The 57,671-nt window shown below is 71.4% G+C and carries 50 protein-coding genes (2 of these 50 running past the window's edge); 20 read left to right on the forward strand and 30 right to left on the reverse strand.

What is annotated here, in order from left to right; all coding sequences use genetic code 11:
• Nucleotides 1-224 carry the end of an adenosine deaminase gene (locus tag IF46_RS0102695; RefSeq protein ID WP_030486643.1) on the forward strand. The gene continues 850 nt to the left of window position 1, outside the view, so the window shows 224 of its 1,074 coding nt (coding positions 851-1,074); its start codon lies off the left edge, out of view; it ends in the stop codon at nt 222-224.
• Nucleotides 225-226: 2 nt separating this feature from the next.
• On the opposite strand, the gene IF46_RS35015 is transcribed toward IF46_RS0102695, so the two are convergent.
• The gene (locus IF46_RS35015; RefSeq protein WP_231924438.1) at nt 227-520 is read right to left on the reverse strand and encodes a hypothetical protein; all 294 of its coding nucleotides are present in this window, start codon (nt 518-520) and stop codon (nt 227-229) included.
• Between the two features lie 502 nt (nt 521-1,022).
• On the opposite strand from IF46_RS35015, the gene IF46_RS0102705 reads away from it, so the two are divergent.
• The 4 genes from IF46_RS0102705 (at nt 1,023) to IF46_RS0102720 (ending at nt 6,079) form a co-directional block, all read left to right on the forward strand.
• Nucleotides 1,023-4,607 carry a sensor histidine kinase gene (locus IF46_RS0102705; protein ID WP_030486645.1) on the forward strand — a complete coding sequence of 1,195 codons (3,585 nt, stop codon included), beginning with the start codon at nt 1,023-1,025 and terminating at the stop codon, nt 4,605-4,607.
• Nucleotides 4,604-5,008 (forward strand): roadblock/LC7 domain-containing protein, encoded by a 405-nt coding sequence (locus tag IF46_RS0102710; RefSeq protein WP_030329023.1) that lies wholly within the window; start codon nt 4,604-4,606, stop codon nt 5,006-5,008. Before IF46_RS0102705 ends, IF46_RS0102710 begins: the two co-directional genes overlap by 4 nt.
• Before the next feature lie 98 nt (nt 5,009-5,106).
• Entirely contained in the window at nt 5,107-5,484 is a 378-nt protein-coding gene (locus IF46_RS0102715) for a DUF742 domain-containing protein (protein ID WP_030329021.1), read from the forward strand.
• Between the two features lies 1 nt (nt 5,485).
• Nucleotides 5,486-6,079, forward strand: coding sequence for a GTP-binding protein (locus IF46_RS0102720; protein ID WP_030486646.1), 594 nt, complete (start codon nt 5,486-5,488; stop codon nt 6,077-6,079).
• A 250-nt stretch (nt 6,080-6,329) separates the two neighbouring features.
• On the opposite strand, the gene IF46_RS0102725 is transcribed toward IF46_RS0102720, so the two are convergent.
• Nucleotides 6,330-8,858, reverse strand: coding sequence for a hypothetical protein (locus IF46_RS0102725; protein WP_030486647.1), 2,529 nt, complete (start codon nt 8,856-8,858; stop codon nt 6,330-6,332).
• A gap of 38 nt (nt 8,859-8,896) precedes the next feature.
• Nucleotides 8,897-9,847: a hypothetical protein gene (locus IF46_RS0102730; protein ID WP_030486648.1), complete on the reverse strand. Its 951-nt coding sequence runs from the start codon at nt 9,845-9,847 to the stop codon at nt 8,897-8,899.
• A gap of 161 nt (nt 9,848-10,008) precedes the next feature.
• Here IF46_RS0102730 and IF46_RS0102735 point away from each other — a divergent pair, with 161 nt between their 5' ends.
• Nucleotides 10,009-10,347: a PadR family transcriptional regulator gene (locus tag IF46_RS0102735; RefSeq protein WP_030486649.1), complete on the forward strand. Its 339-nt coding sequence runs from the start codon at nt 10,009-10,011 to the stop codon at nt 10,345-10,347.
• Between the two features lie 20 nt (nt 10,348-10,367).
• On the opposite strand, the gene IF46_RS0102740 is transcribed toward IF46_RS0102735, so the two are convergent.
• From IF46_RS0102740 to deoC, 10 genes are all read right to left on the reverse strand, one after another.
• Nucleotides 10,368-11,042 (reverse strand): permease prefix domain 1-containing protein, encoded by a 675-nt coding sequence (locus IF46_RS0102740; protein WP_030486650.1) that lies wholly within the window; start codon nt 11,040-11,042, stop codon nt 10,368-10,370.
• A gap of 68 nt (nt 11,043-11,110) precedes the next feature.
• A complete protein-coding gene (gene cydC, locus IF46_RS0102745; protein WP_084597726.1) occupies nt 11,111-12,943 on the reverse strand; it encodes a thiol reductant ABC exporter subunit CydC in 1,833 nt (610 codons plus the stop codon).
• Nucleotides 12,940-14,616: a thiol reductant ABC exporter subunit CydD gene (gene cydD / locus IF46_RS0102750; protein WP_030486652.1), complete on the reverse strand. Its 1,677-nt coding sequence runs from the start codon at nt 14,614-14,616 to the stop codon at nt 12,940-12,942. Before cydD ends, cydC begins: the two co-directional genes overlap by 4 nt.
• Entirely contained in the window at nt 14,613-15,620 is a 1,008-nt protein-coding gene (locus tag IF46_RS0102755; protein WP_030486653.1) for a cytochrome d ubiquinol oxidase subunit II, read from the reverse strand. The genes cydD and IF46_RS0102755 overlap by 4 nt, the downstream gene beginning before the upstream one ends.
• A 10-nt stretch (nt 15,621-15,630) precedes the next feature.
• The gene (locus tag IF46_RS0102760; protein ID WP_030486654.1) at nt 15,631-16,884 is read right to left on the reverse strand and encodes a cytochrome ubiquinol oxidase subunit I; all 1,254 of its coding nucleotides are present in this window, start codon (nt 16,882-16,884) and stop codon (nt 15,631-15,633) included.
• Nucleotides 16,885-17,151: 267 nt separating this feature from the next.
• Complete coding sequence (locus IF46_RS0102765) at nt 17,152-18,057, reverse strand: M56 family metallopeptidase (RefSeq protein ID WP_030486655.1); 906 nt, start codon at nt 18,055-18,057, stop codon at nt 17,152-17,154.
• Between the two features lie 10 nt (nt 18,058-18,067).
• Nucleotides 18,068-18,535: a BlaI/MecI/CopY family transcriptional regulator gene (locus IF46_RS0102770; protein ID WP_030486656.1), complete on the reverse strand. Its 468-nt coding sequence runs from the start codon at nt 18,533-18,535 to the stop codon at nt 18,068-18,070.
• 307 nt (nt 18,536-18,842) lie between these two features.
• Entirely contained in the window at nt 18,843-19,667 is an 825-nt protein-coding gene (locus IF46_RS0102775) for an aldehyde dehydrogenase family protein (protein WP_030486657.1), read from the reverse strand.
• The gene (locus tag IF46_RS0102780) at nt 19,660-21,090 is read right to left on the reverse strand and encodes an aldehyde dehydrogenase family protein (protein ID WP_030486658.1); all 1,431 of its coding nucleotides are present in this window, start codon (nt 21,088-21,090) and stop codon (nt 19,660-19,662) included. Before IF46_RS0102780 ends, IF46_RS0102775 begins: the two co-directional genes overlap by 8 nt.
• Nucleotides 21,091-21,096: 6 nt before the next feature.
• Complete coding sequence (deoC, locus tag IF46_RS0102785; RefSeq protein ID WP_030486659.1) at nt 21,097-22,056, reverse strand: deoxyribose-phosphate aldolase; 960 nt, start codon at nt 22,054-22,056, stop codon at nt 21,097-21,099.
• A 133-nt stretch (nt 22,057-22,189) separates the two neighbouring features.
• Between deoC and upp the strand changes: the two genes are divergently transcribed.
• Both upp and IF46_RS0102795 read left to right on the forward strand, forming a co-directional pair.
• Entirely contained in the window at nt 22,190-22,822 is a 633-nt protein-coding gene (gene upp, locus IF46_RS0102790; RefSeq protein ID WP_030486660.1) for a uracil phosphoribosyltransferase, read from the forward strand.
• Between the two features lie 72 nt (nt 22,823-22,894).
• Nucleotides 22,895-23,572, forward strand: a complete 678-nt coding sequence (locus IF46_RS0102795; RefSeq protein WP_030486661.1) for a GOLPH3/VPS74 family protein — start codon at nt 22,895-22,897, stop codon at nt 23,570-23,572.
• Nucleotides 23,573-23,702: 130 nt separating this feature from the next.
• On the opposite strand, the gene IF46_RS0102800 is transcribed toward IF46_RS0102795, so the two are convergent.
• Together IF46_RS0102800 and IF46_RS0102805 are read right to left on the reverse strand one after the other, a co-directional pair.
• On the reverse strand, nt 23,703-25,370 hold the full coding sequence (locus IF46_RS0102800; protein ID WP_030486662.1) for a phospho-sugar mutase: 1,668 nt from the start codon (nt 25,368-25,370) through the stop codon (nt 23,703-23,705).
• Between the two features lie 48 nt (nt 25,371-25,418).
• Entirely contained in the window at nt 25,419-27,476 is a 2,058-nt protein-coding gene (locus tag IF46_RS0102805; RefSeq protein ID WP_030486663.1) for a serine/threonine-protein kinase, read from the reverse strand.
• Between the two features lie 206 nt (nt 27,477-27,682).
• Here IF46_RS0102805 and IF46_RS0102810 point away from each other — a divergent pair, with 206 nt between their 5' ends.
• Both IF46_RS0102810 and IF46_RS0102820 read left to right on the forward strand, forming a co-directional pair.
• Nucleotides 27,683-29,266, forward strand: coding sequence for an acyl-CoA mutase large subunit family protein (locus tag IF46_RS0102810; protein WP_030486664.1), 1,584 nt, complete (start codon nt 27,683-27,685; stop codon nt 29,264-29,266).
• Between the two features lie 453 nt (nt 29,267-29,719).
• Nucleotides 29,720-30,979 (forward strand): amidohydrolase, encoded by a 1,260-nt coding sequence (locus IF46_RS0102820; RefSeq protein ID WP_030486665.1) that lies wholly within the window; start codon nt 29,720-29,722, stop codon nt 30,977-30,979.
• Here IF46_RS0102820 and IF46_RS0102825 read toward each other — a convergent pair.
• Nucleotides 30,936-31,940, reverse strand: a complete 1,005-nt coding sequence (locus tag IF46_RS0102825; RefSeq protein ID WP_084597727.1) for a DUF4349 domain-containing protein — start codon at nt 31,938-31,940, stop codon at nt 30,936-30,938. The genes IF46_RS0102820 and IF46_RS0102825 overlap by 44 nt on opposite strands.
• A gap of 93 nt (nt 31,941-32,033) precedes the next feature.
• Between IF46_RS0102825 and IF46_RS0102830 the strand changes: the two genes are divergently transcribed.
• From IF46_RS0102830 to IF46_RS0102840, 3 genes are all read left to right on the forward strand, one after another.
• Complete coding sequence (locus IF46_RS0102830) at nt 32,034-32,666, forward strand: MBL fold metallo-hydrolase (RefSeq protein ID WP_030486667.1); 633 nt, start codon at nt 32,034-32,036, stop codon at nt 32,664-32,666.
• 5 nt (nt 32,667-32,671) lie between these two features.
• Nucleotides 32,672-33,646: a hypothetical protein gene (locus tag IF46_RS0102835; RefSeq protein WP_030486668.1), complete on the forward strand. Its 975-nt coding sequence runs from the start codon at nt 32,672-32,674 to the stop codon at nt 33,644-33,646.
• Between the two features lie 98 nt (nt 33,647-33,744).
• Entirely contained in the window at nt 33,745-34,479 is a 735-nt protein-coding gene (locus IF46_RS0102840; RefSeq protein WP_030486669.1) for an SCO6745 family protein, read from the forward strand.
• Nucleotides 34,480-34,588: 109 nt separating this feature from the next.
• On the opposite strand, the gene IF46_RS0102845 is transcribed toward IF46_RS0102840, so the two are convergent.
• Entirely contained in the window at nt 34,589-35,044 is a 456-nt protein-coding gene (locus IF46_RS0102845) for a gamma-glutamylcyclotransferase (protein ID WP_030486670.1), read from the reverse strand.
• A 106-nt stretch (nt 35,045-35,150) separates the two neighbouring features.
• Between IF46_RS0102845 and IF46_RS0102850 the strand changes: the two genes are divergently transcribed.
• Complete coding sequence (locus IF46_RS0102850) at nt 35,151-36,554, forward strand: NAD(P)H-quinone dehydrogenase (protein ID WP_030486671.1); 1,404 nt, start codon at nt 35,151-35,153, stop codon at nt 36,552-36,554.
• On the opposite strand, the gene IF46_RS0102855 is transcribed toward IF46_RS0102850, so the two are convergent.
• The gene (locus IF46_RS0102855) at nt 36,488-37,168 is read right to left on the reverse strand and encodes a DUF998 domain-containing protein (protein ID WP_084597728.1); all 681 of its coding nucleotides are present in this window, start codon (nt 37,166-37,168) and stop codon (nt 36,488-36,490) included. The genes IF46_RS0102850 and IF46_RS0102855 overlap by 67 nt on opposite strands.
• Before the next feature lie 178 nt (nt 37,169-37,346).
• Nucleotides 37,347-37,970 carry a DedA family protein gene (locus IF46_RS0102860; RefSeq protein ID WP_030486673.1) on the reverse strand — a complete coding sequence of 208 codons (624 nt, stop codon included), beginning with the start codon at nt 37,968-37,970 and terminating at the stop codon, nt 37,347-37,349.
• A 506-nt stretch (nt 37,971-38,476) separates the two neighbouring features.
• Between IF46_RS0102860 and thrS the strand changes: the two genes are divergently transcribed.
• Nucleotides 38,477-39,694, forward strand: a complete 1,218-nt coding sequence (gene thrS / locus IF46_RS0102870) for a threonine--tRNA ligase (RefSeq protein ID WP_030486674.1) — start codon at nt 38,477-38,479, stop codon at nt 39,692-39,694.
• 65 nt (nt 39,695-39,759) lie between these two features.
• On the opposite strand, the gene IF46_RS0102875 is transcribed toward thrS, so the two are convergent.
• The 5 genes from IF46_RS0102875 to IF46_RS0102895 form a co-directional block, all read right to left on the reverse strand.
• Nucleotides 39,760-41,799 (reverse strand): ABC transporter ATP-binding protein, encoded by a 2,040-nt coding sequence (locus tag IF46_RS0102875; RefSeq protein WP_030486675.1) that lies wholly within the window; start codon nt 41,797-41,799, stop codon nt 39,760-39,762.
• On the reverse strand, nt 41,796-43,529 hold the full coding sequence (locus IF46_RS0102880; protein WP_030486676.1) for an ABC transporter ATP-binding protein: 1,734 nt from the start codon (nt 43,527-43,529) through the stop codon (nt 41,796-41,798). Before IF46_RS0102880 ends, IF46_RS0102875 begins: the two co-directional genes overlap by 4 nt.
• Nucleotides 43,523-44,005: a MarR family winged helix-turn-helix transcriptional regulator gene (locus tag IF46_RS0102885; RefSeq protein WP_030486677.1), complete on the reverse strand. Its 483-nt coding sequence runs from the start codon at nt 44,003-44,005 to the stop codon at nt 43,523-43,525. Before IF46_RS0102885 ends, IF46_RS0102880 begins: the two co-directional genes overlap by 7 nt.
• A gap of 112 nt (nt 44,006-44,117) precedes the next feature.
• Nucleotides 44,118-45,557, reverse strand: coding sequence for a GuaB1 family IMP dehydrogenase-related protein (locus IF46_RS0102890; protein ID WP_030486678.1), 1,440 nt, complete (start codon nt 45,555-45,557; stop codon nt 44,118-44,120).
• Nucleotides 45,558-45,625: 68 nt separating this feature from the next.
• Nucleotides 45,626-46,222: a LysE/ArgO family amino acid transporter gene (locus tag IF46_RS0102895; protein WP_030486679.1), complete on the reverse strand. Its 597-nt coding sequence runs from the start codon at nt 46,220-46,222 to the stop codon at nt 45,626-45,628.
• A gap of 69 nt (nt 46,223-46,291) precedes the next feature.
• Between IF46_RS0102895 and IF46_RS0102900 the strand changes: the two genes are divergently transcribed.
• Complete coding sequence (locus IF46_RS0102900; RefSeq protein ID WP_030486680.1) at nt 46,292-47,185, forward strand: LysR family transcriptional regulator ArgP; 894 nt, start codon at nt 46,292-46,294, stop codon at nt 47,183-47,185.
• 22 nt (nt 47,186-47,207) lie between these two features.
• Here IF46_RS0102900 and IF46_RS0102905 read toward each other — a convergent pair whose 3' ends face one another.
• The gene (locus tag IF46_RS0102905) at nt 47,208-48,959 is read right to left on the reverse strand and encodes an acetyl/propionyl/methylcrotonyl-CoA carboxylase subunit alpha (RefSeq protein WP_030486681.1); all 1,752 of its coding nucleotides are present in this window, start codon (nt 48,957-48,959) and stop codon (nt 47,208-47,210) included.
• 150 nt (nt 48,960-49,109) lie between these two features.
• On the opposite strand from IF46_RS0102905, the gene IF46_RS0102910 reads away from it, so the two are divergent.
• From IF46_RS0102910 to IF46_RS0102920, 3 genes are all read left to right on the forward strand, one after another.
• Entirely contained in the window at nt 49,110-49,721 is a 612-nt protein-coding gene (locus IF46_RS0102910; protein WP_030486682.1) for a PadR family transcriptional regulator, read from the forward strand.
• A gap of 121 nt (nt 49,722-49,842) precedes the next feature.
• Complete coding sequence (locus IF46_RS0102915) at nt 49,843-50,802, forward strand: daunorubicin resistance protein DrrA family ABC transporter ATP-binding protein (RefSeq protein ID WP_030486683.1); 960 nt, start codon at nt 49,843-49,845, stop codon at nt 50,800-50,802.
• A gap of 20 nt (nt 50,803-50,822) precedes the next feature.
• Complete coding sequence (locus IF46_RS0102920; RefSeq protein WP_030486684.1) at nt 50,823-51,578, forward strand: ABC transporter permease; 756 nt, start codon at nt 50,823-50,825, stop codon at nt 51,576-51,578.
• 95 nt (nt 51,579-51,673) lie between these two features.
• Here IF46_RS0102920 and IF46_RS0102925 read toward each other — a convergent pair whose 3' ends face one another.
• The 5 genes from IF46_RS0102925 to IF46_RS0102950 all read right to left on the reverse strand — a co-directional run bounded on the left by IF46_RS0102925 (nt 51,674) and on the right by IF46_RS0102950 (nt 56,479).
• Nucleotides 51,674-52,327 carry an O-methyltransferase gene (locus IF46_RS0102925; RefSeq protein WP_030486685.1) on the reverse strand — a complete coding sequence of 218 codons (654 nt, stop codon included), beginning with the start codon at nt 52,325-52,327 and terminating at the stop codon, nt 51,674-51,676.
• Nucleotides 52,324-52,992, reverse strand: a complete 669-nt coding sequence (locus IF46_RS0102930; RefSeq protein WP_030486686.1) for a Maf family protein — start codon at nt 52,990-52,992, stop codon at nt 52,324-52,326. Before IF46_RS0102930 ends, IF46_RS0102925 begins: the two co-directional genes overlap by 4 nt.
• A 217-nt stretch (nt 52,993-53,209) precedes the next feature.
• Complete coding sequence (locus IF46_RS33565; RefSeq protein WP_084597729.1) at nt 53,210-54,361, reverse strand: S8 family serine peptidase; 1,152 nt, start codon at nt 54,359-54,361, stop codon at nt 53,210-53,212.
• Nucleotides 54,362-55,733: 1,372 nt separating this feature from the next.
• A complete protein-coding gene (locus IF46_RS0102945; RefSeq protein ID WP_030486689.1) occupies nt 55,734-56,192 on the reverse strand; it encodes a hypothetical protein in 459 nt (152 codons plus the stop codon).
• An 89-nt stretch (nt 56,193-56,281) separates the two neighbouring features.
• Nucleotides 56,282-56,479 (reverse strand): acyl-CoA carboxylase subunit epsilon, encoded by a 198-nt coding sequence (locus tag IF46_RS0102950; RefSeq protein WP_030486690.1) that lies wholly within the window; start codon nt 56,477-56,479, stop codon nt 56,282-56,284.
• A 90-nt stretch (nt 56,480-56,569) separates the two neighbouring features.
• Here IF46_RS0102950 and IF46_RS0102955 point away from each other — a divergent pair, with 90 nt between their 5' ends.
• Nucleotides 56,570-57,671 carry the 5' portion of a serine/threonine-protein kinase gene (locus IF46_RS0102955; protein WP_030486691.1) on the forward strand. 926 nt of this gene lie beyond the right edge of the window, so the window shows 1,102 of its 2,028 coding nt (coding positions 1-1,102); it begins with the start codon at nt 56,570-56,572; its stop codon lies beyond the right edge, outside the window.

The raw sequence follows: 57,671 nt of genomic DNA on the forward strand, positions 1-57,671 counted from the left end.
GGGACCTGCGCTTCCGGGCCACCGTCAACACCGACAACCGCCTGATGAGCGGCACCTCGATGTCGCGGGAGATGTCGCTGCTGGTGGAGACGTTCGGCTACGGCTGGAAAGAGTTGCAGTGGTTCACCATCAACGCGATGAAGAGCGCCTTCATCCCATTCGACGAGCGGCTGCGGATCATCGATGAGGTGATCAAGCCGGCGTACGCGAAGTTGCTGGCCTGAGCTCAGCCGTGCGGGTGGCCGGCGAGCAGACCGGCCACCCGGCGCAGCACCTCCCGGGCGCGGGCCGCCTCCGCACCCAGGCCCGTCTGCCGACGCAGCACCGCGGGCTCGGCCCGCAGGAGCGCCACCCCGCGTCGCACCAGCACTCGGGGGGCCTTGCGCTGCTCGGACAGGTCGCGGGCGAGTCGGCGCAGGAAGGTGGCCCCGCGCGGCCGGCGCAGCGCGTACGCCCCGGCGAGCAGCCCACGGCGGCGGCACTCCTCGACGATCTCGGCCGCGAAGATCCCTTCGGCCACGAAAAGTGGCGATCCGGTGACATCAAATGGCCGGGTGGCCACCCGTCGATCTGCGCCGATCGCATAAACCGGCACATCGGCTCGGCCCTCACGGGCAAGTTGGGCAATGATTTCCACCGCACTGGGGGCGTCCCAGGAGTGCGGCGATTCCCAATCCACCTGGCCGTTTCGTCTCGGCAACGTAGGGTCATCGCCGTCTTTGTAGAAGTCGTCCAGGCAGAGCACCGGCAAGCCGGTTTGCTGTGCAATGTACGACTTTCCGGACCCGGAGGGGCCGGCCAGCAGGACAACTCGGTGCGGATGTTTCATTACCTTCAGTTACTCCGGCCAGACGGACTGCTATCAAATCGCATCAACATCTCATCACACCTTCGGTCGGGGACAACCTGGGCTTTCTTCTTGTCGACCGGCGTGATGGAATCTCGGGGGTCCGACCCGCCGGGTCGGTCGCTGGGCGTTGCCCGGGGCAACGCGTTGAAGCTGTAATCGCGAGGGCGGTGACGTGAGCAAACGGCCAAAGACGGCGGGCTCCTTCCTGTCGCGGCTCGGCCGGCCGGCCAGCCGGCTCCGGGACATGCCGATCTGGTCCAAGCTCGGTCTCATCATGATCGTGCCGACCATCGCCACGGTCGTGGTGGGCACCAGTGGTCTTGTCGACCACGTGGAGACGCTCAACAATGCCAACCGAGCTGGCGACCTGGCGAACCTGTCGAGCTATTCAGGTGTCCTAGTCGACACCCTGCAGGACGAGCGGACCGCCGCCGTGCTGCTGCTGGGCGCGGACGGGACGCAGCCAACGGCGCAGTACCAAGAGGCTTACAACCGGGTGAACTCCCGGGTGGATCAGGATGCGATCCCCTACCGGCAGCAGCGGGCCGAGGTCGAGGACCTGCCGAGCAGCCTCGAGGCTCTGCTCGACAACATCGACCAGAACCTGCAGGACCTGTCGGGCATCCGCAGCCAGGTGTTCAGCGGGAAGCTCGCGCTCACCGAGACCGTGCAGGCGTACGAGGGTCTGATCAGTGACCTGCTCGCCATCCGCGACTCGTCCACCCAGCTCGCTGGCGACAACCAGCTGAGCGACCGGATGCGCGCCGCCGCGGCGGTCGCCCGGGAGAAAGAGTTCCTCGCCGCACGCCGCGTCGTGGTGCACCGCGCGCTGGGCGTGAAGGGCGGCAAGCGCCTGACCCCGGCGCTGCGCCGGGACTACATCGCCAGCGACACCGGCCAGCAGCAGGCACTGCAGAGCTTCAAGGCCGTCGCCACCGAGGACGACGCCAAGTTCCACGACCAGACGATCGCGGGCGGCGACCGCCGGCAGGCGCAGAACTACACCGGCTGGATCGACGGCAACACCACCGGCGACATGCGCGGTGCGCCGTTCGGCCCGGACCAGTGGGAGGCCGCCATGACGGCCAACGCCAAGCTGATCCGCACCGTCGAGACGAAGCTCGACCGCGAGGTTGTCGACGAGGCCAACACCCTCCGCTCGGACGTCCAGCGCCAGGTCTTCCTGGAGACCGGCCTGCTGCTCAGCATGCTGCTGCTGGCCATCCTCTTCGCGTACCTGGTCGCCCGCTCGATGGCCCGCTCACTGCGTGAGCTGCGGCAGGGCGCCCTCTCCGTCGCCCAGTACGGTCTGCCGCAGGCGGTGGCCCGACTGCGCGACCCGCAGGTCGTCGGGCAGCTCTCCCCGGTGCAGCTGGCCAACCAGATCGCCGAACCGCTGCCGGTGCGCAGCAAGGACGAGTTCGGCCAGGTGACCGAGGCGTTCAACGCCGTCCACCTGGAAGCCGTCCGCACGGCCGCCGAGCAGGCGGCACTGCGCGCCTCCGTCGCGACCATGTTCGTCAACCTTGCCCGCCGTTCCCAGATCCTGGTCGACCGCCTCATCGGGCACCTCGACCGGCTGGAGCGCGGCGAAGAGGACCCGGACCGGCTGGCCGAGCTGTTCCAGCTCGACCACCTGGCCACCCGAATGCGCCGCAACGACGAGAACCTGCTGGTGCTCGCCGGTGCTGACTCCACCCGTGTGCAGCGTGAGCCGGCGGCTCTCATCGACGTGCTGCGCGCCGCGCAGTCCGAGGTCGAGCACTACACCCGGATCGAGTTCGGTGTCATCGACCGCGACATCGAGGTCGCCGCGCACGCGGTCAACGACCTGGTGCACCTCGTCGCGGAGCTGTTCGACAACGCGACCGCGTTCTCCCCGCCCGACTCGCAGGTCATGGTCGAGGCTCGTCGCGTCGGCGACCGCTCCTCGCTCTACGTCGAGGACCGCGGCATCGGCATCAGCGCCGATCAGCTGCACGACCTCAACGAGCGGCTCGCGACGCCGCCGCAGGTGGACGTGGCCGTCTCCCGGATGATGGGCCTGGTCGTGGTCGCCCGGCTGGCGTCCCGGCACGGTGTCCGGGTCGAGCTGCGCCCCGGCAACGATCGTGGCACGGTCGCCGATGTCACCCTGCCCACCTCGGTGCTGGTGCCTCGGGCGCTCTCCGGTCGGGTGCAGCAGCCGCCGGCCCTGCCGGCAGCCAGCGGTCCTCAGCTCGGTGGTCCGCCGAACGGTGGGCCGGTGCCGGCCTTCGGTGCGCTGCCCGCGCTGGGCAACGGCCCTCGCCCGAGCGAATCTGGTAACCAGGTCACCCTGGGCGGTCGTCCGTTCGACCCCGCGCCGCGCAACGGCGCCGGTGCCCCCGCCAACAGCGGTGCATACCGCTCGATGCCGGCCTGGTCCGATCTGACCGGCGCGGCCGGGACGAACGGCGTCAACGGCGGCGATGGGTTCAACCCCCGGCCAGCCAACGGCCAGGGGACCGACCCGCTGCCGCAGCGCCGGGCGGGCGACGACACGCCGACCTCCGGTCAGCAGCCGTCCATTCCGCGTCAGCTGCCGAGCAGCCCCGAGGCGTCCCCGTACTCGGCGCCGCCGGTCTCTGCGCAGCCCTACTCCGGCGCGCCGGTCTCCGCCGCTCCGGCCTCCGGGCAGCCCTACTCCGGGCAGCCCTACTCGGGTGCGCCGTACGGCACTCCGCCGGTCTCCGCCGCCCCGGCCTCCGGGCAGCCTTACGCCGGTCCGCCGGTCTCTGCGGCCCCGGTTTCGGCCTCCCCGGCGTCCGGTCAGCCGTACTCGGCGCCGCCCGCCTCCAGCCAGTCGTTCAGCGGGTTCGCGCCCCGATCTGCTCCGCCCGCGCAGGCACCCAGCACCCCGGCGCCGCCGGCCTGGCCGCCAGTGCCGGGTAGCGAGCGGGACACCGCCACCCCGCCGGTGCCCGAGCGGCTCGCCGCCGCTCTGGACATGACGACGGAGCTACCGCGTGTGCCGCGACCCGGCGAGCAGCCGGCCGCAGCCCAGGCTCCGACCCCGGCTCCGGCTCCGGCTCCGCAGAGTCGGCCGACACCGCAGCAGTCGCAGGCGCAGAACCGTCAGCGGTACGCGGACGAGACGATGGAGCTGCCGATCTTCCGGGAGCTTGAGTCGGCCTGGTTCCGTACCCGCCGCCCGGGCTCGGACGAGGCTGCGGCCGGTGACCAACCAGCGACCAACGGCGACTCCGCGACCCAGCAGTTCGCCACGGTCGAGGCCACCGGTCGGGCAGTCCACAAGACACCATCCGGGACGACAGGTAACACACCGATGGCAGACACTCCGACGGTCGGAGGAGCGCCGCGGGACAACGGCTCCACAGCGAACGAGGGCGCCCGCCCCAGTCTCGCCGAGAGCCTGCCGAACCGCCGGCCTCAACCGCAGACCAACGGCTGGCAGACCGCCGCCGACGACGGCTGGCGTGCTGCGTCCGCTGCGGCTGGCACGGTGCCGGTGAGCGAGACCACCACGACCGGTTTGCCGAAGCGCAAGCCGATGGCGCAGCTGGTGCCCGGTGCGGTGGAGAAGCCCACCACCTCGGTCCAGCGGCGCTCCCCGGAGGCGGTCCGTGGCCTGCTCTCCGCCTACCACCGGGGCGTGCAGCGAGGGCGTAGCACCTCGGACAACCCGACCAGCCCGGAGGCGACTCCGGGAGGGCAATCCTCGCAGTCTGGCTCAGGCCCGGTGGCCGGGAGCGGGCAGAAGGAGCAAGAAGGATGACAACTACGCAGGATCTTGGTTGGCTGCTGGCCAACTTCGCCGACCGGGTGCCCGGCGTCGCGCATGCGGTCGCCGTATCGGCGGACGGCCTACTCCTCGCGTCGTCACGGGATCTGCCGCGCGACCGGGCAGACCAGCTCGCCGCGATCTCCTCGGGTCTGGTTAGCCTGACCCAGGGGGCAGCTCGCTGCTTCGAGGGAGGCGCGGTGTTGCAGACCGTCGTCGAGATGGACAATGGCTTCCTGTTCCTGATGTCCATCTCGGACGGCTCGTCCTTCGCCGTGCTGGCAGCCCGCAGCTCCGACGTAGGCCAGGTTGGCTACGAGATGGCGCTGCTGGTCGACCGGGTGGGCGACGCGCTGACCCCGCAGCCGCGTGCGGCTGCGGGCATGCTGGGCTGACGCCTCGCCGATCGTGAGGTCGGCACGACTGCAACAACGACAACGACGGGTTTCACCGGTGGGAGCCGGTAACGGGTGCGAAGGAGGTGAGCGGCGAGATGGCCGATCGTGACGAACCGACCGGAGCGTTGGTCCGTCCATACGCCGTGACCCGTGGTCGCACCCGTCCCCGGCTCGACATCGCGCTGGAGGCGCTCGTCGAGACGACGGTGCGCGGCCGGGCCGCTGCCAATGGCAACGGCGGCCAGGGCCGCGAACACCAGTACATCGCCGCGCTGTGTGACGGACGCGTGCAATCGCTCGCGGAGATCGCGGCGCGGATGCAGCTCCCGCTCGGTGTGGCCCGGGTGCTCATCGCCGACATGGCGACGGACGGCCTGGTCGCGGTCCATGAGCCGACCATCCTGGACGACTCCGACGACGCGGTGGGCACTGAACTGCTGGAGAGGGTGCTGAGTGGACTTCGCAGGCTCTGACATGTCGCACCGCCCGCCGAGCCCGAGCGGCCGCGTGACGTCGGCGAAGATCGTTATCGCCGGTGGATTCGGCGTCGGTAAGACGACGCTGGTCGGCTCGGTCTCGGAGATCACGCCGCTGACCACCGAGGCCATCATGACCTCCGCTGGCGTGGGCGTCGACGATACCCGGCAGGTGCCGGGCAAGACGACAACCACGGTGGCGATGGACTTCGGCCGGATCTCGATCGACCGTGACCTGATCCTGTACCTGTTCGGTACGCCGGGTCATACCCGCTTCTGGTTCATGTGGGACGAACTGGTGCGGGGTGCGATCGGTGCGGTCGTGCTGGTGGACACCCGCCGGCTGGCCGACTGCTTCGCGGCGATCGACTTCTTCGAGCACCGACGCCTGCCGTACCTGGTGGCGATCAACTGCTTCGACGGGATGCAGTACCACGACCCGCAGGACGTTCGGGACGCCTTGGCGATCTCGAGCGACGTGCCGGTGGTGGCCTGCGACGCCCGTAACCGGGAGTCGACGAAGCACGTGCTGATCTCGCTGGTCGAGTACGTGCTGACCATGCGCCGTACGCGCGCCGTCGCCCCGGCCTGATCGGGACGCTGCACGCCCGGTGGTGGCTCTGGCCGCCACCGGGCGCCGCACCCTGCCCGTTGCGCTGCCGTGCGTCGGCGTGCGCTCTGCGCCGCCTCCTGAAGGCCCCGAAAGCTCTCGGCCCCTTGCACCCTGGGGCGGTGGCCGTTCGGGGCTCTGCGGAGGCGGCGTCGCCGTTTCCGGGCTTATCCCGCAGATGTGAGAGCGCCCCCAGTCAGCTGACTGGGGGCGCTCTCACATCTGCGAAGGATCAGGACTGGTAGCCCGCCGAGCGGTACTCGTACTCCCGGTCGTCGTCGCGGTCCCCGTGGTCGCGGCTGAAGTCCCAGCCACCGGCGGCCTCGCGGCCGGGGCGGCCACCCACCGCGAAACCGCCGATCTCCTGGCCTCGACGCCAGCCACGGAAGTAGCCGGTCGTGTTCTCCGCGAGGCTTGCCGCATCACGCACTATCCGCAATGGGCGCTCCTCGCGCAGCGGGGAACCAGGGACCAGGTTGGCCTGCGGCACGCGCTTCGGCAGCCCGGCGTTGGTCTCGGCGCCCACCGCCGGGCGAGCTGCCTGCTCCGCGGCCTGCCAGCCGGTGTCGGCCGTGGTCGACCAGTCCAGGTCGGACTCCTCGGCGTGCCCGACGAACCACGCCGACTTGGCCTGCGCGAAGATCAGCAGATCGCCGTCGCCCTCGTCGGCGACCGGCGGCGGCCGGTGCTCCATCGGCGGAGGGCGGTGCTCCATCGGCGGCGGCCGGTGCTCGACCATCGGCGGCGGCCGGTGCTCGACCATCGGCGGCGGCCGGTGCTCGGCGGCGCGGTCGGGACGAGCGGCTAGCCGGCCGTTGCGAGCGGCCTGCTCCCGGTCGACCAGACGCAACGGCGGCGTCTCCAGGTGCTGGTCGGCGGGAGGGTTGAGCCCTTCGCGCAGCGCCCGGTCGGCCAGCGGCGGTGGCTCCACCAGCCGCAGCATCGGTGGTTCCTGCGGAAGGTCGTCCGCCAACCAGGGCGGGGTGACCCGGCCGTCGGCCCGGCCAGGGTCGGTCGTGGCGTCGACGCCCCGGCTGCCGCCGTACGAGTAGGCCACCGGGTTGTTCGGTGAGCTGTCGGACGGGTCCTCCGGGTTGTTGACCAGAGGCCAGTTGGCACGGGAGCCGGGCGGTGCTGCGGTCTCCTGACCGGGCCGGGGGGTCGGCACCGGGATGCTGAGGTCGGTGGCGCTGAACCCGCCAGTGGGGGGCTCGTCGACCGGGCGTTGCAGGTGGCTCGGCCGGGGCTCGCCGTTGGTCTTCGGGCGGGGCGGAATGACCGTACGCTGCCGCTCGGCCCGCGCGTTGTTGATCGCGGCGGTGGTCAGCGTCGGCCGGAACGGCTCGCCGGCCTCGGCCGGCGGCACCGCGCCGCGCTGCGCAGGCGCGATCGGGGTGATCCCCGGTGGCGGAGGCGGTGGCGAGGAGACCGGTCGGTTGGTCGGGCCGTCGATCCGGCTGGGCGCCGGCTCGGCGCGCCTGGGCAGCGTGGACGCTGGCGGACCAGCCATCGCCGCCGGGGTCATCGGGGCCGGTGCGACCGGCGGCGGCGTGACCGGGGCCGGTGCGACCGGCGGCGGCCCGAGCGGGCGGGGCGACGCCAGCGGCGTGTTACCGGAGACCGGCTCGGGGCGGCTGCGGCGCCCGACGGCGGGTGCCGGGTCGGCGGCGGCCGGGTTGGGCCGCACCGACCGCAACCCGGCGTTGGTGCCGACCAGACCGGTCAGCCCGCTGTTGCTGCTGTCGGCCAGGCCGCCCAGCCCGGAGTTGTTGGCGCCGGCCAGGCCGCTCAGCTCGCCGACTGGCTCGCCTCGGCGGGCGGCGGCCCGGCGGCCGGGTGCCTGGGCAGGCGTGCTGTCCCGGGAGCTGAGCGCGCTGACCAGCGCCTCACACCCGGCGTCGCAGGCCCGTACGGAGGCGACGGCCTGGCGGACCGTCTCGGCCACTGCGGACGTGAGCGCGCGGTTGACCGCAGCGCGTCGCGGGGTCTCGGAGATGGCGACCCGCAGTGCGGTGACCGCTTCGTTGATCTCTTCGGCATCGGCGACCCCGTCCGCGGCGAGGTGCGCGGCAATGGCGTCCGCCGCGACCGACACCTCGCGGCCCCGGGCCACGGTGCCGCCGAGCATGCCCGGCTCGGGCAGCGCGTCCAGCACCGCCAGCGGGACCGGCTCGGCCGGGTCCGGGTATGCCCGCAGGGCGGCCGGGTAGAGCTCACGCAGAACCTCGCGCAGCGCCACGGCTGCGGAGTGCCGACCGCTGGCCAGAGCGGCGTGCGCGGAGAGCACCTGCTTGTAGCCGGCGAGGTCCCGGGGTGCCGGCAGGGTGACTGCGGACAGCGCCCCCGCCTGCAACGCGCGGGCCAGACCGACAGCCCGTCGTTCGGCCGGAGGCGACTGCATCTCCTCGAGAGAGTCGTCATCGGCGAACCGCTCGGCGAAGTCATCCACCGAGTCGTCGTCCGCGATCGCCAGGGGCCGCCCCGCCGCGCTCAGCAGCGAGGTGACCGTGTGGTCGTCGCTGTCGGCAGCGATGGCCGCACCGCTCGGCCCGCCCGACCGCTCCACGAGCAGCGCGACGAGCTGGGCGTAGCCAGCGGCGTCATCGCTGATCTCGCAGACATGCAGCAGACGGCCTGCGTCGTCGACCACAGCGGACGTCAGCGTCGAACCGGCGGAGGCCGGTCGGTCAGCCGGATCCGCCGAGGCCAGACCGCAGTAAACGCGCACGAGCGCCACGGCGTCGTCCTCCTCCCGGGACAGGTCTTCCTCTGCCAGCAACTGATGCTCCCCGGTACGGGTCAGTCGCGCCAGTCCACCACCGCAGAGATCTTGCCGACAATGGTGCGCCAACCCAAACTCGCGGTCTGCGCCCCGATCTTCTTCAGCCGCCGCCGACCCATGAACGCGCCGATCCCACCGTTGGCGGTGGCACGCAGCGCCTCGTCCAGGTCGTCGAGGCTGGAGCCGGCGGAGAGCATGTCGAGCACCGCAGGCAGGCGCAATGCGTACGAAAGGTCACGCGCGACCTCGCCGGCCTCGATCAGCAGGGTCGAATCCCACGTGTCGTGCCCGCCGCGCAGGTTCTCCACGACCAGGTCGAGCTCGTAGGTGTCCTCGTCGAGTGGCGCGATATCCGCCGGCTCCACCCGTTCGGACAATTCATTCCAGCTGTCCAGTTGGGACAGATCGTTGGGAGCGCCGGATCGGATGAAACTGACAAGTGATTCGGGGGTCTTGAACAGCAGCAGCTTGCCGCGGTTGCTGAGGAAGACCGGCACCTCTTCGTCGTCCGCCTCGTCCGCGTCCGACTCGTCGTCGGCCGCGTCGGTGGCGGCGCCGTCGCGGCGGCGCTTCGACTCGTCCTCGTCCTCGGCGGCGAACTCCTCGGCCAGCTCCTCGTCGAGGATGACGACAGTCTCGTCGTCCTCTTCCTCCTCCTCGATCGCCTGGCGGCGGGCGAGGAACGGGTCGTCCTGGTCGCGCTCGGTCACGTCGGTCGGGGTCAGCGAGCTGGCCGGCCGGTACGCCCGCAGCGTGAAGCCGGTGCCGGCGGGCAGGGCGATCTCCACTGGATCGATGCGCAGCTCGTCCCAGAGCGATCGGTCGATCGACACCGACGGGCTGTCGGTCTCCTCGATCTCATCTGGCTCGACCGCGCCGGTGGTGTCGTCGAGCTCGGGCTCGTCGGCGTCGGGCCGTTGGGGCGACTGGCGGGCCACGCTGACCTCCGTGTGCTTCGGGTTGCCCACCCGCCGGGGTCTCTGACCGGCGAGTGACTCTGGGCACATACCCTAGTCGGCGGCCCTGGGTGACCGATGCCCGCACCCCGGTGGCCGGTTGGCGCATGGGTTCCGACCTGCTGGTGGTCACCGCTGGCGAACCGGCTGTTCGACAAGTAGCGTAGCTACGCATGAAGGCCCAGGCGCTGCACGGCCATCTCGACGCTCTGCTGCTCGCCGTGCTCGAACAGGGCGCGCTGCACGGCTACGCGATCATCGAGGCGCTGCGTGCGCGCAGTGACGGCAATCTGGATCTGCCCACCGGCACCATCTATCCGGCGCTCCGTCGCCTGGAACGCGCCGGCCATGTGGCGAGCACCTGGAGCACGGTCAACGGCCGGGAACGGCGGACGTACCAGCTCACCGACTCCGGCCAGCAGGCGCTGGCCGGGGAGCGCGCTGGTTGGCGCGAGTTCCAACTCACCGTCGGCCGGTTCCTCGACCCGGGCAGCCCGCCCACCCCGGCCTGACCCGCTGGGGTCGGCCGCGATCAGCGGGCGGTGGCCAGCAGCCAGCCGCGCGCCGCCCGGGTCAGCGAGAAGTAGCCGGCACCCACCAGCACGCCTCCGATGATCATTGGAGGCCAGTGCAGCGCCGCGTCCCAGAGCTCGAGCGACCAGGTGAAGAGAGCACAGCCAGCCAGCACACCGAGAACCAGGATGCCGGTCAGGCCGACGCCCACCGCACGCTGCGCCAGGGCCAGGCCCGGCCGCGGCGCCCGGGCGCTCGCCCAGACCACCAGCAGACCGGCCACCGCGAGCGCCAGCGCACCCATCCAGATCCAGTCGACCAGGTTGGAGAGCAGTAGATAGCCGGCCGGAGGGCGTGGGCCGCCACTCCAACTCGACCCCCGCCAGGTCAGGTCCCCGGCGACCACGCCCACCCCGGCGATCGCCAGCATCCGCAGGGAGAGCCCGCGCAGGGCGCCCACCGCCAGCTCGGCCTGCCAGGACGGGAGCAACTGCGCCGGCGAGCCGAACTCGACCACCGCCCGGCGCTGCGCCTCCGTGGGTGGCACGCCGCTCTCGCGGTACGCCTCGACGGCGTCCAGCAGCCCATGCCGGGCCTCGGTCAGCAGGTCGGACTTGAGTCGCGCCGGCCCCTGCAAACGAGCCGCCAGCTCCCGCAGGTGCTCGTCGACCACCATGTCCTCACCACGTGCCATCGCACCACCCTGCCATGGACTCCGACGGGTCGACGTCCGGGAGAACCCTGGTCCGCCCCCGAGTCGGGTCAGGGGGTGAGCGCCAGGTAACCCCATTCGGCCGCGGCCTGGAGCAGCCACTGATCCCGGTACCAGCCTCCGGCGGCGACCAACTCGGCGTGCCGACCGCGCTGGATCACCCGGCCGCCGTCGAGGACCACGATCTCGTCCAACTCGGCGAGCCCGCTGAGCCGGTGGCTGATCAGCAGCACCGAGTGCCCGGCGGGGGTGGCGGCGAGGGCGGACGCGAGCACCACGTCCGCGGCGGTCGGGTCCAGCCCCTCGGTGGGCTCGTCGAGCACCAGCACCGGCGGCGCGGCGAGCAGGGCCCGGGCCAGCGCCAGCCGCTGCCGCTGCCCGCCGGAGAGCTGCCCGCCCTCCTCGCCGACAAGCGTGTCCCAGCCCGCCGGCTGGGCGTGCACCCAGTCCAGCAGACCGGCGGCGGCGGTGGCCTCGGTCAGCTCCTCCTCGCCTGCCCCGGCTCGCCCGAGTAGCAGGTTCTCCCGCACCGTGGCATGGAAGACGTACGCCTCGGCCAGCAGCCCGCCGACCGCGCGGGGCAGCGCCTCCTCGGCGTACGCCGAGAGGTCGTGACCGTCCAGGGTGACCCGGCCGGACACCGGCCGGACGGCGCCGGTCAGCACGGCGGCCAGGGTGCTCTTGCCGGCACCGCTCGGGCCGACGACCGCGATCCGGCGCCCCGGCGGCAGGTCCAGGCTGACACCGTCCAGGGCGGGCGCCGCGCCGGCCCGGTACCGCACGGTCACGTCGACGAAGCGCAGCTCGTGCGGGCCGGCCAGGTCCGTCGGGCCGTCCGTGGGCGGCGGGGGCGGCGGGTCCGCGTCGAGCAGGGCGGCCACCCGGGCCAGGCCAGGCCGCAGCTGCGTCCACTGCCGGGCCGCCGTGACCAGCGCCAGTGTCACCTCGACGGAGGCCAGCGCGCCGACGGCCAGGACGCCCACCAGCACCCCCGGCACGTCGGCGGTGAGCGCGACCAACACCACCGCCGCGGCGGTCACGCCGGCGGTCAGCACGCCGGCCGCGTCCACCGCGAACCCGGTGGCGGCCAGCCGACGTTCCAGCCGGGCCAGCCGGTGAGCCCGCTGCTCGGCGGCGCGCAACGTGACGTCGGTCGCCCCGAACGCGGCCAGGTCGGCGGCACCGTGGGTGAGGTCGATCGCGTCGGTGGCCAATGCGCCGCGCAGGGGGGCCACCTCGGCCGCGCTGCGGCGGGTGACCGCGGTGGCCAGCGCGGGCAGCGCCACCCCGGCGATTAGCAGCCCGACGGCGAGCGCGCCGGCGGCCGGCGGTGAGATCAACGCCGCCACGGCGACCGCCAGCACACCGACCAGGGCCGCCGCCGAGCCGGGGACCAGCACTCGCAGCAACAGGTCCTGGACAGCCTCCACGTCGGAGACCAGTCGGCTCAGCACGTCGCCGGAGCGGTGCGGGACACCTCGGCGGGCCGCCAGGGTGGCGAACACCCGGGCCCGGACATCGGTGATCATCCGGAGCACCGCGTCGTGCCCGGCGAGCCGTTCGGAGTAGCGGAACACGCCCCGGCTGATCGCCAGCGCGCGGACCGCGACGATCGCCACGGTGAGGCGGTCCAGTGGAGGCTGGCCGGCGGCGCTCATCAGCAGCCAGGTGGCGGTGGCCATCAGGGCGAGCCCGGCGAATTCGGTGGCGGCTGCCAGCAGCCCGGCTCCGACCAGGCGGCCCAGGTACGGCCGGGCCAGTCGCAAGACGGCCCGCTCGGCGGCGGCCCGCCCGGCCGGTGCCGCGTCGGAGGCTTGTCCAGCCAGAGCCTCGTCGGCCACCGGCTCCGCGTCCAGCGGGTTCGGCTCGGGTGCCGGGCTCATCGGGCCGCCTTCCCGGTCGGCTCGGGCGTCAACTCGGTGACCCGGCCGTCCTGCACGCGCAGGATCCGGTCGGCGTCGGCGAGCAGTGCCGGGCGGTGCGCGACCAGCAGCGCGGTCCGTCCGGCGACCAGGCGGCGGGTGGCGTCGAGGACCACCGCCTCGGCTGCCGTGTCGAGTCGGGCGGTGGGTTCGTCGAGCAGCACCACCGGGGCTTCCCGCAGGAACGCCCGGGCCAGTGCCACCCGCTGCCGTTGCCCGCTGGACAACCCGTGGCCGCGCTCGCCGAGCAGGGTGTCCAGGCCGTCGGGCAGCCCGGCCACCACGTCGTCCAGGGCGGCGTCGTGCACCGCGGCGGCGAGCGCGTCGGCCGGGGTGTCCGGTGCGCCGAGGCGGATGTTGTCGGCAAGCGAGGCGGCGAAGAGGTGCGCCCGCTGCGGCACCCAGGCGAGCTGCCGACGCCAGGCGTCCGGGTCGGCGGTGGCGAGGTCGACTCCGTCCACGGTGATCCGGCCACTGGTCGGCACCACGAAGCCGAGCAGCAGGCCGAGCAGGGTGCTCTTGCCGGCGCCGCTGGGCCCGATGATGGCGATCCGTTCGCCGGGCCGGACGGTCAGGGTCACGTCGCGCAGCGCGGTGGTCCGCTCGTACGCCACGCTCACCCCCTCGAACCGGATCTCGCCCCGCGCGTCCGGGGCGGAAGCGCCCTCGGCGGCCCGGGGGGCGGCGGGTGCGGCGGAGACGGTCAACGCCTCGTCCAGCGCGGCCAGCCCCTCCATGCTGGCGTGGAAGCGGCTACCGGCGGCCCGCAGCGGCAGGTACGCCTCCGGGGTCAGCAGCAGCACCAGCAGCGCGGTCTGCAGGGCCAGCCCGCCGCCGAGCAGCCGGATGCCGACCGGCACCGCGACCAGCGCCACCGAGAGGGTGGCGACCAGCTCCAGCACCAGCGCGGAGAGGAACGCGATCCGCAACGTCTTCATGGTGGCGACGCGGTGACCGTCGGCCATCCGGCGCACCACGTCGGTCTGTGCCCGGGCCCGCCCGAACGCGCGCAGCGTGGGCAGCCCGGCGACCATGTCCAGGAAGTGCCCGCCGAGCAGCGCGAGCCGCCGCCACTGCCGTTCGGTGGCGGCCTGCGCCTGCCAGCCGAGCAGCGCGCCGAAGACCGGGATCAGCGGCAGGGTCAGCGCGATGATCACCGCCGAGCTCCAGTCGGCGAAGACGACCCGGGCCAGCACCGCCAGGGGCACCGTGACGCTGAGCACCAACTGCGGCAGGTACCCGGTGAAGTACGCGTCCAGCGCGTCCAATCCACGCCCGGCCAGGGTGGCGATCTCACCGGCCCGCTGCCCGGCCACCCAGCCGGGCCCGTGCCGGCCCACCGCGCTGAGCAGGTCGGCCCGCAGCGTCGCCTTGACCGTGGCGGCGACCCGCGCCGAGACCGTGCCCTGCGCCCAGACCAGGGCCGATCGGGCGGCGACCGCGACCACGAAGCCGGCCAGCGCCGGTCGGTCCAGCCGGCCGTCGATGGCGGTGGCCAGCAGCGACGCGAGTGCGGTGGCCTGCGCCACGATCAATCCGGCGGCCAGCACGCCGAGGAGCCCGAGCACGGCAAGATCGCCCCGGGCCGCAGGGACCCGGCGCAGCAGACGCGGGTCGAACGGACGGCGGCTCACCAGTACACCGGTGCCCTACCGTCGGTCCGTCCTCGGAAAACCCACCAGCACATCGCCTGGAAGCCTAGTAGGGCCGGAAGTAGCGGCAGCGCCACCCAGCCCAGCAGCCGCAGGGTCGGCGCGCTGGCGGCGGCGTCGGCCACCGTCAGCGAGGCGTCCGGGTCGGTCGTGGACACCAGCACGTAGGGCCAGAGGGCCGCGCCGACCAGCAGCACCGGCAGCGCCAGGGCCGCGCCGGTGGCGACCAGAGCCCACCCCGGCCGCCGCCGCGCCAGCGCCGCGCGGGCCGCCAGCAGCGCCGCCGCGAGCAACACCGGCAGGAGTACGGCCACCGCCGGCCGCTGGACGGCGTCGCGTACCCGGGTGGAGAGCACGCCCACGACGGTGGCCAGGGCGACCGCGGCGAGCGCCACCGGCACCAGCCGACGGGCCGTACGGCCGACCACGGCGGCGGCCTCGGCCGACAGTCGCAGCGCGAGGAAGGTCGCCCCGTGCACCGCGACCAGGGCCACCATGGCCAGCCCGGCGGCGGCCGCGAACGGGGTGGCCAGGTGCGTCACCCCGGCGATGTGCCCGTCGGCCTGCAGCGGCACGCCCTGCAACAGCGCGGCGAGCAGCGCACCCCAGCACAGCGCGGCGAGAGCGCTGCCGATCATCACGACGCGGTCCCAGCGGGCGCGGACCCGCTCGTCGCTGGGCCGACTGCGCAGCTGGACCCCGACGGTGACCAGGATGACGCCGACCAGGGCTCCGGCGACGGCCGGATAGCAGCCGGCGAGCAACTCGCCCTCCAGGAGGGGGAACGCGCCGAAGAGGATGCCCATGGCGGCCACCAGCCAGACCTCGTTGCCGAGGAAGAACGGGCCGAGCGCGGTGAGCGCCTCGCGCCGGCCGGCCGGGCCGACGCCGCGGGCGAGCAGCATCCCGACGCCGTAGTCGTAGCCGGCGAGCACCAGGTAGCCGGCAAAGAAGAGGCCGAGTAGGGCGTACCAGGCGAGGTCCACGGTCTTCTCCTCAGCTGAGGGCGGGTTCGGGGTGGGCCGGCTCGTCGAGCGGTGCCGGTGGGCGGCCGAGCGCCGGGTCGGCGGCGCCGCGCCTGGCGTACCGGGCGAGCAGCACCCAGTTGGTGACGGCGAGGGTGCCCAGCAGCAGGCTGAACCCGATCAACGAGGTGAGCACCAGCGGCGCGCTGACCGGGGAGACGGCCTGCTCGGTGGGGAGCAGCCCGTACGCCACCCAGGGTTGGCGGCCGACCTCCCGGGAGATCCAGCCGAGGATCACCGCGACGAACGGCAGCGGCAGGGCGAGCAGGATCAGCCAGAGCGGGAAGCGCAGTCGGATGATCCAGTCCCGGAAGAGCAGGGGGAGCAGCAACCAGAGGCAGCCGAGGGTGAAGCCGATCAGGATCATGAAGCCCAACCCGACGCTGGCCAGCACCGGTGGGGTGTAGTCGCCGGGGCCGAACCGCGTGGTCCACTCGGCGATCAGCGCCTGGCTCTCCGGGCTGTCGCCGCCGAACTTGGTGGGCTGCACCGCCCCGACCGGGCCGAACTGGGCGAAACCGAAGCCCTGCACCAGGCTGATCGCCAGCGCCGAGGTGACCAGGCCGATCCGCAGCGAGGTGCGGAAGAGCGCAAAGTCGGGGGTACGCCGGATCAGGTGCCACGCGCTGACCGCCGCCATGAGCATCCCGCCGACGAGCAGCGCCGCCGAGACCACGTGCCCGAAGGCCATGCCGAGGCTGGGATTGGTGAGCAGTGCGCCGAAATCGGTGAGGTGGGCGATCCCGTCGCGGACTTCGTACCCGACCGGGTGCTGGAGCCAGGAGTTGGCCACCATGATCCAGAACGCCGAGGCGTACGCGGTGATCGCCACGCCCCAGAGCAACGCGAGGTGGACGCCTTTGCCGAGCCGGTGCCAGCCGAAGATCCACATCCCGAGGAACGTGGACTCCAGGAAGAACGCCACGAGCGTCTCGATGGCCAGCGGCGCGCCGAAGACGTTGCCGACGTAGCGCGACAGGCCACTCCAATTCAGCCCGAACTGGAACTCCATCACGATGCCGGTGGCGATGCCGAGCACGTAGTTGATCACGTAGAGCTGGCCCCAGTAGCGCGTCAGCCGCTCCCACTTCGGGTTGCCGGTGAGCACCCACGCGGTCTGCATGCCGACCAGCAGGGTGACCAGCCCGATCGTGACGACCACGAACAGGAAGTGGATCGAGGTGGTGGTGGCGAACTGCAGGCGGGCGAGGAGCAGCGTGTCCATGACCAGCCTCCGTAGGTTGGCTCCCTTGTCGTAGCCACCCTACACGTAGCATCACTACATGCCTGTCTACTACCTTATGTCGTAGATAACATTACTACGTAACGTAGTACCTAAGGATGATCGCGCGCGAACCTGGATGTGGTGGCCTCGCGGCCCCGGGATGCCCCTCGATCCTGGATCGAGTGCGATCTTGCGGGTGCGCTCACGCCGCGCAGCTCAGCGGGCGTCGGGGTGGCGCGGCAGCTCGCGTCGGGGTGGCGCGGCAGCTCAGGACAGGAAGAGCGTGACCGGGAGGGCGACAAGCGTGGTGGCGACCGCGAGGGCGGTGGCACCGAGCACCCGCGGCGGTCGGTCAGTGACCAGCAGGCGCTGCACCCGTACGTCGAGATCCCGGTCGCCCACGCCCAGCGCGCCGGCCGGGGTGATCCGGTGACCGGCGGCGGCGAATCGGCGCAGCGCTGCCGCCAGCGGCGCCTCGGCGTGCAGCTCGCGGGCCTTGTCGTCGGCGCGCATCTCGACCAGCAGGGCGACCCGCTCGTGCGCGTCGCGCACCCAGCCGAACCACGGCAGCGCCCGGCACAGCGCGGTGAACGGCAGCAACACCAGGTCGTGCCGCTCGTGGGCGTGCGCCCGCTCGTGGCTGAGCACCGCGGCCAGCTCGGCGCGGTCCAACAGGCTCAGGGTGCCGGCGCTGACCACCACCTGCGGCTTCACACCCGGCAGGCAGTACGCGGCGGCGCTCGGATGATCCAGCACAAGCGCACCCGGCGCGGCCGGATCGTTCCGGGCGACCAGGGAGAGCAGGTCCCGGTGGCGACGCTGGGCGCGCACGGTGCCGTGGATGCTGCGCACTGTCGTCGTGACCAGCACCGCCCCGATGCCGAAGCCCACCCCGACGCCGGCCAGGTGGAAGGTGCCCACTCCGATCGGCAGCGCGCCGTGGGCGAGGTCGTTGGCCAGGGCGAGCAGTGCGCTGCCGGTCGGCCGGTCGTACGCGCTCAACCCGAGCGCCATCGGCAGGCCCATCGCCGAGAGGCCCAGCGCCAGCCCGACGGCCTGCCAGCAGACGATCGCCACCCGAGGGCTACGCCACGTCCAGGTGGAGCGGGCCAACACCTGGGCGGTCAGATAGCAGGCGAGCATCGTGGCGGCGAAGTGCACGGCGTAGGCCATGGGGCGGGCCCTACCGCTCCGCTGCCTCGCCGGCGGGTCGTCGGCCCGCCGGCCCGTCGAGACGGTCGGTCAGCTGCGCACCGGCCGTGTCGTCGCTGGTGTCGCTGCTGGTCAGGCCGGCCTCGCTGCCCAGTGCCGCCCGCAGCACCTCGGCCTCGGTGCCGGTCACCGAGCGGGCGAACCGCACCAGCGCGGCGTCCCGGCTGCCGCCCAGGTCGAGGGCGTCGAGCATGAGCTGGGCGATGTGCGCCTCGCGGCTGGCCGCCGGCCGGTATCGCCAGGCCCGACCCTCCCGCTCCCGTTGCACCATGCCCTTGCCGGCGAGCCGGTCCAGCACGGTCATCACAGTCGTGTACGCCAGCTCGCGACCATCGAGGGCGTCGGCCACCTCGCGCACGGTCACACCATCCGACGTGCCGGGAACCACGTCCCACAGCACGTCCATCACCGCACGCTCAAGATCGCCCAGCCGAGTCACAAACCCAATCCTACCCCCGGTAGTAGGTCCCGAGGATCCCCGCCAGCCCCGTACTGCTCCGTCGATCATGAGGTAGTCGTGAATGACAAAGTGCTTGTATCACGCCAACCCGGGCACCATGACTCCAAGATCGACGAAGGCAGGCCGCCCGCCCTGCGCGATCTTGCGTTTGCTGTCGCGTGAGCTGACCCACCCGACGGACCCGGCCCAGGTCAGGTTTTCCGGGGGAGCCCGCCCACGCAGGGATCAAGCCTGACCGCCCGGAGTGGGCGGGCTCCCCCGGAAAACCAAAAGGCCGAGAACCGAATCACACCCCCTTGGGATGCCACACAGTCTTCGTCTCCAACAACGCGGTCATCGGCGCCAACCCCGGATCCCCGGTCCAGTCGTGATCGGCCGGGGCCGGTCGGAGCACCCGCTTGAGGTTCTCGGCCGCCTTGACCTCCAGGTCGGTGGCGAGCGCGGCGTCGGTGACCCCGGTCAGGTCGATCGCGTTGACGTCCATGTGCGCCGCCAACGTCGGCGCGGTCTCGGTGATCGCGCCGGTGAGGATGTTGACCACCCCTCCGGGCAGGTCGGAGGTGGCCAGCACCTCGGCCAGCGTCACCGCCGCCAGCGGCTCGGAGGGCGAGGCTGCCACCACCACGGTGTTGCCGCTGACGATCGCCGGGGCGATCACGCTGACCAGGCCGAGCAGCGCCGGGCGCTCCGGGGCGACCACCGCGACGACGCCGGTCGGCTCGGGTGCGGAGATGTTGAAGTACGGGCCGGCGACCGGGTTGGCGCCGCCGTACACCTGGGCGAGCTTGTCGGCCCAGCCGGCGTACCAGACCCAGCGGTCGACTGCGGCGTCCACCTCGTCGCCGGGGATACCCAGGGCGACGAACTGCTCGCGGCGGCCCTCCAGCATCTCGGCGGCCCGGTAGAGGATCTGACCCCGGTTGTACGCGGTCGCGCCGGCCCAGCCCTTGACGGCGGCGCGGGCGGCGACCACCGCGTCCCGGGCGTCCTTGCGGGAGGCCAGTGACACATTCGAGGACTGCACGAGATACGACCGTCCCGACTCGCTGCGCGGGAACTTCCCGCCGATGAAGAGCTTGTACGTCTTGCGTACCGCGACCCGCTCAGACATTGAGGTAGCCCTCCAGCCCGTGCCGGCCGCCCTCGCGACCGTAGCCCGACTCCTTGAACCCACCGAACGGCGACGTGGGGTCGAACTTGTTGAACGTGTTGGCCCAGACGACGCCGGCGCGCAGCCGGTCGGCCATCCACAGGATCCGGGAGCCCTTGTCGGTCCAGATCCCGGCCGACAGCCCGTACGGCGTGTTGTTGGCCTTCTCCACGGCCTCGGCCGGGGTGCGGAAGGTGAGCACCGACAGCACCGGGCCGAAGATCTCCTCGCGGGCGATCCGGTGTGCCTGGGTGACGCCGGTGAAGATGGTCGGCGCGAACCAGAAGCCCCGGTCGGGCAGGTCGCACGGGGGCGACCAGCGCTCGGCGCCCTCGGCCGAGCCAGCGTCGGACAGCTCTCGGATCCGCTCCAGCTGGGCGGCCGAGTTGATCGCGCCGACGTCGGTGTTCTTGTCCAGGGGGTCACCGACCCGTAGCTGGGCCATCCGCCGCTTCAGCGACTCCAGCACCCGGTCGGCCACGTTCTCCTGGACCAGCAGCCGGGACCCGGCACAGCAGACGTGCCCCTGGTTGAAGAAGATGCCGTTGACGATGCCCTCGACGGCCTGGTCGATGGGTGCGTCGTCGAAGACGATGTTGGCGGCCTTGCCGCCCAGCTCCAGGGTGAGCTTCTTGCGGGTGCCGGCGACGGACCGGGCGATGGCCCGGCCGACGTCGGTGGAGCCGGTGAAGGCGACCTTGTCCACGCCAGCGTGCTCGACAAGCGCGCGGCCGGTGTCGCCGGCGCCGGTGAGGATGTTGACCACACCGGCCGGCAGCTCGGCCTGCTGGCAGATCTCGGCGAAGAGCAGCGCGGTCAGCGGGGTGGTCTCGGCCGGCTTCAGCACCACCGTGTTGCCTGCGGCGAGCGCCGGGGCGATCTTCCAGGCCAGCATGAGCAGCGGGAAGTTCCACGGGATGACCTGCGCGGCCACCCCGATCGGCTGCGGCCTCGGGCCGAAGCCGGCGTGCTCCAGCTTGTCGGCCCAGCCCGCGTAGTAGAAGAAGTGCGCGGCGACAAGCGGCAGGTCGACGTCGCGGCTCTCCCGGATCGGCTTGCCGTTGTCAAGCGATTCCAGGACGGCCAGCTCACGGGAGCGCTCCTGGATGAGCCGGGCGATCCGGTACAGGTACTTCGCCCGGTCCCGGCCCGACATCGGACCCCAGACCTTGTCGTACGCCTTCCGGGCGGCGCGCACCGCGCGTTCCACGTCCTCGCTGCCGGCCTCGGCGATCTCGGCCAGCACCTCCTCGGAGGCAGGGTTGATCGACTTGAAGCTGCCACCGTCGGCAGGGTCGACGAACTTACCGTCGATGAACAGCCCGTACGAGGGTTTGAGGTCCACCACCGAGCGGGACTCGGGGGCGGGGGCATATTCGAACATCGGCTATCAGTCCAGGGTGAAGTAGTCGGGACCGGAGTAGGTGCCGGTCGTCAGCTTGGTGCGCTGCATCAGCAGGTCGTTGAGGAGGCTGGACGCGCCGAAGCGGAACCAGTCCGGGTCGAGCCAGTCCGGGCCGACGGTCTCGTTGACCATCACCAGGTACTTGATCGCGTCCTTGGTGGTCTTGATGCCACCGGCGGGCTTCACGCCCACCTGCCGCCCGGTCGCCTCGCGGAAGTCGCGGACCGCTTCCAGCATCACCAGCGTCACCGGCATCGTCGCCGCGACCGGGACCTTGCCGGTGGAGGTCTTGATGAAGTCGCCGCCAGCCAGCATCGCCAGCCACGAAGCCCGCCGAACGTTGTCGTAGGTGGCCAGCTCGCCGGTCTCCAGGATCACCTTCAGGTGGGCGTCCCCGCTGGCTTCCTTGGTGGCCACGATCTCGTCGTAGACCTCCTTGTACCGCCCGGCCAGGAAGGCGCCCCGGTTGATCACCATGTCGATCTCGTCGGCGCCGGCCGCGACAGCGGCCCGGGTGTCGGCCAGCTTGATCTCCAGCGGTGCCTGGCCCGACGGGAACGCGGTCGCCACGCTGGCCAGGTGCACGGCACTTCCGCGCAGCACCTCGGCCACGTACGGGACCATCGCCGGGTAGACGCAGACCGCGCCGACGTGCGGGCAGGAGGGGTCGGCCGGGTCGGGACGCAGCGCCTTCGCGGCGAGCGCGCGCACCTTGCCCGGGGTATCCGCCCCTTCCAGGGTGGTCAGGTCGACCATCCGGATCGCCAGGTCGATGGCCTGGGCCTTTGCGGTGGTCTTGATGGAGCGGGTGCTGAGCTGTGCCGCCCGCTGCTCCGCGCCGACCTGGTCCACGCCGGGCAGGCCGTGCAGGAAGGTCCGCAGAGCGGTCTCGGATCGTCCCAGCTCGGAGAGGTCCGACCGGGCCGACGTCGTTGTCGCCGTCATGCCGAGAAGTCTACGCACCGAACCGCTGAGTGATCTTGCTCACGAGCGCTCGATGCCGCGTCGGCGTGAGCGTCGTCCCTGGTCCGACCGCACCCGCACCGCCGCGCGCCGCGGACCGGTAGGTTGAGCGATCGTGGATGTACACGTCATTGACCACCCGCTGGCCCAGTCCAGGCTGACCGCCATGCGGGACGAGCGCACCGATTCCTCGACGTTCCGGGCCGCGCTGCACGAACTGACCACCATGCTGGTGTACGAGGCGGCGCGCTCCTTCCCCGTCGAGCGGTACCCGGTGCAGACGCCGGTCACCGGCACCGAGGGCACCCGGCTGGCCAACCCGCCGCTGCTCGTCCCGGTGCTGCGTGCCGGGCTGGGCATGGCGGACGCCGCGCTGGGCCTGCTGCCCGAGTCCTCGATGGGCTTCGTGGGCCTGGCCCGCGACGAGGCGACCTACGAGCCCCGCGCGTACATGGAGTCGCTGCCGCGCGACCTGGCCGGGCTGCCGGTGCTGGTGCTCGACCCGATGCTGGCCACCGGTGGATCGCTGGAGCACTGCTGCCGGCTGCTGGCCGACCGTGGCTGCACCGACATCACCGTGCTCTGTGTGCTCGCCGCCCCGGTCGGCATCGAGCGGCTGAAGCGCTCCGGCCTGCCGTTGCGCCTGGTCACGGCCTCGATCGACGACGGGCTCAACGACCACAAGTTCATCGTCCCCGGGCTCGGCGACGCCGGTGACCGCCAGTTCGGCGGCATGCCCCGGTTCTGAGCGTGACCCGGTCGGTGCCGGGTCCGGCGGGTCCGTGCGCGCTGGTGCGCGGACCCGCTACCGTCTCCGGCCATGACTGGTGTTGCGCTCGCCGAGGAGTTGCTGCTCCTCGCCTACGACGATTCGACCGGCAAGGCGACCATGCCGCGGATCAGCCTGGACCTGGGTATGGCCGCCGCAGTGCTGGTCGAGTTGGCCCTGGCCGGTCGGATCGCGTACGCCGACGGGTCCTTGACCGTGGTCGACCCGACGCCCATCGGCGAGCCGTTCAGCGACGAGGTCCTCGACCGGATCGCCGCCGACACCCCGCACACCCCGGCGTCCTGGGTGCAGCGCCTACGGCACGGTCTGCGCGACCGGATCCTCGCCGACCTGTGCCGGCAGGGCGTCGTCCGGGACGTCGACGAGACCGAGCTGGGCTTCATCCACGTGCACCGTTACCCGGTCGTGGACTCCTCCGTCGAGGCGGAGACCCGGCAGCGGCTGGCCGAGGCGCTGACAGGCGCGGCAGCCCCGGACGAGCGGACCGCCGCGCTGGCCACCCTGGTCGTGGTGCTCCGGATGGAGTCCGCGCTCGGGGTGAGCGGCGAGACCGCCGCCGACGCCCGCCGCCGGTTGCAGGAGATCGCCACCGGCGCCGGGTTCTCCGGCGAGGTGAGCACCGAGGACTCGGTGGTTCGCCCGTCGGTCGGCCTGGTCGTCGCCGCCCTGGCCCGGGCAGTCGACCAGGCCCTCGGCCCGCGCCGCTGACCGTCGGGTCGACCCCGCTTGGCAGACCCTTTGCTCTGCACCCGCCCGTGCGCCACTGGCCGACAGCCGAGTGGCGCATCCACGGGTGCAGAGCAAAGGATGGGTTTGTTGTGGGTGGGTGCTGCGGGGTTCAGACGCCCAGGGCAGCGCTGACCTCGGCGCGGAGCCTGTCGACGGCCGACGCCGCCCGGCTGCGGGCCGTGTGGACGTCACCGTCCACGACCGGCTCCACCACCTCGAGGTACGCCTTGAGCTTCGGCTCGGTCCCGGACGGGCGGATCACCACCCGGGCCGCTGCGGTGCGCAGGATCACCACGTCCGACTCGGGCAGCAGATCCTTGACGCTGTCCACCGGCTGCCCGAGCAGGGCGGTCGGGGTGGCCGCCCGGATCCGGGCCATCGCGTCGGCGATGACGCGCAGGTCGTCCACCCGGACGGAGAGCTGGTCGGTGTGGTGCACGCCGAACTCGGCGGCCAATTCGTCCAGCCGGTCGGTCAGCGTGCGGCCCTGCGTCTTGAGGCCGGCGGCCAGCTCGGCCACGGTCAGCGCGGCGGTGATGCCGTCCTTGTCCCGAACGTGTTCCGGGGCGACGCAGTAGCCGAGCGCCTCCTCGTAGCCGAAGACCAGCGGCGCGCTCCCGCCGCCGGCCCGCACGATCCACTTGAAGCCGGTAAGCGTTTCGTCGTAGGGCAGGCCCCGGGCCGCGCACATCGCCCGCAGTAGTGACGACGACACGATTGTGGTGGCGTAGAGCCCGGTCACCCCCCGGCGCATCAGGTGGTCGGCGAGCAGCACGCCCACCTCGTCGCCGCGCAGCATCCGCCAGCCGTCCCGGTCGTCGCGGACGACCACCGCGCAACGGTCGGCGTCCGGGTCGTTGGCAATGGCGAGGTCCGCGCCGGTGGAGTCGGCCAGGGCGATCAGCCGGTCCACCGCCCCCGGCTCCTCCGGGTTGGGGAACGACACGGTGGGGAACGCCGGGTCCGGCTCGGCCTGGTCCGGCACCACACCGGGAGTCGGGAAACCAGCGCGAGCGAAGGCGGCGGTGAGCACCGCAGCGCCCACCCCATGCAGTGGCGTGTACGCCACCGTCAGGTCCCGTGGCCCGTCCGGGTCGATCACCGCGGTGGCCCGTTCGACGTACGCGGCGACCAGGTCGTCGCCGAGCACCTGACCGGGTGCGCCCAGCGGCACCTGGGCCAGCGGCCCGACCGATCGGATTGCCGCCTCGATGCCGGCGTCGGCTGGCGGCACGATCTGCGCGCCGGCACCCAACTCGCCGCCCAGCTCCGCGCCGAGGTAGACCTTGTAGCCGTTGTCCTGCGGCGGGTTGTGGCTGGCCGTGACCATCACTCCGGCGACACCGCCGAGGTGGCGCACCGCGTACGCCAGCACCGGGGTGGGCAGTGGGCGGGGCAGCAGCAGCGCCGGGCGGCCAGCCCCGGTGGCCACCTGGGCGGTGCGCTCGGCGAACTGCCGGGAGCCGTGCCGGGCGTCGTACCCGATCACCAGCGGGCCGGTGCCACCCTGGGCCGCGAGCCAGGTGACCAGGCCGGCAGCGGCCTGGGTGACCACGGCGAGGTTCATGCCGTTCGGGCCGGCGCGCAGCGGGCCGCGCAGGCCCGCCGTGCCGAAGGTCAGCGGGCCGGCGAACCGGTCGGCCAGCTCCGGGGCGCTCGCCGGCAGCCCGTCGAGCACCGCCGTCAGCTCGTCCCGGCTGACCGGGTCGGGGTCGTCGGCCAACCAGCGCCGAGCTTGCTCGCGAATGTCGTCAATGTCAGTGGTGTCCGCCGCCATGCCCCTTGATAGCACGGCGACGGATCACGCCTGTGGGTTCCCTCCGGCTCAGCCGTTCCCGGTGAGCTGGAACGTCCGCACCATCTCGTCGTAGATCGGCTTGCTCTCCGCGAACTTGGCGTCCGTGGCGGTGAGGTAGAACGAGTACGCCTTGCCGTCCTGCGCCACGCCCTGCCAGACGCCGTGCCGCATGACGTCACCCTCGCCGCAGGTGTACTCGAATTCGGCGGCCGGCTTGCTGGCCAGCTCGGTCTCCGTGGAGGAGATCTGGTTGTACGGCTTGACGCAGGAGGTGGTCCGGGTCTTGAGACCGTTCTGCGCCGTCTCCGCCCACCGGACGGAGCTGCTGGACCACTTCTCGGTGATGATGCGCACCTTGCGGCCGCTGTCCGCCGGGTCGATGTAGTCGGTGTACGAGCCGCCGGTGGCCTTCTTCCAGCCCTTCGGCACCATGACCTGGATCCCGCGGGCCGTGTGCTCCTGCATCTCGACGGTGGGAGCCGCCGGGGTGGCGGACGTGGTGGGCTGCGCCGCCGGGGTGTTCGGCGGGGTGTCCTCGCCGCCGGAGAGCGCCACCACGGTGAGCAACAGCACGACGACCAACCCGCCGGCCGCGGCGAGCTGCACCTTGCGCGGCCAGCCCTTGATCGTGGTGACGAGCTGACCTCCGGTGGCCCGGACCTTGTCCAGAGCGCCGCCGCCGGAAGCGGCGGGCGTGGCGGCCCAGGGCTGGCCGGTGCCCGGCACCGACCACTGGTTGCCGCCGCCGTAGGTGCCGCCGATGCGCTGGGTGGCCTCCGGTGCGCCGCCGTACCCGACCTGCTGGGTGGCGTCGGCCGGGCTGCCGTAGCTGACCCGCTGGGTGGCGTCGGGGTGCCCGCCGGCGTCCACCCGCTGGGTGGCGTCCGCGTTGCCGCCGTAGGTGTGCCCGGCGGCCGGTCGGCCGGGGGCCGGCATCGCGCCGGTGGGCGTGTGCAGCGGACCGGCCAACGCGTCGGCGCTGGTCTCGTCGAGCCCGCCGGTCGCGCCGGCCGCCGATGGGCGCTCGCCCCGGCGCAGCGCGGCCAGTCGGTCGGTCAGGGACTCACCGGGGGCCAGCATCGCCGGGCCGCCGATCTGGCTGTCCGGCTTCGGCTCCGGCTGGGCCGGCGGGAGGACGGGGATCGGGCGCTGCTGCACCGGCACCACGGCGTACGGGTCGGTGACCGAGTGGACGGCCGTCGCCGTGCTGCCCAGCGGGCCGGCGAGCAGCTCGCGCAGCATGGCCCGGGAGGTGTGCACGTCCAGGCGGCGTGCTGGGTCCTTCTCCAGCAGACCCATCAGCACCCGGGTCAGCGGGCCGCTGCGCTGCGGCGGGGCGGGCGGGTCCTCGACGACGGCGTGCATGGTCTCGATCGGGTCGCCCTTGTCGAACGGCGGACGCCCCTCGACCGCTGTGTAGAGCGTCACACCCAGCGAGAAGAGGTCGCTCGGCGGGCCGAACTCCTGGCCCATGGCCCGCTCGGGCGAGATGAAGTGCGGTGAGCCGAGCACCATGCCGGGGGTGGTGAGCTGCACGTCGGTGGGCATCCGAGCGACACCGAAGTCGGTCAGCACGCAGCGCCCGTCGGAGCAGATCAGCACGTTGGCGGGTTTGACGTCGCGGTGCAGCACGCCGATCGCGTGCGCGACCTCCAGCGCGCCGAGCAGCGCGATGCCGATCTTGGCAACGGCGCGGGGGGCGACCGGCCCGTCCTCGATCACCATGTCGGCGAGGCTGCGGGCGTCCAGCAGCTCCATCACGATCCACGGTCGGCCGGCCTCGGTGACCACGTCGTACACCTGCACCACGGCGGGGTGCTGGATGGCGGCGGCGGCGCGGGCCTCGCGCAGGGTGCGTTCGTACATGGCGTCACGGTCGCTGGGGGCCAGCCCCGGGGGCAGGACGACCTCCTTCACCGCCACGTCGCGGCGCAGCAGGGTGTCTGTGGCGCGCCACACCGTGCCCATGCCGCCGTTGCCCACCGAGGACCGCAGCGAGTACCGGCCACCAATTGTGGTGCCGGGCGCCGCTCGTCCGTTGGCGGGACCAACTTGTCCGCCGCTCCAGGTCGGGATCTGAGTCACAGAAAAGCCACCGGGGGAAATCGAGGGGGGCTGGGACACAACCCCCCTATCTTGCTGGTTCCGACGCCCGATGCGAAAGCCGACGCGACGGGCGATTAGCGAAGTCGACAGAACGTGCCCTGTCGTTCACCTCCTGTCGACGGGTCGGGACGCACTGTGCGGTATCCCTCACGCGGCGATGTAGCTGGGCGTCTTACCATCCGGGGATGAACCAACGGCGGTCAAGCGAGTCCGGTTTCCCGATCAACGGCGTCTACACGGAGGCCGACCTTCCGGAGGACCTGGACTCCCGGCTCGGCAGCCCTGGCGAGTTCCCGTACACCCGGGGTGTCTACCCCACCATGTACACCTCCCGCCCGTGGACCATGCGCCAGTACGCCGGCTTCGGCACTGCCACCGAGTCCAACGCGCGCTACCACCAGCTGTTGCGGGCCGGCACGATGGGCCTCTCGGTCGCCTTCGACCTGCCGACCCAGATGGGCTACGACTCGGACGAGCCGATCGCGCACGGTGAGGTCGGCAAGGTGGGCGTCGCGATCGACTCCATCGAGGACATGCGGCTGCTCTTCGCCGACATCCCGCTGGACAAGGTCTCCACCTCGATGACCATCAACGCGCCCGGCTCGGTGCTGCTGCTGCTCTACCAACTCGTCGCCGAGGAGAACGGGGTGCCCGGCGCGGCGCTCAACGGCACCATCCAGAACGACATCCTCAAGGAGTACATCGCCCGGGGGACGTACATCTTCCCGCCGAAGCCGTCGCTGCGCCTGGTGGCCGACACGTTCGCGTACTGCCGCAAGGAGGTGCCGAAGTGGAACACCATCTCCATCTCCGGCTACCACATGGCGGAGGCCGGCGCGACGCCCGCGCAGGAGATCGCGTTCACCCTGGCCAACGGCGTGGAGTACGTACGCGCGGCGCTGGCCGCCGGGCTCGCCGTCGACGACTTCGCCCCCCGGCTGTCGTTCTTCTTCGTGGCCCGCACCACCTTGCTGGAGGAGGTGGCGAAGTTCCGCGCCGCCCGGCGGATCTGGGCCCGGCTGATGCGTGACGACTTCGGCGCCAAGGATCCAAAGTCGATGATGCTGCGGTTCCACACCCAGACGGCTGGCGTGCAGCTCACCGCACAGCAGCCGGAGGTGAACCTGGTTCGGGTGGCGGTGCAGGGGTTGGGTGCGGTGCTCGGCGGCACCCAGTCGCTGCACACCAACAGCTTCGACGAGGCGATCGCGCTGCCCACCGAGAAGGCCGCCCGACTCGCGCTGCGTACCCAGCAGGTGCTGGCGTACGAGACGGACCTGACCGCCACCGTCGACCCGTTCGCCGGGTCGTACGTGGTGGAGGCGATGACCGCCGAGATCGAGGCTGCCGCCATCGAGTTGATGGAGCGGGTGGCCGACCACGGCTCGGCGGTGGACGCGATCGAGGCCGGCTTCCAGAAGCGGGAGATCGAGCAGTCCGCGTACCGGATCGCCCAGGAGATCGACTCGGGGGAACGGGTGGTGGTCGGGCTCAACCGGTTCACCGTGGACGAGGAGGAGCCGTACGAGCCGTTGCGGGTCGACCCGACGATCGAGGCGGCCCAGGCCGACCGGCTGGCTCGGCTGCGCTCCGAGCGGGACGCCGACGCCGTGGCGCGAGCGCTCGCCGATCTGCGGGCTGCCGCCGACGGCACGGACAACGTGCTGTACCCGATGAAGGAGGCGCTGCGGGCCCGGGCGACCGTGGGTGAGGTCTGCGGGACGCTGCGCGAGGTGTGGGGGTTGTACCGGCCCACCGATCGCTTCTGACCGTCCGGCCGCGACTGTTCCCCGGTCGCGGTGTGTCCACCGGGCTCAGCGGGTACCCCGTCGGTTGAGCCTGGACGCACACCGTGTGCGCCCATGGTGTGAGCGTGCGTGTGAGCGTCCTTATCCGGCTGGTTGCGGAGTGTGGTCGGCTAATTGTCGGAGTGTCAGTTCGCCACCCCGACTAATGCGACAATTTGCAACAGGGCTCCGAGTGGCGCCGGGATTCGTGACCGCCGCGTTCGGTTACGCGTTGTAGGAGGTGAGGGGCTAATGGCGGCGTTCGACCGTGATCTACCTGCTGTCCCTCACCTTGACGAGCGTCCTCAGCAGGGCATACGTGACTCTGTGCGGTCTGACCATTACCGGAACGAGGTTGCGCAGCGTCACCGTCGGAGGTCTAGGCTGTCTGCTGTCCCCGATGATCCATCCATTTCTAGTGATCGAGAATTCGACGTGACGAGTGCGTTGACGCTGCCTTCGGGCGGCCAGCTGGCGTCGTCCTGGCCGGAGACGCCCCCCGGATCCCAGCCTCTGCCCCGCGAACTGGACCACCTTCTCGCGCTCCGGGTACCGGGGCTGATCGCTACGCGCCGTCACCTCCATTCGCACCCCGAGCTCTCCGGCAACGAGTTCGAGACGGCCGCGCTGATCGCCCGGGAACTGTCGCTGGCCGGGCTGAACCCGCGCCTGCTGCCCAAGGGCAACGGCGTGATCTGCGACGTCAACGGCGTCCCGGACGGCCCGGTCGTGGCGCTGCGCGCCGACATCGACGCCCTGCCGCTCGACGACCCCAAGGACGTCCCCTACCGGTCGACCGTGGAGGGCGTCTGCCACGCCTGCGGGCACGACGTGCACACCTCGATCCTGCTCGGCGTCGGCATGCTGCTGGCCCAGCTCGCCGACCTCGGTGAGCTGAACGGCCGGGTCCGGCTCATCTTCCAGCCCGCCGAGGAGATCCTGCCCTGCGGTTCGCTGGAGGTCATCGAGGCCGGCGGCCTGGACGACGTGGTGCAGATCTTCGCGCTGCACTGCGACCCGAACCTGCCGGTGGGCCAGGTCGGCCTGCGGGTCGGTCCGATCACCGCGGCCGCCGACAACGTGACCGTCCGACTCTCCGGCCCGGGCGGGCACACCGCCCGCCCGCACCTGACCGTCGACATGGTCGACGCGCTCGGTCGGCTGATCACCGAGGTGCCCGCCCTGGTGAGCCGCCGGGTGCCGGCCAACAGTGGCCTGCTGCTGGTCTTCGGCCACGCCTCGGCCGGCACCCGTTACAACGTCATCCCGTCCGAGGCGAGCGCCTCCGGCACCCTGCGGGTGATGGACCGCGACACGTGGGAGCAGGCTCCCAAGATCGTCGCTCAGGTCGTCCGGGACGTGATCGCACCGACCGGTGCCACGGTCGACCTGGAATACCTGCGCGGCCGACCGCCGGTGTGCAACGACTCCCGCGCCATCCAGGTGCTGACCGCCGCCACCGCCGCAGCGCTCGGCCCGCAGGGGATCGCCGAGACGCCGCAGAGCATGGGCGGCGAGGACTTCTCCTGGTATCTGGAGTACGTCCCCGGCGCCCTCGCCCGGCTCGGCGTGGGTCGGTCCGGCCCCAACGTCGACCTGCACCGCGCAAGCTTCGACGTGGACGAGCGGGCCATCCCGGTCGGCGTCCGCGTCATGGTGCAGACCGCGCTGCGGGCACTTGCGGCGGCGCGCTGACCGGCGCGACCAGCGCCGGGGTCTTGCGCCGTCGGCGCAGCAACACCAGGAGCACCCCCAGCGGTACGCCGAACGCCACCAGCCACGGCAGCAGTGCGCCCAGCACCGTGAGCAGGACGGTCAACGAGACCACGAACGCCTTCCAGCCGCCCTTGAGCCCGGCCAGGAAGCCGGTCTCGGCCTTCTCCTCGGTGACCTTCGCCGCCGGCCCGGCCAGCGACACGGTGATCGTGGACAGGGCGGTCAGGTCGGCCAGTCGCCGCTTCTTGGCTTCCAGCGACGCCAGGTCGGCCTCCCGGCGACCCAGCTCGTTCTCCAACGACACCAGGTCGGTGATCGAGGTGGCGCGGGCCAGCAGTCGGCGGGCACTCTCCACCCTGGCCCGCTGACTGATGATCCGCGCGTCCAGGTCGACGATCGCCTCGGTGGCGTCCTCGGTGCTGATCTCCCGGCGCTGCTGGCGGCCGAGCTTCGCGATCTCGTCGACCACACCGGTGAACTTCGCCGCCGGCACCCGCAGCTGCAGCTCCGCCACCGCATCGGCCTGGGCGCTGCGCCGCTGGTCACCTCCGACGAAGCCACCGGCTCGGGTGACAATTGCGATGACCTCGCGGGCCGCGGTGTCCACATCGTTCACCTGCACCCGCATGGTTCCGGTGTAGATGATCGCCCGCTGATCGATCCTCAGATCCGGTGCCGCGGCGCCGCCCTCCTGAGCTGGCCCGGCCTTGCCGTCCTGCGGCGCCCCGGCTCCGGCCGCCTCGGGGGCTCCCCCCAACAGGCCCTCCCGGTCCGCACCGTTCGCAGGGGCCTCGGCCGCCGAGCCAGCGGCGTCCTTCGACCCGCTGTCTCCGGCCCCGCACCCGGTCAGCACCAGCGTCGCCGCCAGTGCTGTCGCCGCCAGCAGCGCACTGCGGCGTCGTCCCACCTGTCCGTCCATCCCCGCTCCCATCGTCGTCAACCGGTGTAGCGATAGCTCGGACGCGACGCACACGTCAGCCGGTTCCGGCAGACTGCGCTGAGGACGTCACGATTCGATAATCGAGGAGTCACGATGCGGCTCACCAAGTACGCCCACTCCTGCCTCCGGGTGGAACACGACGGGGGAGTGCTCGTCGTCGACCCCGGGGTGTTCAGCGACGCCGCGGCCGCGCTGGACGGTGCGGACGCGGTGCTGATCACGCACGAACACCCCGACCACCTCGACCTGGCCGCGGTGCGCCACCAACTCGACCGAGCGCCGTTCTCGATCCACGGGCCCGCCTCGCTCGCCGACGCCCTGGGCGACACGGCCGACGTGCTGCACCCGGTCAGCGCCGGTGAGTCGTTCACCGCCGCCGGGGTCGCCGTGCGCGCGTACGGGGGGCGGCACGCGGTGATCCATCCCGACATCCCGGTGATCGACAATCTCGGTTACCTGATCAACGACGTGGTCTATCACCCAGGGGACTCCCTGGTGGTGCCCGCCGAGACACCAGTCGACACGCTCTTCGCGCCGATCCACGCCCCCTGGTCGAAGTTCTCCGAGGTGGTCGACTTCATCCGCGCGGTCGCGCCGCGGCGCGCGTACGCCCTGCACGACGCGTTGCTCAACGACAACGGGCTGGGCGTGCTCGACCGGCAGTACACCGCGCTGTCCGGCACCGAATACCAGCGGCTGGAGCCCGGTAGCCGGGTGGACGTCTGACCCCGATGCCCGGCCTCTCCGCAGAGCTGGTGCAGCAGCTCTACCGCACCCCACCGGACCGGTTCGTGGCCGCCCGGGACGCCGCTGTGGCCGAGGCCCGCCGCGCCGGCGACCCGACCACCGCACGACAACTGGCCGGGCTGCGTCGCCCGACGGTGGCTGCCTGGCTGGTGAACCTGCTCGCCATCCGACGACCGGAGCTGGTCGCCGATCTGGTGCAGCTCGCCGACGCCCTACGTGCCGCCCAGCGGGAGCTGCGCGGGCCCCGACTACGGGAGCTGTCCGCGCAGCGCCGGGCGGTGGTCGGCGCACTGGTCGCCGAGGTCCGCAAGCTCGCCGCAGCAGAGCCGGACGCGCCACCGGCGAGCCGGCTGCCGCTGGCCGAGGTGGAGGCGACCCTGAACGCGGCGTTCTCCGACGTCGAGGTCGCCGAGCAGGTGCGGGCGGGTCGGCTGCTGCGGGCCGCCAGCTACGCCGGCTTCGGCGAGGTGCCCCGGCCGCAACTGCGGCTGGTCACCGGCGACGACGACAAGCGCGAGCAGGAGCGCCCAGCCCGCCGGCCCGCAGCCCAGCGGGGCCGCCCCGAGGCGGCGCCCCGCACGGACCGGGCGGCGGAGCGCGCCGAGCAGGCTGCGCAGCGGGCGGCCCGAGCCGAGCGGGCCCGGCAGCGCCGCGCCATGGTCCGGGAGTTGGCGAAGGCACAGGCCGACCAGGAGCGCGCCGAGGCGGAGCTGACCGAGGCGGCCGGGCAGGAGCGCGAGGGTGTGGCGGTACTCGATGGCCTGGAGGCTGAGCTGGCCGAGCTGGAGCGGCGGCGCGCGGTCGCCGAGCAGGATCTCAGCCGGGCCAAGCTCGCTCGGCGTGCCGCCGAGCGGGCGGTCACCGTGGCTCGGCGGCGCGCGGGTGAGGTCGAGGCGGCGGTCGAGGCACTGGCGGCCGAAGAGGGGAATGCGGACGCGGGCGGTGGCGCGGCAGACTGACCATCGATGGACGACGACGAGTGTGCGGGCCGGCTACGGCGGGTGACCCCGGGTCGGGGCGTGGTCGGTGGGTCGGGTTGCGCGAGGCGGGCATCACGGTGACTCCGGAGCAGATCGCTGCTGCCAGCAAGCCCGTCGTGCTCGACCTGGGCGACGCCTTCAGCCGGGATCCGACCACATTGCGTCGGGCCCGACTGCTCGGCATCTCCGGCTGGGCGTTCTACATCAGTGGCCGGGCCGGCGCGCTCGGCGACGTGCGGGCCGAGACGGCCGCCGCCGCCCTCGGGTTCATCGCCCCGGACGCGGTCGCCGACGGTTGGGACGCTGCCGCTCGGGTCGTCCCGCCGTTCGAGGTGGCCGCCGCGAGCCTGGCCGAATGCTGCCGGTGGGGGGCGCAGCAGCTCGGTCCCCTGCCCGGCACCGAGCGTCTGTCGATGCTCGTGGAGCGGGCCGTGGGGGCGGCGGAAGCCAGCGGGATGCCGCTCTTCGCCGCGTGGCGGGCCATGCCGCTTCCGGATCTCTCGCCGGGGGCCCGCAGCGCCGCCGGGCTGCGGCTGCTCCGGGAACACTTCACAGGTGCCTACCTGCTGGCGGTACGCGCCGCCGGGATGACTCCGCTGGAGGCCGTGCTGGCCGGACCGGAGGGCGAGGCCGGGGCGGTGGCCTGCGGCTGGCCGCCGCCATATCCGCCGATCGGCCCGCTGGTGCGCCGCCGACTCTGGGCGGAGGCGGTGACCAATCGGCTGACCGCGCCGGCGTTCACGGCCCTCGGCCCCGCCGACGGTGCCGAGTTGGTGGAGCTGCTGCACCGCACCCGGGTCGAGCTGGTCTGAGCATCCCGTCGACGATCGGTGGCCCGGTGTGTGATTGCCGACCCCGGTCGGGCCCGACCGGGGATCCGGTCGACAGCGGTAGCAGACTGGTGGCGTGCGAAACGCGCTGCTACGCCGACGCGGTGCCGGTGGGGCGGGCCCGCAGCTCGGTGACGTAGTCGTCCGGAGCGCCCGCCTTCTCGGCGGCGTTCGCGATCTCGGAGAGATACCACGAGGTCGGCAGGCCACCCTCGTACCCGTTGAAGACGTAGATCCACGCGGTCACGTCGCCGTCGAGGGTGGAGACCCGCACGTGCAGCTTGCGGTACGTGCCGGCGGTCACCCCCTCGAGCTCGTCGAGCTGGCCCGCGTCGTACGGGTGGATGTCGTAGAGCGCCACGAAGACCCGGTCGCCGGGCGACTCGACGAGGGTGCTCACCGCGCCCTCCCAGCCGATCACGTCCGCGCCGGCGAAGGTCAGCCGCCAGCCCTCCAGCCAGCCGGTGCCCACCATCGGGGAATGCGGACAGTAGGCGCGCATTCGGGCGGGGTCGAGATTTGAGCCGTAGGCGGCGTGATGACGCACGGCGATGACGATAGCCCGGCTGACGGGTGGGGGAGAATACGACTGTGCGTGTCGAATGCGCCGGGGAGAAGAAAGTCACTGTGAGCATGGACGAAGGGCGAACGCTGTGAGCCGGATCGTGATCATCGGCGGGGGGCCGGCCGGGTACGAGGCGGCACTGGTCGCCGCCCAGCTGGACGCTGATGTCACCGTGGTGGAGGCCGACGGTGCGGGTGGGGCCTGCGTGCTCTCCGACTGCGTACCCTCTAAGACCTTCATCGCCAGCTCGGGGGTGGTCACCGGCTACCGCGACACCGAGGAGTTCGGGGTGCACTCGGACGGCCTGGAGGCGGTCACCGTCGACGCGCGAGCGGTGCACGAGCGGGTGAAGCGGCTGGCCCTGGCGCAGTCCGCGGACATCCACGCCAAGCTGCTCAAGGCGGGGGTCACCTTCGTGGCCGGCACCGCCCGGCTCGGCGAGGACTCCCTCGGGCACACCCACCGGGTCGTCGTCACCCCCGCCGACGGTGGGGAGGAATACTCGATCGACGCGTCCACCGTGCTGGTGGCCACCGGCTCCACACCCCGACAGTTGCCCACCGCTCTACCGGACGGTGAGCGCATCCTGACCTGGCGACAGGTGTACGACCTGCCGGAGCTGCCCGAGCACCTGATCGTGGTCGGTTCCGGCGTGACCGGCGCGGAGTTCGCCAGCGCGTACCTGGCGATGGGCGTGCAGGTGACCCTGGTCTCCAGCCGGGACCGGGTGATGCCACACGAGGACGCCGACGCCGCGTCCGCCATCGAGCGGGTGTTCCGCAACCGGGGCATGGAGATCCTCAACAACTCCCGGGCCGACGCGGTCCGGCGCACCGCCGACGGCGTCGAGGTGGAGCTCTCCGACGGCCGTAAGGTGACCGGCTCGCACGCGCTGATCACTGTCGGTTCGATCCCGAACACGGCCAACCTGGGTCTGGTCGAGTACGGGGTGGAGCTGGGCCGGGGCGGCTACCTGACTGTCGACCGGGCATCCCGGACCAACGTGCCCGGCATCTACGCCGCCGGCGACTGCACCGGCGTGCTGCTGCTGGCCAGTGTCGCCGCGATGCAGGGCCGGATCGCCATGTGGCACGCGCTCGGCGAGGCGGTCCGCCCGCTGCGGCTGCGTACCGTCGCGGCGAACGTCTTCACCGACCCGGAGCTGGCCACCGTGGGTGTCTCGCAGGACGAGGTGGACGCGGGCAAGGTCCCGGCCCGGCAGGTGATGCTGCCGCTGGCCGGCAACGCCCGAGCCAAGATGGACGACCTCTCCGACGGTTTCGTGAAGCTGTTCTGCCGGCCCGCCAGCGGTCAGGTGATCGGCGGTGTGGTGGTCGCGCCGAAGGCCAGCGAGCTGATCCTGCCGATCACCATGGCGGTGGAGAACAACCTCACCGTCAACGAGCTGGCCCAGACCATCACCATCTACCCGAGTCTCTCCGGCTCCATCACCGAGGCAGCCCGCCAGCTCATGCTCCACGAGCTGGAGTAACCGGTTTTCTCGACCGTTCGGCGGGTCTGGAGCACCGCTACCGTGGTCAGGACCCCGACCTCGGTGAGGATCAGTAGGCGTTCGGCTAGGCCGAGCAGGAAGCGATCGCCGGGGTAGGCGGACCAGACCATCGCCGCCGCCAAGGCGAGACTGAGCAGGACGAGGGTGCGTAGCGTGCGGGCGGCGGGGGCCAGGTCGGGTCGGCGGGCGAGCAGCCACCCGCCGACCGGCAACGCCAGGAAGGCGACCACCGACGCGTACCGGTGCAGGTAGGCGGCGGTCGTCATGGCGGTGCCCGGCTCGTTCGTCGGCACCACGGCGGCCAGCAGCAGGCCGGCCACCCAGGCGCCGAGCAGCAGTTCGGCCGTCCCGACCCGGTGCGGTCGGGGTCGGCCGGCGCGGCGCAGTCCGTACAGCAGCGCCACGGTGGCGAGCGCGAGCACCACCATGGCGACATCGATGACGCCGCCCCGGTCGGAGACCGCGAAATCGCTGATGGTCAACGTCAATGGGCTGAGGTCGTCGTTGACTCCGACGTGGCCGATCACGGTGAGCAGCGCCGCCAGGGCGATCCCGCCGAGGGCCAGCAGGCCGGTACTCCGGGTTCCAGGCATACCTCAGCCTGTCGCCGCAGGCACCCGAGCCGAATCCGGGACAGCCACCGAGTTAACCCCCCGGAACAACCCCTAAGCCCCGCGATCTTGCACTTTCGGACGCCGTTTCGCGTGGTTCACACCAAATGCGGCGACAGAAAGTGCAAGATCGCGCGGGTGTGGGCAGGTCGAGCGACACTCAGTCGATGGGGACGTCTACTGCGGCGGCGGCGGCGCGGGCGTGCCGGGCGCTCAACATGGTCATGGCCCAGCCGGCTGCGGCGAAGCCGGCCGCCGCGGCGGTGGCGATGATGGCCAGCCGCCACGCCGACTCGGTCAGGGCGGTGCCGCCCAGGTGCCCGACCAGCGCGCCGTAGCTGGCCCAACCCAGCGCGGCGACGGCCTCGTAGAGCACGAACAGGCGGTACGGGTAGCGGCTGCGGCCGGCCGAGAAGCAGGCCGCCATCCGGCCGCCGGGCACGAACCGGCAGAGCAGGATGACCAGCGGCCCCGGTTGCCGCAGCCCCTGGGTGACCCGGCTGGCCACCCGGCGGGCGCGGCTCAGCTCGGCGTGCCGCGGTGGCCGGCGGTCCGGTGCGCTGCGCCCGAGCAGGTAGCAGGCCAGGTCGCCGACGAACACGCCGAGCGTGCCGACGGCGATGGTGGCCGGCAGGCTGAGCCCGCCGTAGACGGTGAGCGCGCCACTGGTGATCATGACGAGCTGGGTGGGGATCACCGGGACGAAGGCGTCCGCGATCAGCAGAGCAAGCAGCAAAAAGTACGCCCACGTCGGCGACGCGACGTCAGTCAGAAGTTCGGGCACGCCTGCCACCTCGCCGGATGCGGCCGATTGTGTCTTGAGCCTGCCGTCGTGTCCGGCGTCACGGTGGACGGCCCCGGCCTGTCGTGACCGTCGACACGACTGGGCCACCCAGCTACAACGAGGCTGATCGCTGCCGGGTGACGGGTTCGGTGGCAGCCCCACCCGTTCCAGGCGGGCGGCGGATCGGCGTTCGTCGGCGTACCGTTGTCGGCGCGGCCACGCCCGTCGGGTCCCCCGTTCCTGACGATTCGGCCGCCAGGGCCGCCGGCGGGTCCCGCGCCGGCGGCCCACCCCTCCGCCGTAAATCCGGGTGCATCTTCGACTGCCCGGTGGGTACGGTCGCGGCATGCGCAGAGCGGTAGTGGTGACCACGACGCCGGGTATCCCCGGCGCGCCGCTCTGACGTAACCACCGTCGACCAGGCCCCGGGGCGATCCGCCCCCGAGGTCAGCGCGCCGAACGGAGCCCAGGTCGCCTCCGGGTCGTACCCGATCCAGGAGCCCGACATGATCGACCACCGTAAGCTCGGCCGCGAGCTGGACCTCTTCGTCTCCGATCCGCTCGCCGGTGCCGGCCTGCCGATCTGGCTGCCGGCCGGCGCCGCCGCCCGGCACGCTGTCGAGGAGTACGTCTGGGAGTTGGAGCGCCGCTCCGGCCACCAGCACGTCTACTCGCCGCCGCTGGGCAAGCGCGAACTCTTCGAACTCTCCGGTCACCTCGGCTACTTCGCCGACGACATGTTCCCGCCGATGCGGCTGAGCGTCGACGACGAGTTCGTGCTCCGGCCGGCGCTCTGCCCACACCACTCGTTGGTGTTCCGGGCCCGTGGCCGCTCCTACCGGGAGCTGCCGTTGCGGGTCGCGGAGCTGGGCGGGATGTACCGCTCGGAGCGCTCCGGCGTGCTCGGCGGGCTGTCCCGGGTACGCGCCATCTCGCTGAACGACGCGCACACCTTCTGTGCCCCCGACCAGGTTGGCGCGGAGGTCGTCGAGATCCTCGGGCTGATCCGCGAGGCGCACGCCGCGCTCGGCGTCCGCCCGGCCGGGTTCCGGCTGTCGCTGCGCGGGCCGGGCGAGAAGTACGTCGGCGACGACGCGCAGTGGGCCCGCGCCGAGGAGCTGCTCCGGGAAGCGCTGGCCGGGGTGGAGTACGTCGAGGCGCCGGGGGAGGCCGCCTTCTACGGTCCGAAGATCGACATTCAGATCGTCGACGCCGCCGGCCGGGAGTCGACCATCTCCACCATCCAGGTGGACTTCGACAAGCCGGAACGGTTCGACCTGTCGTACACCGACTCGGACGGCAGCCGGCGTCGACCGGTCCTGGTGCACCGGAGCCTGGTGGGCAGCATGGAACGGCTGTTCGCGTACCTCATCGAGGTGCACGAGGGCGCGTTCCCGGCCTGGTACGCGCCGGTGCAGTTGGTGCTGCTGCCGGTCGACGACGGGCAGGTCGACGCGGCGGCCGCCCTGGCCCGATCCGCTGGCGACGCCGGCCTGCGGGTCGAGGTCGACGTCGCCGGCTCGCTGGGCGCCCGGGTCCGGGACGCGGCCCGCCGCCGCGTCCCGTACCTCGGGGTGTTGGGTGCCCGGGAGGTGGCCGACGGGCGCGTCGCGCTGCGCCTGCGCGGCGGCCGTGCCCTGGCCCCGATGCCTGTCGATGCCGCGCTCGCCTTGATCGGCGGGCAGGTCGCCGCCCGCGCGGCCGATCTGCTGCCGCCGGACTGACCGGCCGGCGGGCCCGGGGCGGGCCGTCGATCGCGCTGCGCGCACGGCGACCCGCCCCCCCCGCCCTAGACCGACGCCGGTTGGGCGGTCGGTTCCTCGTCGACCACCGCGCCGGTGAACTGTGAGCGGTAGAGCCGGTGGTACGCGCCCTGGGCGGCGAGCAACTGCTCGTGGGTGCCCTGCTCGACGATCCGGCCGTTCTCCATCATCAGGATCAGGTCCGCGTCGCGGATGGTGGAGAGCCGGTGCGCGATGACGAAGCTGGTCCGGTCCGAGCGCAGCGCGGCCATCGCCCGTTGCAGCAGCACCTCGGTACGGGTGTCCACCGAGCTGGTGGCCTCGTCGAGGATCAGCAGCGACGGCTCGGCGAGGAACGCCCGAGCGATGGTGATGAGCTGCTTCTCGCCGGCGCTGACGTTGCTGCCCTCCTCGTCGATGACCGTGTCGTAGCCGTCGGGCAGGCTGCGGACGAACCGGTCCACGAAGGTGGCCCGGGCCGCGGCGAGGATCTCCTCCTCGGTCGCGTCCGGCCGCCCGTAGGCGATGTTGTCCCGGATGGTGCCGCCGAAGAGCCAGGTGTCCTGGAGCACCATGCCGATCCGGCCACGCAGGTCGTCGCGGCGCATCGTGGTGATGTCCACCCCGTCGAGCGTGATCCGGCCGGCGTCCAACTCGTAGAAGCGCATGACCAGGTTGACCAGCGTGGTCTTGCCGGCGCCGGTGGGGCCGACGATTGCCACCGTGTGCCCTGGTTCGGCGACCAGGGACAGGTCGTCGATCAGTGGCTTGTCCGGCTCGTAGCGGAACGAGACGTGCTCGAACTCGACTCGACCGTGCGGGTCGACGACCCGGGCGGGCTCGACCGGGTCGGGCGTCTGCTCGTCGGCGTCGAGCACCGCGAAGACCCGCTCGGCCGACGCCACCCCGGACTGGAGCAGGTTGGCCATCGAGGCGAGCTGGGTGAGCGGCTGAGTGAACTGGCGGGAGTACTGGATGAACGCCTGCACGTCGCCGAGGCTCATCGTGCCGGAGGCGACCCGCAGGCCGCCGACCACGGCGATCGCCACGTAGCTCAGGTTTCCGATGAACATCATCGACGGCATGATGATCCCGGAGATGAACTGCGCCCCGAAGCTGGCCCGAAACAGCTCCTCGTTCTTGGCGTGGAACGCGGCCTCGACCTCACGCTGCCGGCCGAAGACCTTCACCAGCTCGTGACCGGTGTACGCCTCCTCGATCTGGCCGTTCAACTCGCCGGTGTGCGTCCACTGTGCGATGAACTGCTTCTGCGAACGCTTGGCGATGCGCTGGGTGACAAGCACCGACAGCGGCACCGCGACCAGGGCCACCAGGGCCAGCAGCGGCGAGATCCAGAACATCACGGCCAGGACGCCGACGACGGTCAGCAGCGAGGTGAGCAGCTGGCTGAGCGTCTGCTGGAGGCTTGTGGAGATGTTGTCGATGTCGTTGGTGACCCGACTGAGCAACTCACCGCGTGGCTGCCGGTCGAAGTAGGGCAGCGGAAGTCGGTTGAGCTTCTCCTCCACCTCGGCGCGCAGCCGCAGCACGGTGCGCTGGACCACCCCGTTGAGCAGCCAGCCCTGCCACCATGACAGCACGCTCGCCGCCAGGTAGAGCCCGAGCGCCAGCAGCAGCACCCGACTCAGGGCGCTGAAGTCGATGCCCACCCCGGGCACCACGTCCATCCGGGCCAGCATGTCGGCGAAGCTGTCGTTGCCGCTGGCCCGGGCCGCGGCGACGGCCTGCTCGGCGGTGGTGCCGGCGGGCAGCTGCCGACCGATCACCCCCGTGAAGATCAGGTCGGTGGCGTGGCCGAGGATCTTCGGCCCGGCCACGCTGAACCCGACGCTCACCACGGCCAGCGTGATGATCGCGGTCAGGTGCAGCCGGTGCGGGCGGAGCCGGCCGAGCAACCGCCGGGCCGACGGCCCGAAGTTCATCGACTTCTCGGCGGGCATCCCGGCGCCCATCCACGGTGGGCCACCGCCCTGCCGGCCGGGTGGCAGCCGCTTCGGCGTCCGCGCGTCGCCCGCCGGCTTCTGACTGGGTACGGCCGCGGTGCGCGGCTGGTCGCGCTCGCTCATGCCGCCACCTCCGCCGTCTGCTGCGAGGCCACGATCTCGGCGTACGTCGGGCAGGTGTCCAACAATTCCGCGTGTCGTCCCACTCCGACGACCCCTCCGTCCTCAAGAACGATGATCTGGTCGGCGTCGATGATCGTGGAGACCCGCTGGGCCACGATCACCACCGCGGACTGCGCGGTGACCGGCCGCAGCGCCGCTCGCAGACGCGCGTCGGTGCCCAGGTCGAGCGCGGAGAACGAGTCGTCGAAGAGGTAGATCTCGGGCTGCCGGACCAGGGCCCGGGCGATGGCCAGGCGCTGCCGCTGCCCACCGGAGACGGTGGTGCCGCCCTGCGCGATCGGCGCGTCCAGGCCACCGGGCATCTGGGCCACGAAGTCCCGGGCCTGGGCGATCTCCAACGCCGTCCACAACTCCTCGTCGGTGGCGTCCGGGTTGCCGTAGCGCAGGTTGCTGGCGACCGTTCCGGTGAACAGGTACGGCCGTTGTGGCACCAGGCCGATGCGACGCCACAACTCGTCCGGCGCCAACTCCCGCACGTCCACCCCGTCGACGAGCACCGCGCCGGCGGTGACGTCGACCAGGCGGGGGATCAGCGACAGCAGAGTCGTCTTGCCCGCGCCGGTGCTGCCGATGATCGCCGTGGTGGTGCCCGGGGTCGCCCGGAAGGAGATGTCCCGCAGCACCGGCTCGACCGCACCCGGGTACTGGAAGCGCACCCCGCGCAGCTCCAACTCGGCTCGGGTGGGCAGCTCAGTGACCGGCTCGGTGGCCGGGACCACCGAGGAGTCGGTGTCCAGCACCTCGACGATCCGCTCGGCGCAGACCGCGGCCCGGGGCACCATCATCATCATGAAGGTGGCCATCATGACCGCCATCAGGATCTGCATCAGGTACTGCAGGAAGGCGGTGAGCGCGCCGACCTGGATCGCGTTGGCGTCCACCCGCTGCGCGCCGAACCAGAGCACCGCCACGCTGGAGACGTTCAGCACCAGCATGACCACCGGGAAGATCAACGCCATCAGCCGGCCGGTACGCAGCGCGGTGGCGGTCAGGTCGGCGTTGGCGACGGCGAAGCGGTCCGTCTCGTACGGCTCGCGGACGAACGCGCGGACCACCCGGATGCCGGTGATCTGCTCACGCAGCACCCGGTTGACGGTGTCGATGCGGGTCTGCATCAGCCGGAAGCCCGGCACCATGCGACGGATGATCGCGCCGAGCGCGATGGCCAGCACCGGCACGCTGACCAGCATCAGCCAGGAGAGCCCGATGTCCTCACGCAGCGCCATGAACACGCCGCCGACGCTCATGATCGGTGCGGCGACCAGCATCGTGCAGCTCATCAGCACGAGCATCTGCACCTGCTGCACGTCGTTGGTGTTGCGGGTGATCAGCGACGGCGCTCCGAACCGGGCCACCTCGCGGGCGGAGAAGCGGTTGACGTGCCCGAACAGCCCGGCGCGGACATCGCGGCCGAAGCCCATCGCGACCCGGGCGCCCAGGTAGACGGCGGCGATCGAACAGACGATCTGGACCAGGCTGACCAGCAGCATCCAGCCGCCGGTGCGCACGATGTAGTCGGTGTCGCCCCGGGCCACGCCCTGGTCGATGATGTCCGCGTTGAGGCTGGGTAGGTAGAGCGAGGCCATGGTGCCCACGAACTGGAGCAGCACCACCGCCAGCAACGGTCTCTGATAGGTGCGCAGTTGGCTGCGCAACAGTCGGATCAGCACGCCGGGTCCTTCATTTCGTTTGGGCGTCCGGTCATCCGCGGGTCGTCTCCGCTGCCGATGACCTCGAGCAGGAACTCTCGGATCACCTGGGCCTTCGCCGGGTCGGCGTCGACCGAGGTGAGTGGCCGTCCGGAGTGCATGAGCGCGCCGAGCGCGGCCACCCGCTCCCGCCCGGCGGGCGTGAGGGCGAGTCGGATGCTGCGCCGGTCGCTGTCATCGCGCTGCCGCTCGACCAGGCCGTCACGCTCAAGCGTGTCGACGATGCCGGTCAGGGTCGCCGGGCGTACGAAGCCCTTCTCGGCGACCTCCCGATGGGGCAGCTCGCCGTGTCGGGCGAGCGTCATCAGGGTGATCATGCCGGCCTGGGTGAGGCCGTGCTCCTCGGCGAGGTAGCGATTCCACCGCTGCCCGACCAGGTGCCCGGCCACCACCAGCAGCCGGCCGAGCGGCACGTCCTGGAGGGTCACGAGTTCCACGAGAGGTAGATTAGCTCCCTGATAGTCAGGGGCCAAACGAATTAGCCACAGCAGTGGGTACGAACACGATCTGCCGGACGGCGCGCTGCCGGAGCGGGCGTCGGTGACGGGGTTACCAGCTGGTGGGCAGCGGCATTCCTTCGGTGAAGCCTGCCGCGCTCTGGACGCCTACCACCGCCCGCTCATGGAACTGGGTCAGGTCTCGCGCACCCGCGTAGGTGAAGGCGCTGCGTACCCCCGCGATGATCTCGTCGATCAGATCCTCGACGCCGGGTCGGGTCGGGTCCAGGTGCATCCGGGCCGAGGAGATGCCCTCCTCGAACACTGCCTTGCGGGCCCGGTCGTACGGGCTGTCGTCGGCGGTGCGGGCGCTGACCGCCCGAGCCGAGGCCATCCCGAAGCTCTCCTTGTACCGCCGGCCGTCCGCGTCGGTGTAGAGGTCACCGGGGGACTCGTAGGTGCCGGCGAACCAGGAGCCGATCATCACGTTCGACGCGCCGGCGGCGAGCGCGAGCGCCACGTCCCGGGGGTGCCGCACCCCACCGTCGGCCCAGACGTGCCGACCCAGTTGGCGGGCGGCGGTCGCGCAGTCGAGCACGGCGGAGAACTGCGGCCGCCCCACGCCGGTCATCATCCGGGTGGTGCACATCGCGCCGGGGCCGACGCCGACCTTGACGATGTCCGCCCCCGCCTCCACCAGGTCGCGTACGCCCTCGGCGGTGACCACGTTGCCGGCCGCCACCGGCACGCCCGGGTTCAGCTTGCGAACCGCCTGGAGTGCGGAGATCATCCGGGCCTGGTGGCCGTGCGCGGTGTCCACGACCAGCGTGTCCACCCCCGCCTCCAGCAGCGCCGAGGCCTTGCCGGTCACGTCACCGTTGATCCCGACGGCCGCCGCGATGCGCAGCCGGCCCCGGTCGTCCACCGCCGGCGTGTAGAGGGTGGCCCGCAACGCGCCCTGCCGAGTCAGCACCCCGACCAGCCGACCCTCGGCGTCCACCACCGGGGCGAGTCGCCGACGGCCCGCCGAGAGCCTGTCGAAACCGGTACGCGGATCCGCGTCCGCCGGGACGGTGTGCAGCTCGGTGGACATCACGTGCCGCAGCTGAGCGAACCGGTCCACGCCGGTGGTGTCCGCCTCGGTGACCACACCCATCGGCCGGCCGTCGTCGTCGACCACGATCACCGCACCGTGCGAGCGCTTGGGCAGCAGGTGGATGGCGTCGCCCACGGTCTCGGTCGGGCCCAGCGTGATCGGCGTGTCGTAGACCAGGTGGCGCTGCTTGACCCAGGCGACGACATTCGCCACCACCTCGATCGGGATGTCCTGCGGGATCACCGCGATGGCGCCCCGGCGGGCGACCGTCTCGGCCATCCGCCGTCCGGCGACCGCGGTCATGTTCGACACCACGAGTGGAATGGTCGTGCCCGTGCCGTCGCCGGTGGACAGGTCGACGTCGAGGCGGGAGCCCAGGTCGGAGCGGGCCGGCGCCATGAAGACGTCGGTATAGGTCAGGTCGTGCGCGGGAACCGCGCCGTGAAGGAAGCGCACCCGATCATCATTCCCGCTCGCGGCACTTCCCGCCGCCGGTGGGCATGGAAAACACCCGCACCGCCGGCTCAGCCCACCAGGAGCGCCACGGCGAGGCCGGCCATCACGACGGCGATGACCGCGTCCAGCACTCGCCAGGCGACGGCACGGGCGAGCAGCGGCGCGAGGCGCTGCGCGCCGACGCCGAGCGCGGTGAACCAGACCACGCTGGCCAGGGCGGCGCCGGCGCCGAAGACCCACCGGTGTGGGTGTTGTTGGGCCACGCCGCCGAGGAGCAGCACGGTGTCCAGGTAGACGTGGGGGTTCAGGTAGGTGAAGGCGGCGCAGGCGAGCAGGGTCGCCCCCAACGTGGCCGGTGGCCGCTCGGTGGGCAGCAGGGCACCGGGACGAAGCGCGCGGCGGGCGGCGAGGGCCGCGTAGCAGAGCAGGAACGCTGCGCCACCCCAGCGGATCGCCGTCAGCACGCCCGGCCGGCCGGCCACCAGCGTGCCGACCCCGGCGACGCCCGCTGTGATCAGCAGCGCGTCCGACACGGCGCAGGTCAGCACCACGGGTACGACGTGCTCGCGGCGCAGGCCCTGGCGCAGGACGAAGGCGTTCTGGGCCCCGATGGCGACGATGAGGGCGATGGAGATCGAGAAGCCGGAGACGGCGGAGGTGAACACGGATCGACGCTAGGGCGGACGGCGGTCATCAGTCCAACTAAAGATTCTGACGCAACTTAAGCTTTGCTGATGCACGGTCTCGACTCGGCGCAGTTACGGACACTCGCGGCGGTGGTGGCGGAGGGCAGCTTCGACGCGGCGGCCCGGCTGCTGCACGTCACGCCATCGGCCGTGAGTCAACGGATCAAGGCACTGGAGGAGACCGTCGGTCAGGTGCTGGTCCGCCGGGCCCGACCGTGTGTGGCAACCGACGCCGGTCGTCCACTGCTGCGCCTGGCCGGCCAGCTCACGCTGCTCGAACGGGAGGCGCTGGCCGAGGCCCGCGGCCCGCTGGCCGGTGGTGGCCGCGTCCGGGTCGCCGTGGTGGTCAACGCGGACTCACTGGCCACCTGGTTCCCCGTTGCGCTGGCCCGGTTGCCGCAGCGGGCCGGGCTCTCGTTCGACCTGCGCCAGGACGATCAGGACCACACCGCCGACCTGCTCCGCGACGGTTCGGTGACGGCGGCGGTCACCGCCCAGCGGGAGGCCGTGCAGGGCTGCCGGGTGCTGCGGCTCGGGGCCATGCGCTACCACGCGCTGGCCACGCCGGAATTCGCGGCGTCCCATTTCGGCGAAGGATGCACCGTCGCCGCGCTGGCGAGCGCGCCGCTGATCGTCTTCGACCGGAAGGACCGGGTACAACACCGCTTCATCAGGTCGATGGCCAGTCGGCCGCTCGACCCCCCGGTGCACTACGTGCCGTCGGTGCCCGCGATCAGCGAGGCGGTGCGGCTCGGGTTGGGCTGGAGTCTGGTGCCGGAGCAGATCGCCCAGGCCGACCTGGCCGCCGGTCGATGTGTCGACCTCGCGCCGGGCCGGTACCTGGACGTGCCGCTGTACTGGCAGCACTGGCGACTGGAGTCGGACGTGCTGAACGCCCTGACCACAGCCGTCCGCGCGGTGGCCACCGAGGCCCTGCGCTGACCGTCGACCGACTAGCGGCAGCTCAGGCGATGGTGCAGATGGGGGCGCCAGCGGTGATCACGGCACCGACCTCGGCGCTGAGACCGCTGACCGTGCCCGCCTTGTGAGCGTGCAGCGGCTGCTCCATCTTCATCGCCTCCAGCACCACGACCAGGTCACCCTCGGCCACGGTGTCACCGTCGGCTACCGCGATCTTGACGATGGTGCCCTGCATCGGCGAGGTGAGCGCGTCGCCGCCGACCAGGGCACCGGCCTTGGCTCCGCCCCCGCGCCGAGTCGGCTTGCGGGAGGCGGGTGCCGCGGTGGTCGTACTCCCGCCGAAGCTGGCGGGGAGGCTGACCTCAAGGCGCTTGCCGCCGACCTCGACCACGACGGTGGTGCGTTCGGCCGGCGCTTCGGCGGCGCCGGCGGCGGCGGCGAACGGCGGCACGGTGTTGTGGAACTCGGTCTCGATCCACCGGGTGTGCACGGTGAACGGCTCGGCGGTGAACGCCTCGTCCCGCACCACGAGCCGGTGGAACGGCAGCGCGGTTGCCATCCCGTCGAGGACCATCTCGTCCAGCGCGCGGCGGGCGCGTTCCAGCGCCTCGGTCCGCGTCTCACCGGTGATGATCACCTTGGCGAGCAGTGAGTCGAAGTTGCCGCCGATCACGTCGCCGGCCGAGATGCCGGTGTCGACCCGCACGCCCGGGCCGGTGGGCAGGCGCAGCGCGGTGACCGTGCCCGGGGCGGGCAGGAAGTTGCGGCCCGGGTCCTCGCCGTTGATCCGGAACTCGATCGAGTGCCCGCGCGGCGTCGGGTCCTCGGTGATCCGCAGCTTGTCGCCGTCGGCGATCCGGAACTGCTCGCGGACCAGGTCGATGCCGGCGGTCTCCTCGGTGACCGGGTGTTCGACCTGAAGTCGGGTGTTGACCTCCAGGAACGAGATGGTGCCGTCCACGCCGACCAGGTATTCCACAGTGCCGGCACCGTGGTAGCCAGCTTCGCGGCAGATCGCCTTGGCGCTGGAGTGGATCTGCGCCCGCTGGGCGTCGGTGAGGAACGGCGCGGGCGCTTCCTCGACGAGCTTCTGGTGGCGTCGCTGCAACGAGCAGTCCCGGGTGCCCACCACGATCACGTTGCCGTGCTGGTCGGCCAGGACCTGCGCCTCGACGTGCCGGGGCTGGTCCAGGTACCGCTCGACGAAGCACTCACCCCGACCGAACGCCGCGACCGCCTCCCGGGTGGCCGACTCGAACAGTTGGGGGATCTCCTCCATCGTGCGAGCCACCTTGAGGCCGCGCCCACCGCCACCGAAGGCGGCCTTGATGGCGACCGGCAGGCCGTGGTCGACGGCGAACGCCATCACCTCGTCCGGGCTGGCCACCGGATCCGGGGTGCCGGGGACCAGCGGCGCGCCGGCCCGCTGGGCGATGTGCCGGGCGGTGACCTTGTCGCCCAGGTCGCGGATCGCCTGCGGGGTGGGGCCGATCCAGGTCAGCCCGGCGTCGATGACGGCCTGGGCGAAGTCGGCGTTCTCACTGAGGAAGCCGTAACCCGGGTGTACGGCGTCGGCGCCGGCCTGAGCGGCGACGTCGAGCAGCTTGTCGATGCGCAGGTAGGTCTCGGTCGCGGTGTCCCCGCCGAGCGCGTACGCCTCGTCCGCGAGGGTGGCGTGCAGGGCATCGCGGTCGGAGTCCGCGTACACGGCGACGCTGCCCAGGCCGGCGTCGCGGCACGCGCGGATCACCCGGACGGCGATCTCGCCGCGGTTGGCGATGAGTACCTTGCGCACCTTCGTGGCTCCTCCCGGGCAGGTTACTGACGGGGAGTGTATCGGCCACCCCCGGCGGCCCTAACGATCGCTCAGTGTGGGATGCCGCACTGAGCCCACCACTGCTTAGTCAAACTTGGCTATTACGCTTATCGGGTGTCTTCGACTCGGATGATGATCCTCGGCCTGGTGCGCTGGATGCAGCCCGTGCACGGCTACGACGTGCGCCGCGAACTGCTCAGCTGGAGCGCCGACAAGTGGGCGAACGTGCAGCCCGGATCGATCTATCACGCCCTGCGCAAACTCACCGAGGAAGGGCTGCTCCGCGCCGTCGCGACCGAGCAGGTCGGTGCCCGTCCGGCGCGGACCACGTACGAGGTGACGGTCAAGGGGGAGGACGAGTTCGAGACGCTGCTGCGCAACTTCTGGTGGAACATCAGCGAGCCCGCCGACCCGTTCGCGGCGGCCTTCTCCTTCCTGCCGGCCATGCCGCGGGCCGAGGCTGCGGCGGCCCTGCGTAACCGGGCCAACCTGCTGCGCGCTGGCGTCGAGTCGATGCGCGCCTCGCTGGAGTCGGACTGGGTGCGCAACCGCAAGCCGGTGCACGTGGGCTGGATGTTGGAGCTGTGGTCGGCGCGGGCCGAGGCGGAGATGAGTTGGTGCGAGCGGATCGCGGAGCGGATCGATTCCGGAGTGTCGTACCTGCCTGCTGAGCTGGATGAAGCGCAGGGTTGGTCGGGGTGGAGGGACGGCGGGGAGCCGGCCGGCACCGACGCGGAATAATCAAAGTTGACCAAAGACGCTATATCGCGTTAGCCTGCTGGCGGCACAGCGGGGGAGTGCGCCGTCCGGCGTCGTCCCACTCGACGGCCGGCCCGGCCGGCCCGAACGACCAGGAGCAAAAATGATCGAGACCAGGGGGCTGCGGAAGTCGTTCCGCTCCCGCGCGGGTCGAGAGACGAAGACGGTGGACGCCGTGCGGGGCGTCGACCTTGAGGTTGCCAAGGGCGAGATCTTTGGCTTCCTCGGCCCGAACGGCGCCGGCAAGACCACCACGCTGCGGATGCTCGCCACGCTGATCGAGCCGGACGGCGGCGAGGCCACCATCGCCGGCGCCGACCTGCGCAAAGACCCGGCCGAGGTGCGCCGCCGCATCGGGTACGTCCCGCAGGGCGGCAGCACCTGGGACGAGTCCACCGCCCGCGAGGAGCTGGTGCTGCACGCCCGGATGTACGGCATCAGCAAGGCCGACGCGCAGCAGCGCGCCACCCGTGCCCTGGACGCCTTCCAGCTCACCGAGTACGCCGACCGCAAGTGCAAGACCTACTCCGGCGGCCAACGCCGCCGGGTGGAGATCGCCCTCGGCATCATCCACGAGCCGAAGATCGTCTTCCTGGACGAGCCGACCACCGGCCTCGACCCGCAGAGCCGCGCGCACATGTGGGACGAGATCCGGCGGCTACGCGGCGACGGGATGACCGTCTTCATCACCACGCACTACCTGGACGAGGCCGACGCGCTCTGCGACCGGATCGCGATCATGGACAACGGCGAGGTGGTGGCCGAGGGCACCCCGACCGAGCTCAAGCGCGAGATCTCTGGCGACGTGGTGCTGGTCGGCCTCGACCTGGCCGCCACCGGGCAGGCTGCCAAGACGCTCGACGGCGAGCCGTACGTCAACAAGTTGGAGACCGTCGACGAGGGCGGCCTGCGTCTCTACGTCGACGAGGGCGCCACCGCCATCCCGCAGGTGCTGCGCCGACTCGACCACGCTGGGCTGGAGCTGCGCTCGATCGAGCTGCACCGACCCAGCCTGGACGACGTCTTCCTCACCAAGACCGGCCGCTCGCTGCGCGAGTCCTGACCCCACCGGAGACGACTCTCATGAAATTCGCCCGTGACACGTGGCTGATCTTCCAGCGCCAGACCCAACTCCTGCTGCGCAACCCGGTCTGGGTCTTCGTCGGTGTGTTCCAGCCGGTCATGTACCTGCTGCTCTTCGCCCCGCTGCTCAAGCCCGCGCTCAACGCGCCCACCCAGGCCGCCGCCTACAAGATCTTCGTACCGGGTCTGCTGGTGCTGCTGGCCATCTTCGGTGGCCTCTTCCAGGGCTTCGGCCTGATCGCCGAGCTGCGCGCCGGTGTCATCGAACGCTCCCGGGTCACCCCGATCAGCCGGCTCGCCCTGCTGCTCGGCCGCTCGCTGCGCGACGTGGTCTCGCTCATGGCGCAGGCGGTCATCATCACGCTGCTGGCGCTCCTGTTCGACCTGCGCGTGTTCATCGGGGACCTGCTGCTGGCGTACCTGATGCTCGCCCTGATCGCCCTCATGACCTCGGCCGTCTCCTACGGCGTCGCCCTCAAGGTCAAGAGCGAGGACGCGCTGGCCCCGCTGATGAACACCGTGGCGCAGCCGGTGCTGCTGCTCTCCGGCATCCTGCTGCCGCTGACCTTCGCACCCGGCTGGTTGCAGGGCATCGCCAACTGGAACCCGTTCTCCTGGGCGGTCGATGGCACCCGGGCGCTGTTCGCTGGTGACCTGGGCAGCGACAAGGTCTGGCAGGGCCTGAGCATCACCGCGGTCCTCGCCGCGCTGGGCGTCTACTGGGCCGCTCGCCAGTTCGCCCGCAGCGTCCGCTGAGTTCCTAGAGATCGGGGTGTCCTCAGCTGGGGGACACCCCGATCTCCGTGTTCGTCGGCTGCTGCTTGCTGGCGCGCTTCGGCGGTTGCCGGCGCTTAGCGGACCCGGGCGAGGGTGAGGCCGTCCGCGATCGGCAGCATCACCGGGTCCACCCGGACGTCGGCGAGGACCTCGTCGTTGAATGCGGCGATGGCCCGGTCATTCTCGTCCTGCGGGGCGATCACCCGCCCGCCACGCAGCACGTTGTCGACGGCGATCACCCCACCCGGACGCATCCGGGGCACCAACTCCGCCCAGTAGACCGGGTAGCCGGTCTTGTCCGCGTCGATGAACGCGAAGTCCAGGTGCCGCTCGTGCGGCAACTCCCGCAGCCGGTCCCCGGCCGGGCCGATGCGCAGGTCGATCAGATCCTGCACGCCGGCCCGAGCCCAGTAGCGCCGGGCGATGCCGGTGAACTCCTCAGAGATGTCGAAGCAGGTCAGCCGCCCACCCTCGGGCAACCCACGGGCGATCGCCAGCGCCGAGAGCCCGGTGAACGTGCCGACCTCGACGGCCTGCCGCACGTCGAGCAGTCGGGTGAGGAACGTCAGGAACGCGGCCTGCTCCGGGGCCACCTGCATGGTGGCGTGCTCCGGCAGCACCGACCGGGTCTCCTCGGCCAGGTCCCGGATGATCTCGTCCGGTGGGGAGCCGTGTGCGACCAGATAGGCGTGCAGCTCGTCGGTGAGCGGGATCGACTTGGTGGTCATGACCGGACGTTACCGAGCGGCTCGACCGTCTGGCCTCCCGGCGCGACAGTCGTCCACAGGTCGGTGATCCGCAGATCCAACTCAGCGAGGAGCCGGCGCAGCAGCGGCATCGACAACCCGACCACCGTCCCGGGGTCACCCTCGATCCGCTCCACGAACGGCCCACCCAGCCCGTCGATCGTGAACGCGCCGGCCACCGCGAGCGGCTCCCCAGTGGCCACGTACGCGGCAATCTCGTCGTCACTGATGTCAGCAAAGTGGACCGTGGTCGAGGCGACCGCCTCCGCGCGCCGCCCGGCAGCAACATCAACAAGGCAGTGCCCGCTGTGCAGAACACCGCTGCGACCCCGCATCCGCAGCCAACGCCGGGTCGCATCGGCCGCATCCGCCGGCTTGCCGAGGATCTCCCCGTCGAAGGCGAGCACCGAGTCGCACCCGATCACCAACGTCCGCTGATCGGTGCCAGGGCTCAGCCGGGTCACCACCGCCTGCGCCTTCAGTCGAGCCAACTCCAGGCACAACTCCTCGGCCCGCTCGGTCACCACCAGGGACTCGTCCACCCCACTGACCAGCACATCCGGCTCCACACCAGCAGCCTGGAGCAACTTACGGCGGGCCGGGCTGGCCGAAGCGAGCACGAGGCGGAGCGGCAAAGTTTCAGACACGAGCCCGACGTTACCGCCTAGCGCCGGACCATCAGACTCGTCGGTGGCACGACCGGCCGTACAGATCGCCAGCCGCCGGACTGCGTCCTTGGTGCACTCGCGTCCTTGGTGCACTCGTGTTTCTTGATCCACTCGCGTTCAAGGAAACCGGGGTATCCCGCAGTCCCGGACACCCCGACATCATGAAAACCGAGTCGATCACCGTCCCGATGATCGATCAGCGACTGATCCTCGGCGGCGGATCATCGCCACGCCGACGGCGCCGCGCTATCACCGCCCACCCGACCCCGACAGCCACGATCACCCCAAGGGTGGCCAGGCCACGTACGGTCGCGCCATCGCTATCGCCACCCGGCTGAGCGCCGGCCGTCGTGGTTGGGCCAGCACCGGCCGGCGCGCTAACCGATTCAAACCCCAGCGGCGGTACGTCTGCCGTTAGCGCTGCCACAAGATCGATGACCCCATAGCCGTACTCGTCGTCGCGTCCAGGAGGGCCCTTGTCGATAGCGGTTGCGGTTAGCCGATGCGCCACCTCCCGAGCCGGCAGGTATGGGTACTTGGACCTGATCAGTGCAGCCGCGCCCGCCACAATCGCCGTCGCGCTCGACGTCCCAGTCCCCTTTGAGTACTTTCCGCCATAGCTGGTGCTGTATATGTCGACCGCAGGGGCGACAACATCGATCTTCGGCCCGGTAACCGAGATGGCAGCGTGTTGTCCAGCGCGATCGACACCCCCAACCGCGATAACACCCTCTTCGCTGGCCGGATATCCAACGGTTTGATCTCGGGGTAGATTGCCAGCGCCGGCCACAATCACAATATTTGCGTCGAGGGCGCCTCGGATCGCTTGACGCAGTCTTGAGCTGCTCCCGCCGACAGAAGAAATGCTTATTATGTCTGCGCCGTTCGCGATCGCATACTCGATACCTCGCGCCAAGTCGTCAGGCTCGCCCTTCCCGTTTGGCAGCGAATCGTAGATTGGCAAGATTTTTGCTTCGGGCGCTATTCCTAGAGCCCCCAATCTTCCGCCTTGGCCGTGGGCCGCGATAAGGCCAGCCATTGATGTGCCGTGACTGTCCAAATCTTTCCTGCCGTCACCGCTTCCGCCAGGAATGGCATCCATTCCCGGGAGCAGATTATTGCGGAGGTCGGGGTGTGGATCTACCCCCGTGTCTGGTACGACGACGACGACGCCGTTGCCGCGGCTTATGGATTGAGCCTTGGGTGTATTCAAAAAATCGAGGTGCCATTGCTCTTGTCGAATTAGGGCGGAGGCGCCTGCTAGGGGGCTTGGAGGTGTAGGCGCTGCTGCCGGTACTGATAGTGCGAGTAGCGCGTAGGATGCTATGAATGGCCCACGGAGTCCCATGCTCAACGGTTAAAGCCAATGGCTGGGCCGGGGTCGATTGGGCCTTGCTCGTTGCCGGGACGGACGATCGGGTTCACCCCTTGGTCAGTCTCCCACGGATTGTCTGGATCCCACCGGGGACTGGTGTCCGCGTCGAATTGCTGTTGTCGTTGCCGCCCGGGTGGCGGCCCAATCCCCGAACTGCCGCCGAGTGGAGGCGCGCCGCCGATCGGTGTGGGACTGCCGTAGGTTGAGGTAGGTGTTCGGCCGCTGCCGGGACGAGAACCGGCGCCTCCGGTGGGTCCGGTGCCGGCGCCGCCACCTCCAATAACTCCGCCAATTGGGTTGACCTTGCGGGGCTGGGCCGCGTTCGGTCCTAGCGGACTGACGCCCCCACCGGGCATGCCGCCAATTACTCCACTTGGAGGACTTGGGCGTATCGGCAGAGAGGGGGGCGGGGATTGAGGCCGACCAAGACTGCTACCTGACGCTTGTCCGCCCGAACTTGGTGCCCTTGGCAGGCGAGGTGAGATCGGTGTGCTGGCTGGCGGGAAGCCCGGCCCTGGATTGGTAGCCGCAACCGGCGGCGGTGAGCCCCCTGTGTTTACAGTTGCGGGGTTGGTTATTAGCCCAGTTCCCGCGCTTCCCAGCACTGGACCGACCCCTTGTGCTTGCGGAACTGGCGCAGGGTTAACCGGTGCTGAAATTCGGGCGGTAGCACCGCTTCCGTCTGTGGGAATCGGCATCGGAATAATCGGTGGGATGATCGGTGCCACGGATGTAGCGGTTATTGCATCGGGATCTCCAGACTGAATCGGAGACCGCGCCACGGGTGGTGGTTTTTGGAGGGTTGCTTGGGCTTGTTGGAGTTCGCCGCTCAAGTTGAACATCATGGACCGGGCCTGCGCGTTCAGCCGTTCCAGATCCCCATCAGTAACAGGCGACTCGGTGACCCGGTTGCCCATCACCGCTTTCGGGTCGGCGGCCATCGAGTCGTACGCCTGCTTTTGCTGGAGCTTGGTCGCGTACTCGTCATGGACCTTGCGGAGTGCGGCGCGGGTGGTGCCGATGGCCTGGGTTGCGGCGGAGAGCGCGGTGTAGTTCGCGGCGGCGGCGTCGTAGGTGCGCTGCACCTTGTCGATCAGGTCGTCGAGTTGGGCGAGGTACGTGCCGGAGGCGGCGCTGGTTTCGGGGGGCCATGCTGCGGCGAGCCCGCGCCGGTATTCGTGTAGGCGGCCGAGGTGGGTTTGCGCCAGGTCACAGACCTTGCGCCAGCCGGCGACCTGCTTCCAGTGGTTGGCGGTGTCGTGGTCCTGTAGGCAGGCCCACATGCTGTTGACGTCCATGAGTTGCCAGTCGGTGAGGCCGGAGGTGCGGCCGGTGCCCCGTTCGATCACGGCAGCATCACCGGCCCTTCGGCGTCAGGGCTGGTTGGGTCGTTCAGTGTCGGCGTCGGGCCGCCGGGCAGCATGTTCAACGGGTTGGCGAGGGCCTGTTGTACGTCCACCACTCGGGCGGCGGTGAAGGCATCGCTGTCGGCGTAGTGGGTGGCGACCTGGCCAGCGGCGGCGGCCAGGTGGCCGGTGGTGCCCCGGACGGCGTACACCATGTCGGCGGTCGCCTGCTGCGTCTCGTGGTGCGCGTGCAGGAACGTGACCAGCTCGACGAAGGCATCACACGGATTGGGCAGCTTGGCCGACATGTCTTCGGCGATGTACGAGAGGTGCGGCGCGTAGTTGCTCTCGACCTCGGCGGCGAGCCGGTCGGCGAACTCTCGGAGCTGGCTGATGTCGGCTTCGATGCCGCCGTAACCGCGCAGCCAGGGCGCTGGCCGGTTCTCTTCGGGGATCATGAATCCTCCCTACCCGTAACGGCATCGTTTCCCTGAGTGAGCGTAACGGCTGCACGTTCCCCTGACAGCCCCCGCGTGGGCGGGTCGGGTCAGCGAGGCAGGCCGGCGGTGCGCCAGCCGCTGGAGCTGCCCGGTCGACCGCTGCGCACCCAGGCGGAAGCGGTCGTCGCCGCAGCGGGGGCGGCGGCTGGGCGGGACCGGACAACGATCGCCCCCACCAGAGCGGCCAACTCCTCGGCGGTGGGCACGCCGCGCACGACCCGGAACAGCGGCTCTTCGGCAGACATGCCGCCAGGGTACGCGGCCGGAAGTTACGGGAAACGCACAGTGGCGTGCCGGCGGTGTGAGCGTCGGACGGTCCGGGTACCGTCTCACCGATGTCGAACGCGCTTCCCCAACTTGTCGCTGACCGATACCGGCTCCTGTCGCCGCTCGGCCAGGGCGGCATGGGTCGGGTGTGGAAGGCGCGCGACGAGGTGCTGCACCGCGACGTCGCCATCAAGGAGTTGGTGCCGCCGCCCGGCCTCACCGACGAGGAGCGCCGCGAGATGCGTGAGCGCTCGCTGCGGGAGGCGCGGGCCATCGCCCGGCTCAACAACGCCAACGTCGTCCGCATCTTCGACGTGCTGCGCACCGACGGCGATCCGTGGATCGTGATGGAGTACGTGGCGTCGAAGTCGTTGCAGGACACTCTCGCCGAGGATGGCCCGGTTTCGGTGGCCCGCACGGTGGAGATCGGCCTCGGCGTGCTGGGTGCGCTGAGCGCCGCGCACAAGGCCGGTGTCATGCACCGCGACGTCAAGCCGGGCAACGTGTTGCTCGGCGAGGACGGCCGGGTGGTGCTGACCGATTTCGGTCTCGCCACGATCCCGGGTGACCCCAACGTGACCCGCACCGGCATGGTGCTCGGCTCACCCGCGTACATCTCCCCGGAGCGTGCCCGGGACGGCACCGCCGGTCCGGAGGCCGACCTGTGGTCGCTGGGTGCGACGCTCTACGCGGCGGTCGAGGGCAAGTCGCCGTACGCCCGGCCGTCGGCGATCGGCACTCTGGCCGCGTTGGCCACCGAGCCGATTCCGCCGCCGAAGAACGCCGGCCCGCTCAAGGCCGTGCTCAACGGGCTGCTGCGCAAGGACCCGAGCGAGCGGATCACCGCCGAGGTGGCGGAGCGCTTGCTGCGCCGCGCCGCGGGCAAGCGGTCGCGTGGGATCTCACTGCTTGATGGCGTACGTCGGCCTGGGCCGAACGGTCCGCGCGAGCCGCGCGTGCCGGTGGTGCCAGCCCCGCGACCGGCCGAGAGTGTCGACCGGCCGGTGTCGCCGCCACCGGCCGCCGCCGCGGCTTCCGCTGCCGCCACGACTTCTGCCGCCGATGCCACGCCGACGGCCATCGTCTCCTCCGGTTCGGCTGCCGAGCCGACCGCAGCGGCGCCGGCCGAGCCGACCGCCACCATCGACCGTCCCTCGCCGCCCGAGGCAG

The organism is Micromonospora chokoriensis, from assembly GCF_000718555.1.
Taxonomy (GTDB): Bacteria; Actinomycetota; Actinomycetes; order Mycobacteriales; family Micromonosporaceae; genus Micromonospora; species Micromonospora chokoriensis_B.

Excerpts from the sequence above, each read along its gene's own strand:
- IF46_RS0102710 (WP_030329023.1), top strand. The coding sequence starts at position 4,604 with ATGACAACTACGCAGGATCTTGGTTGGCTGCTGGCCAACTTCGCCGAC.
- IF46_RS0102715 (WP_030329021.1), top strand. The coding sequence starts at position 5,107 with ATGGCCGATCGTGACGAACCGACCGGAGCGTTGGTCCGTCCATACGCC.
- IF46_RS0102720 (WP_030486646.1), top strand. The coding sequence starts at position 5,486 with ATGTCGCACCGCCCGCCGAGCCCGAGCGGCCGCGTGACGTCGGCGAAG.
- IF46_RS0102735 (WP_030486649.1), top strand. The coding sequence starts at position 10,009 with ATGAAGGCCCAGGCGCTGCACGGCCATCTCGACGCTCTGCTGCTCGCC.
- IF46_RS0102740 (WP_030486650.1), bottom strand. The coding sequence starts at position 11,042 with ATGGCACGTGGTGAGGACATGGTGGTCGACGAGCACCTGCGGGAGCTG.
- cydC (WP_084597726.1), bottom strand. The coding sequence starts at position 12,943 with ATGAGCCCGGCACCCGAGCCGAACCCGCTGGACGCGGAGCCGGTGGCC.
- IF46_RS0102760 (WP_030486654.1), bottom strand. The coding sequence starts at position 16,884 with ATGGACACGCTGCTCCTCGCCCGCCTGCAGTTCGCCACCACCACCTCG.
- IF46_RS0102765 (WP_030486655.1), bottom strand. The coding sequence starts at position 18,057 with ATGGCCTACGCCGTGCACTTCGCCGCCACGATGCTCGCCTGCTATCTG.
- IF46_RS0102775 (WP_030486657.1), bottom strand. The coding sequence starts at position 19,667 with ATGTCTGAGCGGGTCGCGGTACGCAAGACGTACAAGCTCTTCATCGGC.
- IF46_RS0102780 (WP_030486658.1), bottom strand. The coding sequence starts at position 21,090 with ATGTTCGAATATGCCCCCGCCCCCGAGTCCCGCTCGGTGGTGGACCTC.
- deoC (WP_030486659.1), bottom strand. The coding sequence starts at position 22,056 with ATGACGGCGACAACGACGTCGGCCCGGTCGGACCTCTCCGAGCTGGGA.
- IF46_RS0102795 (WP_030486661.1), top strand. The coding sequence starts at position 22,895 with ATGACTGGTGTTGCGCTCGCCGAGGAGTTGCTGCTCCTCGCCTACGAC.
- IF46_RS0102800 (WP_030486662.1), bottom strand. The coding sequence starts at position 25,370 with ATGGCGGCGGACACCACTGACATTGACGACATTCGCGAGCAAGCTCGG.
- IF46_RS0102810 (WP_030486664.1), top strand. The coding sequence starts at position 27,683 with ATGAACCAACGGCGGTCAAGCGAGTCCGGTTTCCCGATCAACGGCGTC.
- IF46_RS0102830 (WP_030486667.1), top strand. The coding sequence starts at position 32,034 with ATGCGGCTCACCAAGTACGCCCACTCCTGCCTCCGGGTGGAACACGAC.
- IF46_RS0102835 (WP_030486668.1), top strand. The coding sequence starts at position 32,672 with ATGCCCGGCCTCTCCGCAGAGCTGGTGCAGCAGCTCTACCGCACCCCA.
- IF46_RS0102855 (WP_084597728.1), bottom strand. The coding sequence starts at position 37,168 with ATGCCTGGAACCCGGAGTACCGGCCTGCTGGCCCTCGGCGGGATCGCC.
- thrS (WP_030486674.1), top strand. The coding sequence starts at position 38,477 with ATGATCGACCACCGTAAGCTCGGCCGCGAGCTGGACCTCTTCGTCTCC.
- IF46_RS0102875 (WP_030486675.1), bottom strand. The coding sequence starts at position 41,799 with ATGAGCGAGCGCGACCAGCCGCGCACCGCGGCCGTACCCAGTCAGAAG.
- IF46_RS0102900 (WP_030486680.1), top strand. The coding sequence starts at position 46,292 with ATGCACGGTCTCGACTCGGCGCAGTTACGGACACTCGCGGCGGTGGTG.
- IF46_RS0102910 (WP_030486682.1), top strand. The coding sequence starts at position 49,110 with ATGATGATCCTCGGCCTGGTGCGCTGGATGCAGCCCGTGCACGGCTAC.
- IF46_RS0102915 (WP_030486683.1), top strand. The coding sequence starts at position 49,843 with ATGATCGAGACCAGGGGGCTGCGGAAGTCGTTCCGCTCCCGCGCGGGT.
- IF46_RS0102920 (WP_030486684.1), top strand. The coding sequence starts at position 50,823 with ATGAAATTCGCCCGTGACACGTGGCTGATCTTCCAGCGCCAGACCCAA.
- IF46_RS0102925 (WP_030486685.1), bottom strand. The coding sequence starts at position 52,327 with ATGACCACCAAGTCGATCCCGCTCACCGACGAGCTGCACGCCTATCTG.
- IF46_RS33565 (WP_084597729.1), bottom strand. The coding sequence starts at position 54,361 with ATGGGACTCCGTGGGCCATTCATAGCATCCTACGCGCTACTCGCACTA.
- IF46_RS0102945 (WP_030486689.1), bottom strand. The coding sequence starts at position 56,192 with ATGATCCCCGAAGAGAACCGGCCAGCGCCCTGGCTGCGCGGTTACGGC.
- IF46_RS0102950 (WP_030486690.1), bottom strand. The coding sequence starts at position 56,479 with ATGTCTGCCGAAGAGCCGCTGTTCCGGGTCGTGCGCGGCGTGCCCACC.